Genomic DNA, 57,671 nt, shown 5'->3' with positions numbered 1-57,671 from the left:
CATGCGGATGACGTCGCCCTGGAAGACCTGGATGCGCTCACGGTCACCCTCCTTGATGCGATAGTGCACCTTGACGTTGTCGCCGACGCGAACCTGGGGGATGTCCTCGCGGATGTCCTGACGCTCGATGGCGCGAATGTAGTCCATGGTTTCCTCACTCTTCTAGAGGTGCCGCACCCGTAAGCCGGCACGTAGGTTGACAAACGAAACTAGTATACGCAAATTCACAAACGGTTCAAGTAGAGATTTCAGGGAGAAGCCCTAGAAACCGGGATGCATCTCGTCTTCAGCCGTCTCTGGACTATACCCGTGCAGAGCGCGCCCAAAGATTCGACATCCCGGTCTGAACCGAATTATTTTTTCGCGAGCGCGCCGATGTTCGCAACGCCTGCAAACACCGCTTCGAAGCGGTTGAGCAGCTTGAGGCGGTTCTCGCGTAGCGACATGTCCTCATCCATGACCATGACGTCCTCAAAGAAGCGATCGATGGGATCGCGCAGGGCGGAAAGCGCGGCAATGAGCGCGCTGTAGTCCTTCTCCTCGAGCGCCGTCTTGACGGTGTCGCGAGCGGAATCGGTTGCAAGCAGAAGCTCGCGCTCTGTGTCGCCCATGAGCGCCTCGTCGACATCGGTGCCGAGCGACGCGTCTGCAAGATGCGAGGCACGTGCATATGCGGTGGCGAGATTCTCGAACGTCTCCGGGGCATCCTTGCGGGCGTCTTGCAATGCGTGGGCAAGGGCGAAGTAATCGACCGGACAGGAGACCTCGCCCGCAGAAACGGCAGAGACGACGTCGGCGGAAATCTTCTCCTCGCGCGCCATCTGCTCCATGCGGCCCTTGATGAAGGCGCACACGTCTTGGGAGACGGCATCCTTGTCGAAGGCAAGCCCCTGCTCGGCATATGCATCAAGTGCGGGGCCCACGAGCTCTTCGTAGCCGCAGCCCAAACGATGGCGCAAGATGTTGAGCACGCCGATGGCGGAGCGGCGAAGCGCGAAGGGGTCCTTCGATCCGGTGGGAGGCTCGCCGATGGCGAACATGCCCGCGATGGTATCAAGCTTGTCTGCCACGGCCACCACGCAGCCCGCGACGCCTTCGGGCAGCTCGTCGCCGGCGAAACGGGGACGGTAGTGGTCGCGTATGGCAGCTGCGACCTCGGGCGACTCGCCTGCAGCGAGAGCGTAGTAACCGCCCATGACGCCCTGCTGGCTCGTAAACTCCACGACGGCGGAAGAGACGAGGTCCGCCTTGGCGAGATGCGCGGCGCGCTGGGCGTCAGATGCGGTCTGCGCGCCAATGCGTGCAGCATGAGCGATGGCAAGAGAGAGGTCCTCGATGCGCTCAGACTTTTGCAGAACGCTCCCGAGCTTCTTCTGGAAACCGACCTCGGCGAGGCGGGCGCGGAACTCCTCCATCGAGACCTTCAGGTCTTCGTCGTAGAAGAACTTGGCGTCATACAGGCGGGCGCGAACAACGCGCTCGTTTCCATCGATGATGCGCTCGGTATTCTCCGGGCGACCGTTGGAAACCACCACGAACTCGCGTGTAAGGTTGCCCTCTGCGTCATAGATGGGGAAATAACGCTGGTTGGAAAGCATGGACTCGCAGATGATCTCATGCGGCACGTTGAGGAACTCCTCGTCGAAGGTGCCGACCATGACGGTGGGCCACTCACAGAGATTGACCACCTCGTCGAGGACCTTCTTCGGAGTGTCGACATGCGCGCCCCCGCGCTCGGCTTCTACCTGCGCGATGCCCTGGGCGATGACCTCGCGGCGGCGCTCCTCAGAAAGGACGCCGGCCTGCTCGAGAACCTGCTCGTAGACAGCCGGCTCTGCGACGACATGCTCGCCCGGTCCCAAGACGCGATGGCCGCGGGTGGTGTTTCCGCTCTGAACGTCGGCATAGGTAACCGGAACGACCTCGCCGCCCAGCAGCACGCACAGCCACCGGATGGGGCGAACGAAGGTCTCATGGGTTGATCCCCAGCGCTGGCTGCGGTAATTGGGCCACTGCAACGAAGATATGACCTTTTGGCACAGGTCGCTCAGTATCGGCGTGGCGGGACGCGAAGGAATGCTCTTCTCAGCAAAGACATACTCGCGGCCGTCGGTGTCCTCGCGACGCACGAGCTCTTGGGGCTCGACGCCGCACTTGCGGGCAAATCCCTGGGCGGCTTTCGTGGGGTTGCCTTCGGCATCGAACGCGATGGTCGCAGCCGGTCCGCGCTTGACCTCATGAACCTCATCTGTAGCGATGGCGACATCGCTGACGAGCGCGGCGAGGCGACGGGGCGAAGAGATGACGCGGACCGCTCCATGGGAGAGCCCGGCAGCGGAAAGGCCCTCGTCGACGAGCGTCCCCAGCTGCTTGACAGCATTGATGAGCGGCGCCGAGGGCATCTCCTCGGTGCCGATTTCAAACAAGAAGTCGCGCGTTTCGGCCATCTTAGGCCACCTCCTTCGATTCTGCGCCGTCATGCTTTCCTGCGACCTCGGCAAGGTAGGCCTCGCAGCAGGCTTTGGCAAGGGTGCGCACGCGCAGGATATAGTTCGCACGCTCGACTGCAGACAGCGCGCCGCGGGCATCGAGCAGATTGAATGCATGGCTGCACTTCATGACGCAGTCATAAGCGGGAAGCGGAAGCGATTCATCGAGACAGCTGTGGCATTCGCGCTCGTAGTCGTCGAACTTCCCGCGCATCATCTCAACGTTGGCTACCTCGAAGTTATAAGCAGAGAACTCTCGCTCGTTCTCCAGGAACACGTCCCCGTAGGTCATGGTGCTTCCGTCGGGGAGCTTGCTCCATACGAGGTCATACACCGAATCGACGCCCTGGATGTACATGGCGAGTCGCTCCAGGCCATAGGTGATCTCGACCGGGACCGGATCGACTTCGATGCCGCCGACCTGCTGGAAATAGGTGAACTGGGTTACCTCCATGCCGTTCAGCCATACCTCCCAGCCAAGGCCCCAGGCACCGAGCGTGGGCGACTCCCAGTCGTCTTCGACGAAGCGAACATCGTGCTCGGCGGGGTCGAGGCCGATGGCCTTGAGCGAGTCGAGATAGAGCTCCTGCGAGTTCGCCGGGGACGGCTTGAGCAACACCTGGAATTGATAGTAGTGCTGCATGCGGTTGGGATTCTCGCCATAACGACCGTCCGCGGGACGACGGCAGGGCTGGGCGTAGCACGTGCGCCACGAAGCGGGGCCGAGCGAGCGAAGCGTCGTGGCGGTGTGGAACGTTCCGGCACCGACCTCGGAGTCGTACGGCTGCATGATCACGCAGCCGTGAGAGCCCCAATACTGTTGAAGCTCAAGGATGATCTCCTGAAAGGTGAGGGCCTGTGTCTCCATGCCCAGTCTCCCCTCTCTCAAAGTTGTACATGTTTCGGAGGCGCACATAAGCTTGGCGCCTCGCGGCCATCGAACAGGATACAGCAGAATGGCCCGGTAGGCCCCTATTGAACGAGACCTATGCGGTCAAGCGGCCAAAAGCGGAAAAGCGCCACTGCGACGAGGTTCTCTTTGGGCACCGCTCCAAAGTAGCGCGAGTCGGCCGAATCCTCGCGGTTGTCGCCCATGACCCAGATGCAGCCCTCGGGAACGGTGTAGGGGTAGGATATGCTCACCCCCGGCGCCTGGCTCGCTAGCGGCCAAGACTCACCTTGGGTATAGGACTCGTCCAAGGCCTGTCCATCCACATAGACCTGCCCGCCCTCCAGGTCGACCGTCTGGCCCTCGGTCGCGATGACGCGCTTGACCAGGATGTCATGGTCACTTGTCGCCTCGGGGTTGCGGAAGATGACGATGTCCCCCTGCTTGACGTCGATTCCCAGCTCGACCGTCACCTTTTGCCCCATGATCGTGTCGCCGATCTGGATGGTTTGCTCCATAGAGCCGGTGGGAACCACGTAGGGCTCGATGACAAAGGCGCGCACAAGCATCATGAACGCGAAGACCACCACAAAGATGGCCACCCACTCCACGACCGCCCGTACGACGGAAGTCTGATGCGTCTGCATGCTAAGCCTCCTCGTGTCTAGCTGTTCGAACCATGATAGCGCTCGAGCAGCTCCTCGGCGCGCACCCGTTCCGCTTCGCTCAGACACGCGGTCTCGATAAGGTCCGGACGCCATCGACAGGTCCTCTCAAGCGCGTCGGCGCGGCGCCAGGCATCGACCTTCGCATGGTCCCCCGAAAGCAGCACCTCAGGGACACGCATGTCGCGAAATTCAGCGGGACGCGTATATTGGGAATACTCGAGAAGACCGCCGTCATCACCCGTTGCAAACGACTCGTCTTTATTGCTCATCTCGTCGCCAAGTGCCCCCGGGAGAAGCCTTACGACCGCATCCATGACCACCATGGCGGGGAGCTCCCCGCCGGTCAAGACGTAGTCACCGATAGAGATGCACTCGTCAGCAAGCGAATAGGCGCGTTCGTCCATGCCCTCATAGCGGCCGCATACAAAGAGCAGGCGGTCATAGGACGCCAAGCGTTCGGCGGTCTGCTGGGAGAAGGGCACTCCGCACGGAGTAAAGAAGACGACGTGGGAGCGCGGGCCATCTTGGGAAATGGCCTCGACGGCCTCAAAGATCGGCTCAACCTTCATAAGCATGCCCTGGCCGCCACCATAGGGCTCGTCATCAACCGTTCGGTGGCGGTCATGCGTCCAATCACGCAGATCGAATGCTTGGAACTCAAATAGTCCGGCCTTGCGCGCTCGTCCCAGAATGGAGGTCGACATGACCGGCTCAAACATTTCAGGAAAGACTGAAAGAGCCTGCAATATCATGCGAACACCTACGCTTTCGACCCAAACGCATCGCTGGAAATGAGACCGTCCATGATATGGGTGCGAAGCGCACCTGTCTCAGGAATCGAGTCGACGGCATCCTCTATGACGGGGATCAGCACCTCGCCAAAAGGTCCGTCGTCGACAACCCAGACATCGTTGGCGGGCGTCTCCAAGATGTCGCGAATCCTACCGAGGCTACCGAACCGGTCGTCAACGACCTCGCGGCCTCGGAGCTCGTCGAGCGAAGCGTCGAGCGGACCGTGCTCAACCTCGCCTTCGCGTGCCAGCATATAGCACCCGACGATGCCCTCGGCATCGGTAAGCGAATCTATGCTCGAAAACTCGACCACGAATTGACCTGCCTGATCGCGCACCGAGAGCACATCGCAAAAGCGGTCACGCTTTAAGGCAGGTGGCGTGAGCGCCACCGACATGCCTGGGTGAACAAGAAAAGGAAGGCCGCGCAGCGCCTCTGCGACGACCTCCCCCCGTCTCCCGTGGGTACGAACCACACGGGCTATGTTGCGATACCGAACCGTCAAAGCTTCCTAACCTAAAACCTCGACCTCGACAGATGTGTCGAGGCGCGCAGCGAGCGCGCGTGCAAGCGTACGGATTGCCTTGATGGTACGCCCACGCCGACCGATGACCTTTGCCACATCGTCCGATGCGACGGAAACCTCGATGGTCGAGGAACGATCGGCGTCGATGACCTCCAGACTTACCGAATCCGGGTCATCGACGAGGTTGACCACAAGATACTCGACCAGATCGGCGATCTGGTCTGAGAGCATGGCCTCATCCTCGTAGGAGTCATTCTGCTCGGCAGACACGTGTTACTCCTCGGCGCCCTCGGCGGCAGCCTTGGCGGCCTCGGCCTCTTTGGCAAGCTGCTTCTTGGACTTCTTGACGGCAACCTCGGTCTTCGGGCCCTCCTCAGCAGCCTTCACGAGCGCGGCGACGGCGTCGGTGAGCTGAGCGCCCTTGGACTGCCAATCGGCAATCTTCTCAAGGTCGAGGTTGATGGTCTTGGGGTTGGTCAGCGGGTTGTAGCGACCGACCTCCTCGATGAAGCGACCATCGCGGGGCGAACGGGAATTGGCCACGACGACACGATAGTACGGACGCTTATGAGAGCCGTGACGAGCGAGGCGAATCTTGACTGCCAATGAAAACTCCTCCTACCAAGCAGCATGACAGCTGCAACGACAGACAAACAAACGGAAATGATACGCCAAGGGATGGAGCAGGTGAAGAGCTTGCGGCATCTTCTTCGGAATATCCCTAAAGGCAGCTCCATATTCTACGCATGAATCTCGCAATTGCAAACGCTTTACGCCCAGACCGTGGGGTTTTGGGGGAATTGTGAGGGATCGGGACATGCATGCGCGCCTCGATGCGAGCAAAACCGGCCGCTGACCCTTCGTGCGATCTGGGGGTATACTGAGACCATGAACACAGGCGAACACACATACGATATTCTTGGCCCATGGGAAGGTCCCGCGGTTGGTCTGATGGACCTCGATGCCTTTTTCGCAAGCGTCGAGCAGCTCGACCACCCCTCGTGGCGCGGGAAGCCCGTTATCGTCGGCGGTTCCCCTGAAGCACGGGGCGTTGTCTCCACCGCCTCGTATGAGGCGCGCCCCTATGGCGTGCACTCTGCGATGCCCTCTGCCCAGGCCGCCCGGCTTTGTCCCGACGCCATCTGGACAAGAGGGCACTTCGATCGCTACCGAGAAGTGAGCGCTCGCGTCATGGCGGTCGTGGAAGACGAAACGCCCTACCTCGAGCGCGTTTCCATCGACGAGGCGTTCTTTGATATCTCACCAGGGAGATACTCAAAGGAGCATCCCATCACCATCGCTCGCCGCATCCAGGAGAGAGTGTCGGCGATCGGGGTCACCTGCTCGATTGGTCTCGGGTGCAACAAAACGGTTGCAAAGATTGCGAGCGAGCGTGACAAGCCCCGCGGACTCACGGTGGTCATGCCGGGCACGGAAGCCAGTTTTCTGGCGCCGCTGCCTGTCCGGGCCATGAGCGGCATCGGCAGCTCTGCCGAACGGGCACTTGGAAAAGTGGGCATACACACCCTCGGTCAGCTCGCCGCCGCATCGATTTCGCGCCTCTCCCCCATCTTTGGCGTCAACGCCGAGGCCATGCGGCAGCGAGCGGCCGGATTGGAGCGGAGCGCCGTGCGACCGGTCGATGCGCCCGAAGACGTGAAGTCGGTAAGCAACGAGCGAACCTTCGCGCACGACCTGACCGAGCGATCGGATGTCGACGCGGCGCTTGCCCTGCTGGGAGAATCCGTAGGTCGCCGCCTGCGAAAGCGCGGACTTGCCGGTCGGACGGTGACCGTCAAGGTGAAATACTCATATGGTTCGGGCAGAACGATACAGCGCAAGCTCCCCCATCCGACCGACGACGAGCATGTGTTTGTGAGGGTCGGTCGAGAGCTTCTCGATGAGCTTTGGGGGCCGGGCACCCACATACGCCTGCTCGGCATCGGCGTGAGCGATTTCGATCTTGACGGAGGAATCCAGACAGACCTCTTTTGCGAGGTAGATGAACGCGGGGCCATGGCCAGCGAGCGCAGGGGATTATCCGTCGCCGTCGACCACGTGCGAGAGCGGTTTGGCACAAGCTCGGTGACGTTTGGCCGGGCGACGCGCTTCTCGGATGAGGTAGTGCGCTCCGATAAGCAGCGATAGCGCCACAGTCAGCCGTCTGCAGCTCGCATCATACGCGACCAAGGCGTCATGAGGCGCGTCAAACAACATGCGCCGCACGAAGGCGGCGCATTGCAATCAGCCAGGTTGCCTCTAAACGAGCTCGAGCTCCAGCTCGGGGGCGTCGCCCCAAAGCTTTTCGAGGCGGTAGTAATCACGCTGCTCCGGCGTGAACACGTGAACGATAACCGAACCGTAATCCATCAGAATCCAGGCACGCTCATCGCGTCCCTCGATGGAGAACGGATGCTCCCCGCACACCTTCGCGACCTTCTCCTCGACCTCATCGACGATGCTGTCCACAAGGCGGCTGTTGATGCCCGTGGCGATTACAAAGTAGTCGCAAACGTCCGACAGCGTGGTCAGGTCAAGAACGCGAATGTCTTCGCCCTTCTTGTCGTAGGCAGCCTGAGCGGCAACGCGTGCGACCTGCTCAGCGGACACGCCCGAAGCAGAAAGAGATGCCGCCGTGCGGTCGACAGAAGAACCGAAGCTCTGTGCGCGCGCCTCTTCAAGATCGCCCTCGAAGTCCACGACATCCTCAGCCTCAGCGCCGTCGAACACCTCGTCGGTTACCATCTCGTCCATACCTTCCTGAGTCATGCATGACCTTTCTCGTTTGTGCGCTCAAGCGCATAGTGGTTGTAAATCTCGGTAGCGGTGGGATAAAGATACCGCCCCGTCGTGAGAACGTATACCAGACCCTGAGAGAAACAAGAGAAGAACAGCTCTCTGAGAGAGACCTCTCCCACCTGGGATCTCAGACGATCGGCATAATCGCCGCGACGACCCGGCTCGATGGCATCGGCGATAAAGACCACCATGTCGAGCGGCGTCATGTCGCAGGCGCCAACCGTATGACGGGCCACTGCCTGAAAGACCTCAATGGGCAGCTCGGGGAACAGTTCGGGCAGCTCATAGGCAGCGACCATGCCGTGCAGAAGGGGCGTGGCGAGGGCCGGGGAACCAGAAATCTCGATACCATAATGAAGCGCGCGGGCAACGAGCTCTTCGTCTGGGACAACCTTGTCCCAGTCATGGATGAGGCCGGCGACGGTCGCAAGGTAGGGGTCGACGCCGTATGCCTGGGCAAGCGCCGCCGCACAAGACGCGACGCCGAGCGAATGAATGTGACGCTTGCGAGCGTCCTTCATGCGTACGGCAAGCAAGTCCTTGATGCGGTCGATTTCCCGCGCCTCGTCCCCCTCAAAGGTGACCTCGGCGTTCCACTCTGCTGCCATTAAGCCTCATCCCCCTTGCTGCTGCCGGCACGCCCCTGTCGATACAGGCCGTTCTTTCGAATGAACCCTATCACAGATTCACTCGTAAGGTAGCGCACGCTCTTGCCTTCGCTCACGCGCGTGCGGATGTTCGTCGAGCTGATTGCAAGCGCCGGTATCTCGATATAGCGGACATCGAACGGATACCCCGACCCCTCGATGCGCTCACATGCCTGGTTGATGTCATAACCTGGCCTGGTGGCGGCGATAAGCGTGGCGAGCCGAGCGATATCACGGGCATCGTGCCAGAGAAGAATATCGAGAATGGCGTCGGCGCCCGTGATAAAGAACAGCTCGACGTTGTCGGGATAGTATGAACGAAGCTCGCGCAAGGTGTCGACCGTATAGGTCACTCCCGGGCGATCGATCTCAAAGCGACTTGCATAAAACGCCGGGTTCGCCGCGGTGGCGAGCACGGTCATGGCATAGCGGTCCTCGGCGCCCGTCACATGCTTGTCCTGTTTGAAGGCGGGATTTCCCGAAGGCATGAACAGCACCAAATCCAAGTCGAGAGCCTCGCGCGCCTGTTCGGCGGTCACGAGATGCCCGTAATGGATGGGATCGAAGGTGCCGCCCATGATGCCGAGCCGGTAGACGCGATTCGGGTCTTCACCAAGTTCGGGCAGCGATTGGCGCGAGATGCCGTCCATCCTACTCGCCCTCCTCCAAGGCGTCGTGAGCGTACAGGGCCCCAGCCTCCATGACGCCGCCTTCGGTTTCTGATGGATCTTGGCTCGAAGAATCGTTTTCGGCATCAAACGATCCCTCTTCGGCAACGAGAGGCTCTTCCGGCCCATCTGCTTCACAGGAGGGGTCGATGGAGTCGTCCTCGAGCTCGTCGGCGCCTTCGAACTCAAAGGCGCGGCCAACGATACGGACTTCGTCGCCCGCACGGCAGCCGGCGGCCATGAGCGCATCGTCGACACCCATACGGGAGAATCGATGCTGCAGGTAGATGACGGCCTCTTCGTTCTCCCAGTCGGTCTGAACCACCAGTCGCTCGACCTGTGTGCCAGAAACACGGAAGACGCCCGGCTGCTCCTGAACAACCTCGAATCGGCGCTCGCGGGCCTGGCGGCGGCGCTCCCAGATCTCATCGTATTGGACGGGAGCCTCCTCGACGGCGAGTTCGGAGCGGAGCTTGGCGACCTGCTCGCCGCACGCAAGCATGAAGGTGTTCAGGCCTGCACCGGTAACCGCCGAGACGGCGAAGAACATATGGCCGTCTTCGAGGGCGGCACGCTTGAGCTCCTCGACACGTTCCGACATGCCCGAGACGTCGCATTTGTTTGCGACGACCACCTGGGGTCGATCGGCAAGGTCTGAGGCATAGCGCGAGAGCTCCTCGTTGATCACGCGATAGTCCTCCACCGGGTCGCGCCCCTCGAAGCCGCCGGTAATATCGACAACGTGCAAAATCAAGGCGGTGCGTTCAATATGGCGAAGGAACTGATGGCCCAGGCCCCTGCCCTCGCTCGCGCCCTCGATAAGCCCCGGGACGTCTGCGACGACATAGGAGTATTCTCCCGCGCGCACCATCCCAAGGTTGGGAACGAGCGTGGTGAAGGGATAGTCGGCGATCTTCGGCCGCGCCGCGCTCATGCGTGCGATAAGAGAGCTCTTGCCTACGCTCGGCATGCCAACCAAGGCGGCATCCGCCATGAGCTTCATTTCAAGCTCGATCCAATGCTCCTCGGCGGGCTCTCCAAGCTGGGCAAAGGCAGGCGCGCGCCGTACCGAGGTGACGAAATGCGTGTTGCCGAGGCCTCCGGCGCCACCGGGGGCAACGACGACGCGCTCCTTGTCATGCGTGAGGTCGGCGATGTCAAACAGTGGCTCCTGCGTTTCCGGATCGAGCTCGCGCACCACCGTGCCCATGGGGACCTTCAGCACAAGGTCCTCGCCGTTTTTACCATCTTTGCGTGCACCGCGTCCATGCGTTCCGCGCTCGGCACGAAAATGATGCTTATAGCGATAGTCGATGAGCGAGGAGAGCTGGGCATCCGCCTGGATGATCACGTTGCCGCCGCGTCCGCCGTCGCCACCGTCAGGTCCGCCTTTGGGAACGAAGGCCTCACGTCGAAACGACATGCATCCGGCACCGCCGTCCCCGCCCTTTACGTTGATGCGGCAGATGTCGGTGAACTGCCCCATGCACGCCTCCTTTCAAAAAAGGGAGACCCCCAAGAACTGAGGGTCTCCCGAATATACGCTCTATGAAGGGTTGCTTACGCGTTCGCGAACGGGCGCACGTTGACCCTGTGCTTGATGCCACGAGTATACTCGACCGTGCCATCGACGAGCGCGAAAAGCGTGTCGTCCTTGCCACGACCAACGTTAGCACCGGGGTGGATGTGCGTACCGTGCTGACGAACGAGAATGGTGCCCGTCGTCACGGTCTGGCCGGCGAAGCGCTTGCAGCCCAGGCGCTGACCGCGGGAGTCGCGGCCATTACGGGAGGAACCGAGTCCTTTTTTGTGTGCCATGTCTTATACCTGCTCTTTCAACAACGAGTGTGACTACTCGGCAGCCGGAGCCTCAGCGTCGGTCGCGACCTTCTTAGCCGCACGCGAGGTGGCCTGAACCTTCGTGATCTTAATCCTGGTGAGCTGCTGACGATGGCCCTTCAGGCGACGATAGCGCTTGCGCTTCTTGAACTTGAAGACGAGCTGCTTCTCACCCTTGAACTGCTCAACGATCTCGGCAGTGACCTTGGCCTTGGCGAGCTTGGCGGCGTCGGTGACGATCTTCTTGCCGTCGTTCAGGAAGATGACGGGGAGGGTGATCTTATCGCCGACCTCGCCCTCGATCTTCTCGACGTTGATGACGTCATCGGCAGCAACCTTATACTGCTTGCCACCTGTAGTAACGATTGCGTACATTCTCTATAACCCTTCATGCATATGGTAGTGCAACAGCCGAATATAGTAGCAGGCCCCATCTGGCACGTCAATGAAAAGGATGCGAACCTCCCCTGCATACACACAAGTTCATGACTTATGCGCGTGCATCCGCACAACGGATGGGGTAGACAGCGGTGCCATCGGGCCGTTCGCCCTCTTGTGCGACGCGCTCGACCACGACGCGCTTGATCGTACGATAGTCGTAGGGGCCGATATCGAGGCGAGGCGGGTCGCCCAGATAATCCTCCCCTGCCAGCAACAGGTCGCAAGCCGCAATGAACAGCTCAGGGCGCATGGCACCATCGTTGTCGAGACGCGTTTCGAGCGCGATGGTCGCCGTGCGCGCATCGTTCCACGTCACGGAGACGTCGGCGAGCGTCCTCTCAAGGTCGAGCCGTTTGGACTTGCGACCGCGCCGATAGTCGAGCGCCTTGCGCTCGCGGACCGTAGAGATCGCACGATTGAGGGCGCAAGGTTCGACGTCGGTCGTGAATTCGATACTCACCTCATAGGTTGCACGAACGATAAAGGCGGTGAGGGATTCCGAGCGGACATCGATGTATGCCGCCTCCTGTGCGGCAAGGTCGAGCGGAGCTGCCGACTGGAGCGCCTCGAGAGCCCTGGGCGCAGGAACGTATTCGGTCAACATGAGGTCGAACCACTCGCATCTCGAGGCGGTTCCCACCGGAAGCGCAGAAGAAAAGGAGACGCGCATATGCGGAGAGAAGCCCTGCGTGACCGCATAGGGAAGTCCCGCGCGACGCACGATGCGCTCGATGGTGTGCAAGACTTCAAGATGCCCGAGGTAACGAAGGCGGCCGCGCTTGACATAGCGAACCCTTAGCCGAAACAATGCCTGCTCACTCACCACGCTCACCTACCAATATGTTTTTGGCCCCAAGCGTGGGGCAAATGCCGCACCCGGTGCATGACGTGCGCGTACAGTCCGAGGTGGTCTTACCCTCAAGGGCGCGGCGCCACTCGCGCTGCAAGAACCCCGGAGCCACGCCTGGGCTGACATGTTCCCACGGCAAACGGTCTTCGAGGCCAAATGTCTCTTGCGAGACTTCGCGCAGGTCGATTCCCGCCTCCTGCGCCGCCTGCTCCCAGATGCCGAGGTCGAACTGCTCGGTCCATGCGTCAAAACGGGCCCCCCGCTTCCACGCCCCCACGATCACCGGTACAAAGTCGCGGCCGCATCGAGAGAGCGCCGCCTCGATGAGAGAGGTGTCGGCATCATGGTAGTGAACACGCACCTGGCGGCTCGTCACGCTCGATACCAACAGCTTCTGACGGCGCTTTACCTCGGCGTCGTCAAGCTGCCCGCACCATTGGAAAGGCGTCTGGGCCTTTGGGATAAACACCGAGACAGAGATGGAGACCGAGATGCCGCCTCGCTGCCCCTTGGGTACCACCTCGTGCGCTATCTCGACAACCCGCTCGGCGAGTTGGGCGATGGCGACGATGTCATCATCGGTCTCGCCCGGAAGACCCATCATGAAGTACAGCTTCATGCGGCGCCACCCTGCTTCGAAGGCTGCGCGCGCCGCACGTTCAAGATCGTCCTCGGTCACATTTTTATTGATGATGTCGCGCAGACGCTGGCTGCCGGCCTCAGGAGCAAAAGTCAGACCGCCCTTCTTCTCGCCTGCCACCTCAAGCGCCATGTCGACGCCAAAAGAATCGAGGCGTTGCGAGGGAATCGAAACAGAGATGCCGGTATCGTCAAGACGACGATTGAGGCGCGAGAGAATCTGCGAGCAGCAAGAATGGTCGGTTGTGGAAAGCGACGTGAGAGAGACCTCGTCATACCCCGTGCGCGCTAGGCCGCGCGTCACCGCTGAGACCACTTGGTCGGCAGTGCGCTCGCGCACCGGGCGATAGGTGATGCCCGCTTGGCAGAAGCGGCACCCGCGGGCGCAGCCTCTCAGAATCTCGATCGAAAGGCGATCGTGCACCAACTGGGCGAAGGGGACGACTGACTGGGAGAGCGGGTCGGTCGCGCCAAAGTCACGGACGACGCGCTTATAAACTACCGAAGGAACATCCTCGCCAGCACGGGGAACCGTATAGCCATGGCGCGTGCAAGGACCTTCATGGCACACCTCATACAGCGACGGGACATAGGTGCCCGGAATCTTGGCCAACGCACGAACGATCTCGCTCCTTGACGCACCGGCATCGCGAAGCCTGCGGTGTTCAAGAGCGACCTCGACGATATGCTCCTCGCCCTCGCCGATGAGCATCGCGTCAAAAAACGAAGCGATGGGTTCGGGATTGTAGACAGAAGGCCCGCCTGCGATCACGATGGGGTCATCTTCGCCGCGCTCGGCTGCAAGAATAGGTATGCCGGCAAGATCGAGCGCCTCGAGATAATTGGTGGCGGCCATCTCATGAGGCACGTGAAGCCCGACGATGTCGAACGAGGCGACAGGGGCCGCCCCCTCGAGCGAAAGGAGCGGCACACCCGCCGCGCGCATGGCGTCAGCCATATCGACCCACGGCACATAGGAACGCTCGCAGGACTCGCCTTCCTGCTGGTTCAGCACGTTATAGAGGATGGCGATGCCTTGGTTGGGCAGGCCGACTTCATAGACATCCGGGTAGATGAGGCACACGCGATGCTGAGCGTCAGGCGAGGAAAGCGCCCCCCATTCATGGTCTATGTAGCGGCTCGGCTTCTCGACATGAGAAAGCAGGGGCTCAAGCTCAGAAAAGCGGTCGCGGTATTCGACGCGCACAAGACCTCCTTTAGGATACATGCTTCTCAGACGGAGCGACGTCGCGCAGGCGACCAAGCGCCGAGCGTACCGCCCCGTTCACGGCGGAGTAGTCTACACCATGTCGATAGACAGCGTCGAGAACAAGGCCGATGCCATAGGTTCCGCCGCCTGCAACGAGCCCCTTAACCAGAAAAGCTACATGGGGGACCTCGCGGCAAACCGCTCGCGTGCACCCTCGGAGCGCAAGCCCGGCGAGGGCGACGGCGGCCACCTCGTAGGCGCGCTCGGCCGAAAGGCGATAGCCATAGACCGAAGCCAGCCGCAGCGCCATGCCTGCCTGTGCAAGGGTCAGCACGGGATAGTCGGCCCCGGGCGTGAAGACGAGCGCACCCGTAACGAGATTTGCAAGCGACGTGGATTCAATGATCTCGGTGGTCACCACAGGCCGTATGAATGAGAAGTTCGCGGCAAACGCGTCGGCCTTATCGGTGCGTGCGCAGATCCACCGTGCAAGCTCTGCGGTGAGGTGATCTTGGTCCGTCGCAGCGATCAGGCCGAGCAGGGGCGTGTCCTGAGTGATGAAGGGCACCTCGACGCTCGACTCGGCGACCACGCACACGGGAGCACCTGATACCACAAGCGACTGCACGGCGGCATTAAGATGCGAGGAGCCGCAGCTCAGGACGACCACGACATCTGTATCGGGTTTCGGCGCCGCGGGTGCGGGCGTCAGCCGGCCCACGCGTACCAGTCCTGCCGTCGTCTCCGGTACAAGCGCCGCTCGCACCGAGTTGACCAAAAACGGAGTTGCGGACTCATCGACATAGACCGCCACGCGGACCGAGGCGCCGGCATCACGTCTCGCGCCAGCACCGATCCTGAGCATCTTCAGAAGCGAATCAATGGAGAGCTGCATGGTTCCTCCCCCGTCAGGCAGCTTTAGAGCGATGCCGCCAGATGGACTGCACCACACCGATGGCGAGGCACTGAATAAGCATCGAAGACGAGCCGAAGCTGATAAAAGGCAAAGGAATGCCGGTGATAGGCATGAGACCGATACACATGCCGACGTTCTCGAATATCTGAAACATCCACATGCCCACGATGCCTACGGCAACGAGCTTCAAGAACAAGGAGTCCTGCTTGATCGCGACGCGCACCGTGGAAAGCATGAGCAGCGCAAACAGCCCCAAGAGCACGACGGCGCCCACAAATCCGAAGGTCTCGCACACAAAAGCGAAGACGAAGTCGGTATGCGCCTCGGGTAGAAAGCCGGATGTGGACTGGGTGGCATTGCCGAGCCCCTTGCCAAAGAAACCGCCCGATCCCACGGCGATGAGCGATTGCTGCAGGTTGTAGGCGGCATCACTCGTATCGGAAGTGGGGTCGATGAACACGAGCAGGCGGTTCATCTGATAGTCCTTGATCAGGGAGTTGTCATCGGTGAAGATGCTGTCGATGATGGAGTCGGTCGCAAGCACGAGCGACACGAGGCCGACGACGATAGCGATGGTGGACAGCACCCATTCCTTGCGCGCTCCGCTCATCATGATGACCACCGCGCCTGAGAAGAAGACGACAAGGCCCGAGCCGAGGTCTCCCTGGATAAGAACGGCCGCGAACGGAATGAAGAGCATCGCGCAAAGCTTTATATAGTCTCTCACCGTATCGATGCGCCCGTTGTACTGCGCCCCAAGCGAGGCAATGAACGCGATGGTGACGAGCTTGGCAAGCTCGACCGGCTGGAAGGTGAGGTTGATGATGGGAAACCTGATCCATCCCGTCATGCCCTGGGCGCTCCAGGAAAGACCTGGCACATAGGGAAGGAAGATGAGGACGATGTCGGTGACAAGCAGCACGGTTGAGAGGTTGGCCAGGTTGCGCAGATCGATGCGCCACACCATAAGCATGAGCGCGCTTCCCAGTCCGATGCCCAGCAGGTGACGGGGAAACGATGCGTCCGCGATAGATTGGGAGGCCGACCAGATGATGATCGAGCCATACGCGAGCAAGCCGATCCAGGCGACGAGCACGCCGAGATTCATGGACTGGCGGAAGGAGCTCCGAGAAGTCGAGATCTTCTTGTTTACACGCTTGAGGCTGCCAGCAGAGGAGCCTGTTGCCGCTAATGCCATGGTCGCCTCCTATCTCACGCTGCTGTCGTAACCGGTTGCGGTGTCTTCAACGCCGTAGATGGCACCGAGCACGTCTCGCACCGCAATAAGAGCGGTGGACGATCCGCCGCCGCCCTGCTCAAGCACGGCCGCGACCACGTATTTTGGATCGTCGGCAGGGGCATAGGCGATGAACCACGCATATTCGTCCTCGTTGGTCTTCTCGCCGGTACCCGACTTGCCAGCGACCTCGACCGGCAGCGTGTTAAAGTGTGCCGCCGTCGCCGGCTCGGCAACGTAGATGACGTCATGAAGGCCATTTTTGACAAGCTGCAGGTCATCCTGAGAATGGATTGCTGCGGTAAGGCGCTCGCGAGGCTTTCCGTCGTTGTATCGGTAGGCGTCGCCCCCCTCCCCGTCTCGAGCGACGGCGGAGAGGAATACGTGGGGCGTATACTCGACGCCGCCCATGGCGATGCCTGCATAGACCGTTGCCATCTGCAGCGGCGTCACCAAGATGTCGCCCTGCCCGATGACGATGTTGGTCATGTCGCCAGGGTTCCACGTACGATCGGCGTCAGACCAATCCTTGAAGTACGACTCCTTCCAGGCGGCATCGGGCACGCGCCCCTCCCCTTCGCTGGGAAGGTCGACCCCCGTCTTTGAGCCGAGGCCCCAACGGCGAAACATCTCCTGAAGGCCTTCGGGGTTCTCTTCGTCATAGTAGAAGGCGTTACCGATGTCATAGAAAACCGGGTCGCACGAATGAGCGATGCCAGACTGAAGCGTCATGGTCCCATGCCCGCTATGAAGCCAGCAGCGCTTGCCCCATGCCTCGCCGTTTCCCGTCCAGTAGCCGGTGCACACCGTTGTCTGGGTCGACGTATAGGTGCCATATTCGAGTCCGGCAAGGGCGGAGAGCGACTTGATGGTCGAGGCCGACATATATTGGCCGCCGATGGCGCGGTTCAACAGCGGCCTGCCGCCGTCTTCGCTGTTGAGCTGCGACCACACGTCAGACGACACGCCGCCCACGAAGACAGACGGATCGAAGGTCGGCGCGCTCGCCATGCCGAGGATCTCGCCGTTGGTGCAATCAAGGCACAGGCAGGCGCCGTTGCCGGCGTTTTCGTATCCCGCGTTCTTCGCCGTGTCGATGGCGTGCTGCAGGCCCGTCTCGCATGCCTGCTGAATGGTGAGGTCCAGCGTGAGCTTGATGTCCGACCCGGGACTTGCGGGAACCGAACCCGCTTGGCCAAGGACGTTGCCCTGAGCGTCGACGGTGACCGTCTGCTCGCCTCGTATGCCCTGAAGGAGCCGTTCGTAGCGTGATTCGACACCAGCCTGACCCACCACGTCTCCCGACTGGTAGTCGATCGTGCCGGCGCTGTCACCGTCCTCGCTCTGCGCGTCAAGCTGCTCCTGAGTGATGGTGCTGGTATATCCAAGGACATGGCAGGCGGTGGTTCCGTACGGGTACTGGCGCTCGGTGCGCTCGTCGACCGTGACCCCGTTGAACTCCCCGGCATGCTCCTGAATATATGCCACCGTGGACCGACGCACGTCGGTAGCGATGGTATGGCGTGCCTGGGCGCCTTCGGTGTTGTCCTGAATATTTCTGAGAACGGCGACGTAGGGCATGCCGAGAACGTTGGCGAGGTGGCGCACGAGCAACGTGTCGTCTGCCAGGTCGCGATAGCCCGTTACGGCAAGCGAGGCCCTGTTGGTGACAAGGGCGACGCCGTTGCGGTCAAGGATCCGTCCGCGCGGGGCCGCAGTGGTCACCGTACGCGTCTGGTTGGTTTGCGCAAGGTTCTCGTAATAGTCAGAACTCACCATCTGCATGCTCCACAGCTTTGTGACAAGCGCGGTAAACATGGCACCGATGCCTACGGTGAGCAAGGTGAAGCGGCCCTTAAAGGCGACGCCGGGCGTATTGCCCTCGCCCTCGGACGCCTTGGGGGTGGTTCCGTTTTTTGTATCGTAGGTGAATCGACCGGAGTAGCCTCGCAAGAAGACGAGCGAACCTATGATGGCCGCCACGAGGATCACGCCGGCAACGACGACGACGAGCTGTGCGTCCATGGCGCCTCCTTAACGGATCCCCTTGAAACGCGAGCCTTTGCTCTTGACAGAAAAGCCGCGTCGGGACGAGTCGGACGTGCCGGAAGCCAAGAAAAAGGGAACGGAGACCAGCGCGCTCAAAATGGCAGTAGAGAGCCCGTGGCCTAGCAACGAATTAACAAGGTCGCTCTGAATGCCCATGATGACGAGGGCAACCCCGTAGACCATGCTCACGGCAAAGCAAAAGACCGCAACCAGACGATAGGTGTTCTGCGAAGATGCGCCGATGGCGGCAGCAGATGAATTCGCAAGCACGAACGAGCCTATCGTGAGCAAAAGGGTCATGAGCCCGACCGGCACCGATGCGGTTAGGTCATAGAAGAGCCCGCAGAGAAACCCAGCTATGACTGCCCGCGAGGCGTTGCCGGAGAAGGCGTAGACGGCAGCCAATATGAGCATGAAGTTGATGGTTCCGCCGAACAGGGAGATCTGCGGGGCAAGAGCCGCCTGCAAGAGAATCGCCACCACGGTGACTGCTGCAAGGGAGGTCTGGGACCGCGAACTTTCATGAAGATCCATGGCCATCCTTTCTACTCCCCCGTTCCCGTATCGGTTCCGTCAGCTGAAGCGTCCCCGCTTCCATCATCAGAGGTATCGTCTTGGGCGTCCCGCGTCGTACCTTGGGGCGAACTGTTGGCCTCGGCCACGTCCTCGTCGGATGCCGCCTGTTCATCGGTCAGCGACGTGATCACAAGCACCTCTTCGTTGTTCTCCGTGCTCACCGCAGACCGAACGACGATGGTGTAGTAGACCGCGTTCGACGCACGCTCCACCGAGGTGATCGTCCCCAGGGGAAGCCCCTTGGGATACACGCCTCCGATGCCGGAGGTGACGATGATATCCCCCTCGCGAACATCCGAGTCAACAGAGATGTATTCGAGCCTCAGCGTCCCGTCGGGCTGCCCCTCGAGCATGCCCTGGGCGCGGGTGCTCTGGACCATAGCAGAGATGCCGGACTGCTCGTCGTTGGCAAGACGGACGGTCGCTGTGTTCGGGGAAACCTCGATGATCTGGCCGATCACGCCGGCAGAGTTGGTGACGGGCATGTTGATAGCAAGGCCGTCAAGAGAGCCCTTGTCGATGGTCACGGTCCGAGACCATGCGTCGCTCGACATGCCGATGATGCGGGCAGCGGTCGACTGGAGGTTGTACGTCGAACGCAGGTCGAGCAACCCCTCGAGGCGCGTCGCGGTTTCCTGCGCCTCTGAGAGCTCTGCGACCTGAGCGGTGAGCTCCTCATTCTGCGCGCGAAGCTCGTCCAAGGTCTCTTGCGATGCGGTGAGGTTCGCAAAGATGTTTCCAAGCCCGTTGAACGGCGTCGCGATGGCGGCGCCGACCATGCGGGCGGGGCTGGTGATGGTGGTAACGCCCGCACGCACCGTATGGATGGGGCCCGATTCGCCCTCACGAATGTAGAACGTGAGCAACAGCACGGAAGCGATGCATAAAACAATCAACGGGCGGAAACCCGTTGATTGTCCTCGATTGTTATATCCGGTGGAGTACTTCTTCTGAGACCGCGGCAAGGACCGAACCTACCTTTACGCGTTGCTTTGTACGAATCCGCCATCGAAGGCGTTGGCCTCGAGCACACGAGCGCAGCCGTTGACCACGTTGTCGAGCGCCGTGGGGCTCACGTTCACCGATACGCCGGTCTCATCGCGCAGACGCACGTCGAGACCGCGCAACAGGGCACCGCCGCCAGTCAGCAGGATGCCGTAGTACATAAGGTCAGATGCCAGGTCGGGAGGCGTGGCATCGAGGGCGTCCTTGACCGCCTTCGTCATCTCGTCGAGCGGCTTTTGAAGCGCGCGGCGGATCTCCTCGCTCTCGATGCGCACCGTCTTCGGAAGGCCGGTGATGACGTCGCGACCGTTGACCTCGACATCGAGCTCGTCCTTCAGCGGAACGGCGGAACCGACCTTGATCTTGATGTCCTCAGCGGTGCGCTCTCCGATGGCGAGATTGTAGGCGTCGCGGACATGGGCCAGAATAGCCTGGTCGAATTCGTCGCCAGCAATGCGAATCGACTGAGAGACCACGATGCCGCCCATGGCGATGACGGCGACCTCGGTGGTGCCGCCGCCGATGTCGACGACCATGGAGCCCGTGGGCTCCTCGACCGGCAAGTCGGCGCCGATGGCTGCGGCCATGGGCTCCTCAATGAGGTACGCCTGACGAGCACCGGCCTGGATGGTGGCCTCGAAGACGGCGCGCTTCTCGACGGAGGTGACACCCGAGGGCACGCAGACGACCACGCGGGGGCGCGGGGTCCAGGGGTAACGCTTCTCAGACGCCTTGTCGATGAAGTATCGAAGCATCGCCTCGGTCACATCGAAATCGGCGATGACGCCGTCCTTAAGCGGGCGAACGGCGACGATGTTGCCAGGGGTGCGGCCGAGCATGCGCTTGGCCTCGATGCCGACAGCAAGGATACGCTCGTCGTTTTTATCGATAGCGACCACGGAGGGCTCACGGATGACGATGCCCTTCCCGCGCACCGAGACCAACGTGTTCGCAGTGCCCAGGTCAATGGCAAGGTCTCCGCCATACTGACCGAACAACATATCCATCAAAGAAAACAAGACAGCTCCCAGAACTCACAAATCGGATCTGCTGCTACTAGACGCAATGGTCCAAGTGTAGTGTACGGCGACGTCCCGGGAGGGTCACATCCCGGGACTTGCCGCAAACTCCATATGCGTGGCTACCTACTCGGAAGACGCGTCGTCAGCGGACGCACTCGAGGAGGCGTCTGAATCGGTCTCTGCGTCGAGGCTGGAATCCACAGAGGTGTCGGACTCCAGGGAGGACGAGAGGTCAGACGTCGAGTCGCTGCCCGAATCACTCTGCGTATCGGTCGCCGAGCTGTCGCCGCCCAAGTCGACGGACACGTTGCTCACGACCCAGCCGATGTGGTTGTCGGCGCGAACGAACGAGACCCGGTAGGTCATGGTGCCGCCGCGCGAGAGCTGCACCGAGACGTTGGCCGTGCTCTCCGTCATGGACTGGTCCATGGAATCGATTGTGGGGGTCGCGTCGGCGGGGATTGACGATACGAGGATCGCCTTGGCGTCATCCGTGAGCGCGGACGCGAGATACTGGTCGGTGTCCTCGCCGCTCGACACCGCTTGGAAGAGCCCCGTCAGCGTATCCTGCTGCGACGGGAATCCGAGGCCGCGCGTGTAGGCAAAGCCAAGGCCGGCCGCCGCGATGACAAGCAGGAGGAGAATCACGAGGAAGATCTTGAGTCCAAGGTGGCGGTGACGACGGCGCACCTTCATCTCGCGCTTGTCCTGCTGAATCATCTCGGATTCGGAAAGCGTGAAGAAGCCGGTGTCCGAAGGGTCGGGCATGAAGGCGCCGGACTTGCCGAGCGGGTCGAGGGGATCGATCTTGTCAGGAACGCCCGCCGACTCGGTGGCTGCCATGGCGCGCTGGGCCGAAGCCTTATCGAGGGCGTCTTGAGCGCGAGCGAGGTCGGCATTCTGCTCGGGCGTGAGCTGATAGATGCCATCCGAGGTCGCCGTGGTGAACGCATCCACCGCCTCGCTGAAACGGCCGGCGGCGCTCAGGGCCTGTCCGAGCCCCGCGTTGATGGAGCGGGTGTCGTCGCGCGGCGTGGCGAAATCGAGCGCGGTGCGATAGGACTCGATGGCGTCGCCGGGGCGTCCGAGCTTGATGAAGCAGGAGCCGAGCTGAGCGAGCGCGCCCGCCGGTGCGGGATTGGCCCCATCGATGGCGGCCTGACGATAGGCGGTTCCGGCCTCGGCGACGCGGCCGAGCGCAATCAGGGACCCGCCCATGCCGAGATAGGCCTTGTAGGGAGTTGCGTAGGTGGTGTCCTTCATCGCCTCGGTGAAGCTGCGGACGGCCGCGTCGTGGTCGCCGGCGGCGGCATACGCCTTGCCCTGGTTGGTCAGCAAGGCGCCCTTCTTGCCATATGAGGCATCCTCGAGAGCAAGCGCATAGGCGGCAGCGGCGTCATTCCACAGCCCGAGCTTCATGAGCGCGTTGCCACGAAGATGGTCAACCTCGCCTCGAACCTCGGAGGGATCTTTCACCGCTGCGAACATCTGGGCGGCGGTGGTGTAGTCGCCCGCACGATAGGCGGCGCGGGCCTGGTCAAGCAGCTGAGCGTTCACGTATCCTCCAACAAATGACGTCTATGCCTCATGTACGATCTCGACATGGCGAATCTCATCGCCCACACGCAGCGCGCCGATGACGTCGAGGCCCTCGATAGTGGTGCCGAACACGGTATAGCCCGAGTCGAGCGCGTGCTGTGGACCCAAGCAGAAATAGAACTGGGAGCCGGCAGAGTCAGGATGCTGGGAGCGCGCCATGGCGAGCGCGCCGTCAACATGGCTGTTGCGGGGGTTGGTCGCAAACTCGGCCTTGATGCAATAGCCGGGCCCACCGGTTCCAGGCATGCCGTCTGGACCGGGTTTTCCGGCTACGACGTCCTCGGGCGTCATGTCGCGCGTGTTGGGGTCTCCACCCTGGATCACAAAGCCGGGAACATAGCGATGGAACTTGATGCCGTCATAGAAGCCCATGATGGCCAGCTCGCAGAAGTTCGCGACATGGATGGGCGCGCCGTCGGCATCAAGCCGAACGCGAATCGTCCCCTTGGTGGTGTCGATCACCGCGACCTCGTCCCCCTGGACGGGAAACTCGGGTGTGTAGAGTTCTCTGCCAAAACCGAACATGGGCGTCCTTCCTCAAGTATGCAATCGCATCAATTCTAGCAAGAACAGGCAGGATGCACCACTCATACCGCTTGCGGCATTACAGGCTTGACACTAAGAGCGCTCCGATGGAGCCCATGCGGAGACGTATTGGTCAAAGAGCTCGCGTGCCGTCGAGCCGGCTTCTCGCAACGGCTGCAAGATATCGTTTTGATGGTCGCGCGCATCGGACCCCGTGCTGTAGGACAAAGAGATGTCCCAGCAGTCGCAGATCACGTCAACGCGCTCATACATCCACGTGGCGAGCTGGCGAACATGGTCAAGGTCTTCCGTATAGGCAGACCCATCGGCCAGCTTCATGCCGTCAAGCTCGTCGATGACGCCCTGGACGCTGTCGCGAAGCTCGTAGGCGCTCTTCGAGGCCTCTTCGCGAGCAGAGAGGTCTGAGAGCAGGTATGACCCGTTGAAGGTGTCGATCACCTCGCCGAGCCGATCGGCGTCGTTGAACGAGACCACCTGGTCATAAAGATCCTGCAGGCGCTCGAGAGCCTCGGCGTCGCCGAGCGTGGAGTCCTCGAGGGTCTCGGTGTCTCCCCTCTCGTCAGAGCTCCCCTGCGGCACCGAACCGCTCTCTGGAAGCTGCCGGCTGGGGAACGTCTCGCGCGCCGACGTCCTCACCCATTCATAAAACCCGGGCATGACGCCGAGCGGGTCCTGCGTGACAAACGCGGCGCCGCCCGCGATCACCGCGACGGTGAGAACGCCCGCGATCAGCCCACGCGATGGTTTAAAGCCGCGATGATAGGGGTCTTTCTTGGGCTTGTCGTCAAGCGCGGGAATCACCGTCGTTGCCGACGGGTCGAGCGAATCGGAGAGCACCGATTGCGCCGAAGCGTTTTGCTGGGGGCGCTCGGTCTCAATGGCGTCAGAGGTAAGCCTTGGAAAGCTAGCCGTGCGCCCTGCAGCAAGATCGCTCGCCGAGGCCTCGGTGGAGAGAATGCCCGGCGCGGGGCGACCGCACTTGGGACACGTCCGGTCATGCGGGGAGAGACGGGCGCCGCATCCGTCGCAGAACACGAAGCCGACGCTGGCGCCCGATGTGGTGAGCCCGCCGCAGTTGGGACACACCGTGCAGCCGTCATCTATGGTCTCTAGGCAGTGGGGACAGATCACAAGCTTCTCTTCCTCGCAAAGTCAGGCCAACTTAGTTGATGAGCGCGTCCAGCACATGCGGAAGGATGCCGCCGTGATGGAGATAGAGCCCCTCGGTAGGCGTGTCGACTCGAACCCTTACGGAGAAATCGATCACGCTTCCGTCGCGCTTGCGGGCATGCACCAAAGCATATGACGGACTGGGGAGCCCTGCGGAAAAATCCACGGGTTCGATATCAAAGGCCTCTTCGCCATCAAGCCCGAGCGAGGCGGCAGACTCGCCTTCGACGAATTCGAGCGGGATGATTCCCATGCCGATGAGGTTCGAGCGATGGATGCGCTCAAAGCTCTCGGCGATGACGGCTCGGACCCCGAGCAGCGCCGGTCCCTTGGCGGCCCAGTCTCGCGAGGATCCGGAACCGTACATCCGTCCCGCGAGAACGATGAGGGGGATTTGCGCGCTGCGGGCCGACATGGCGGCATCGAATATCGACGTGCGCTCTCCCGTGACAAGGTCGCGCGTCCAGCCCCCCGCGACTCCCGGAACAAGCAGGTTCTGCAGACGAACGTTGGCAAACGTGCCGCGCATCATGACCTCATGGTTGCCGCGGCGAGACCCGAAGGAGTTGAAGTCGGCATCGGCAACGCCATGGCTGCGCAGATAGTCGGCTGCAGGGGAATCCCCGGGGATCGCGCCGGCGGGAGAAATGTGATCGGTTGTGATGAAGTCCCCCAGGCTCACGAGCGCCCGCGCCCCCGTGATTCCCTGGGCGCCCAGCCGCTTGACGTCGTCGAAATAAGGAGGCCTGCGCACGTAGGTCGACGCATCATCCCACACAAACGCCTCGCCTTCAGGGGCCTGCAGCCCAGTCCAGGCCTCGCTTCCCGAGAAGAGCCCGTCCTCGCCGGCGGCGTATACGTCGGGTGTCACGACGTCGCGGTACAGCCGGTCGAGTTCCTGGACGCTTGGAAGCAGGTCGCGAAGATATACCGGCCCGCTCGCTCCGTCACACACCGGATCCGTCTCGAGGTCGATATCAACGGTCCCCGCAAGCGCGTAGGCAACCACGAGCGCGGGGGCGCAGAGATAGTTCTGGACGACGTCGGGCGAGATGCGCCCCTCGAAGTTGCGGTTGCCCGAAAGCACGCTCGCAAGCTCGCAGTCGGCAGCGATCTCATGCATGCCGGGAAGGACGGGTCCCGAATTGCCGATGCAGCTCATGCAGCCCCAGCCGCACACCGAGAAGCCGAGGCTCGCGAGCGGTTCGATCAAACCCGCACGGGCCAGGATGTCCGTCGTGGCATGCGACCCGGGCGCAAAGATGCGCTTGACCCACGGACGCGCGACGCACCCGAGCTCGCAAGCGCGCCTGGCCACGAGCCCTGCTGCGAGCATCATGGCAGGATCGGTTGCGGTGGTGCAGCTGGTAATGGCGGCGATGGCGATTGCGCCATGCGCGACCTTCGCGTCGCCGTCACGAAGATGGGCCGAGAATGCCTCGCCGGGATTCCGGCCATGGGATGCGAGCGTGTCACGGAAGCGGCCTTTGAGGTTTCCGATGTCCACGCGGTCGTGAGGGCGAGAGGGTCCCGCCAGCGACGGCTTCACGGCCGAAAGGTCGACATCTATGACGCGAGCATATACGACGTCCTCGGGGTCATAGCCCAAGATGCCCTGGGCATCCAGATAGGCCTCGGCGACGGCGCGCACGCCGTGCTCCCGGCCAAAGACATCCATCTGCTCGAGAACGCGCTCATCGGGCGGGAACAGCGTGGCGGTGCAGCCATATTCGGGCGACATGTTTGCGATGGTTGCGCGCTGCGTGACGCTCAGCGACGCGACTCCGTCACCGAAGCACTCGACCAGAGAACCTACGACGCCGGCGCCGCGCAAGGTCTCGGCAAACGTGAGGGCAACATCCATGGCGGTGACGCCAGGCCCCAACTCGCCTGTCAATCGGACGCCTATGACGGGCGGAACCGTCATGGTGATTGGCTGCCCCAGGGCTGCGGCCTCGGCCTCGATGCCACCTACGCCCCACCCGAGCACGCCCATGCCGTTGGCGGTAGGCGTATGGGAATCGGTGCCAACCAGGGAGTCAAAATACAGCTCAGGAAGATCGCCCTCCCCCTGCGAGGTCATGACGACGTCACAGAACCTCTCGATATTGAGCTGATGGCAGATGCCGACCCCCGGCGGCACGATGCGGACGTTTTCAAAGCTCGAGGACGCCCATTTGAGGAACGCAAACCGCTCGGCATTGCGCCCTGCCTCGATGCGGGCGTTCTCCCTCGCCGCATCAGCACAAGACGAGATGTCCGCGGTGACCGAATGGTCCACGACCAGCACGCAGGGTATCTGGGGATTCACGCGCGATGGATCGGCGCCCCGATCGCGCGCGGCGTCACGCATGGCGGCAAAGTCGACGAAGACGGGAACGCCGGTGAAATCCTGAAAGAGCACGCGCGAGGGCATGAACTCGATCTCCTCACCAGGCTTGCCGGCAAGCCCGGCTCGCACGATGCGCCGCGCCATGGCGTCACCTGCCGGGGTATGACCTAGACGTCGCAAAACGTTCTCGAGCAAGATGCGCAACGAAATGGGAAGGCGCTGGGCATCGGGAATTTGGTCGAGTGGATGGATGATGAAAGACTGACCGTCGACGTCGATCGGTCGAACGGCAGCGGTCTCATACGGCCCGTTCATGGCTATCCCCTCATGACGAACTTGCGTTGCGGCCTTTCATGCTATCGCGTTTGCGTCGCGGGACGGTGACTTTTATGCCCTGCGCTGATTTCGTAACAGAGGCTCGACGCGAATCCCTCGAACGTCCGCCGGCTCCACCGGCAGCAGCATTGGCGTCCACCGCACGGGCGGCATGAGATTCCGTGCGCTTGAGCGCTTGCCGCTCGCGCCTTCCCGCGAGCGCGTCGCGTGCCCTCATGACCGCGCGGCGAGGAGCAGACCCCGTGGAGGTAACCCTGCCGTTGCCGCCATGACCGAGCTTGACGCGCACGCCGCGGCCGAAGCCGGTGACCGAGCGCGTAACACGCTCGGGCGACCGGTCCATCTTGGCTGCAAGCTGGAAGAAGATCATCGCGCCCAACGCCGAGGTCGCCGCGACCCAGACGGCAGTCGCAAGGTCGAGACGGGCAATCGAGAAGAAGTCGGCAAAGCCAAAGATGCCTACGACAAGACCGACGACGATGGAAGCGAGCAAGGCGACCCGAAGCGGCGTGAAGGGCTGGGAGATGCGCCAAATGAGGCAGCACCCCACAAAGCTCGTCGAGATGAGGCACATCGTCGACAACGTCGCCTCGTCAGCCCCGAACAGAGCACTCCCGCCCATGTTGAGACATGCCGCGACAACGACCGCGAGCGATGCGGGAAGCGCGCGCTTGACCACGTTGGTCAAGAAGCGTCCCTCGACGCGGGCCCGATTGGACTCGAGGCCGAGCACGAATCCGGGATAGCCGATGCAGAAGAAGTTGATGAGGGTCATCTGAATCGGCTGGAAGGGATAGGGCGGGAAGGCGATGCAGATTGCCGCCAGGCCCATAGAGAACAACGTCTTCGTAAGGAAGAGGGCTGCGGAGCGCTGCAGGTTGTTGATTGAGCGGCGCCCTTCTGCCACCACCGCCGGCATGCTGGCAAAATCGTTGTCAATCAGCACGATCTCCGCGACGTTGCGCGCAGCGTCGGAGCCGGCCGCCATTGCTACCGAGCAGTCGGCTTCCTTGAGCGCGAGAACGTCGTTCACGCCGTCGCCCGTCATGGCAACGGTATGCCCCCTGCGCTTGAGGGCCTGGACGAGCTCGCGCTTCTGCTGAGGCGTCACACGACCAAACACGTGGTAGCGATCGACTGCGGCGTCGATCTTCGCGGGCGTGTCGAGGGTCGTTGCATCGACAAAGGCCTCGGCACCCGGGACTCCAACGACCTTTGCGATCGAGGATACGGTACGCGGGTCATCGCCCGAAATCACGTTGAGGGTCACGCCCTGCTCGGTGAAGTATCCGATGGTCTCGGCGGCAGACGAGCGAATCTCGTCGCGAATGGTCACAAAGCCCACCGGACGTGCCGAGCCGATCATCTCGCCTTCGTCGGTAAAACCGTCGACCCGCGCGACGACCAATACGCGACATGTATCCGCAAGGCGGGCCACCTGAGCCTCAACCGAAGCATAGATATCCGGCTCGAGAACGAATTGTGCGGCACCCATGACAAACGAACCGGCGTCGAAGGCGGCGCCGCTCCACTTTTTGGCGGAGGAGAACGGCACGACGGCGAGGGCGTCGGCAACGGGGACGCTCCTATCGGCATAGTGGTCGAGCAACGCCTTGCACGTCTCGTTGGCGTCGGCAGAAGTCGCCCGCGCGATGTTCGCAAGGGCGAAATCGAGCACCGACACGTCGTTCGGGATGCCATCGAGCGAGCGCGCCTCCCCCCCATCGACGGCGACGGGATAGGTGCCCTCGACCTCCATGCGCCCCGAAGTGATGGTGCCGGTCTTGTCGAGGCAGAGAACGTCTACGCGAGCAAGCGTCTCGATGCAGTAGAGCTGTTGGGCGAGGACGCGGCGGCGGGCCAGGCGTATCGTCGCGATGGCGAGGACGGACGAGGTCAGCAGCACAAGCCCCTGCGGAATCATGCCGAGCAGCGCACCGACCGTGGTAAGAAGCTCGGACGACGGCACGTGCCCGCGCCCAAGCTCTTCCATGGCCCAGCCCACAAGGCCGGGATCCGGCGAGCCGGCGCGGATGTAGGACTCGTTGAGGCTCGAGAAAAACAGCGCGAGGCCCAGCGGCACCATGACCACGCTTGCAAAGCGCACGATTGCGTTCAGCGAGTTCATGATTTCGGAGTTGACCTTCTTGACGTACTTTGCCTCGTTGTTGATCTTGGCCACATAGTTGTCCGCACCCACATGGACGACGCGGGCATAGACGATGCCAGAATCGATGAAGCTCCCGCTCATGAGCTGAGAGCCCGGCGTCTTGCGGATCAAGTTGCTCTCGCCGGTGAGAAGGCTTTCATTCACCTGGGCCTCGCCGGTGACGACTTCCGCATCCGCGGGAATCTGGTCGCCTCGTCCCAGCTTGACCAGGTCGTCGAGAACGATCTGGTCAAGGTCGAGCTCCACCTCGGAGCCATCGCGAACAACCGTGGCTTTCTTGGTGGCGAGCAGGGTGAGCCTATCGACCATGCGCTTCGATCTCAGCGACTGAACGACGCCGATGAGCGTATTGAGCAAAACGATCGCGAGAAAGGTAAGGTTTTTCCAGGAGCCGGCGATGATGACCAGAACGGCGAGGATGACGTTGATCAGGTTGAAGAGCGTGAGCAGGTTCTCAAGCAGAAGCTCGCGGACCGACTTCGTCTTGAGCTCCATGTTAACGTTCACCTTGCCGGCGGCGATGCGATCGGCGACCTCGGCAGACGACAAGCCGCGTGCGGGCCCGCCGGCGGCCGTCGCTGTCTGCGGCCTTTCCTCCGTCGATGCCATGCGGCACCTCCCCAAACCAAATGCTGTCATTCAACACAACAGACGTTAGTATGCCCCAAACACCCCGAAAGAAACCGTCTCTGCGGAACAGCATAGACACCCCAGGCGACATGAAGCGCCCACTTTCCCCCAGATTATCGGGCGCCTGTGCGGAGCGCATGCTTTTTGTGGCGCATCGAGACGTTTTGGGTATAATGGCTAAGCAACACGTCCCATTAGCTCAGTGGATTAGAGCGTCTGCCTCCGGAGCAGAAGGCCACAGGTTCGAATCCTGCATGGGACACCAGGCCGTTCCGAGCCCGGCGTCTTTTTGACGCCGGGCTTTTATCATCGGAACACCCATGTCGGCGGCGCTTCCATGCTGCTCGAAGTGATGCACGCACCATCCGTAGCGTGGAACAGTCCGTATCCGGCGATAAGGAATGGGGCGCACGTGGACTCCGGATCTTTTTTTCGCCCGCGCCGTCCAGCCATCAGCGCACCAAGCGTTAAGAAATGTTATCCAGACGCGGCGCGCATGAATCGCGCGGTCGATTAGGATACACTCTATCCACTTGACCCGTTAGAGCTCCAGCATCTTGCTGTCTAGGAGGACCATATGATCGCCATTCTTCGCAAAAACGCTGCCCCCGAGGCCGTCGACCACCTCATCGGCTGGATCGAGAAGAAGGGCCTCCAAACGCACGTCTCACACGGCGAGAACGAGATCGTCATCGGCTTGGTGGGAGACACCACCAAGATCGACCCCTTCCTCCTTGAGTCCATGGACATCGTCGAACGCGTTCAACGCGTGTCGGAGCCGTTCAAGAAGGCGAACCGAAAGTTCCACCCCGCCGACTCAAGCATTGATTGCGGGTTCGGCGTGCACATCGGCGCCGGCGAGTTTCAGGTTATCGCGGGCCCCTGCTCCGTCGAGGGAGAGAATCTTATCCGCATCGCCCGACAGGTAAAAGAAGCGGGCGCCACCATGCTTCGTGGCGGTGCATACAAGCCCCGCACCTCCCCTTACGCCTACCAGGGCATGGGACCTGCGGGCCTCGACCTTCTGTGCGAGGCGCGCGAAGAGCTCAAGATGCCCATCGTGACCGAGATCATGGACCCGCGCGATATCGACGTCTTCTTAGAAAAGAAGATCGACGTCATGCAGATCGGAGCGCGCAACGCGCAGAACTTCCCGCTCCTGAAGGAAGTCGGCAAGACGAAGACCCCCGTCCTGCTGAAGCGTGGCATGTCGGGCACGATCGACGAGCTGCTCATGGCCGCCGAATACATCATGAGCGAAGGCAACGACAACGTGATTCTCTGCGAGCGCGGCATTCGCACGTTTGAGACCCGCACCCGCAACACCTTTGACCTCAATGCCGTGCCGGTGCTCCACTATCTTTCGCACCTTCCCGTCGTGGCGGACCCGAGCCATGCGACCGGCTACACGCGCTATGTCGAGCCGATGGCGCTCGCGGCGACCGCCGCGGGGGCGGACGGCCTCGAAATCGAGGTCCACGACGACCCGACGCACGCGTGGTCGGACGGCGCCCAGGCGCTCACGCCCGACCAGTTCTGCGACCTCATGCGACGCATCGCCCTCATCCGCGAGGCAATCGCGCCCGAAGCGGCAGCCGAATAGGAGCGCTCGCCAATGGAACCCAAGCAGGATAGCCTTGAGACGAACCGCATGAGAGGCGGAGACATCCAGCCAGCCCCGACCGGGCATTCGATTCCACGCCGTGTCGGCGTCGTGGGCCTGGGGCTTATCGGCGGCAGCTTTGCGCGCGCCTATCGCGCGCACGGCTGGGACGTGCTCGCCTGGGATACCGATGCGGACACGCTCGACGCCGCTCGGGTCGAGACGGTCTCCGGCGTCCTCGACCAGGCATCGATCGCCAGCTGCGACCTCATCGTGCTTGCGGCATATCCGGCCGCCTGCATCGCATGGCTGGAAGACCATGCAGGGCTGCTTGGCGAAATCTCGCGCGAGGGCGCGGGCCCGCTCGTCATCGATACCGCCGGCATCAAGCGACAGGTATGCGAGCGGGCCTTTGCGCTTGCCGAGCAGCACGGCTTCGCCTTTTTAGGCACCCACCCCATGGCGGGCACCGAGCATTCGGGCTTCGCCCATGCGCGCGCCGACCTCTTTGTGGGGGCGCCCCTCGTGCTCGTGCCGCCGGCTCTCGGCGACATAGAACGACTTCAGCTCCTAGACAGGGCAAACATGCTCCTTGAACCCGCCGGCTTTGGCTCGGTAAGCGTCACCACCCCCGAAGAGCATGACGCCGTCATCGCGTTTACGAGCCAGCTGGCCCATGTGGTCTCCAACGCCTATGTCAAGAGCCCCACCGCCCGCGTTCATCACGGGTTTTCCGCAGGAAGCTACCGCGACCTCACCCGCGTCGCCCACCTGAACGCACCCATGTGGGCCGAGCTCATGTGCGCCAACGGCGAGAACCTCAGTCGAGAGATAACCTGCCTCATAGGCGCCCTCGACGCGTATCGAGAAGCACTCGATGCAGGAGACCGGGATCGCCTTCGGATGCTGCTTGCCGACGGCGACCGCATCAAGCGCTCCCTCGATGATGACAACAGGCACTAGACGGAAGGACCAACGACCTTGCAGACCATACGCGTGAGCACAGGCAGGCCCTACACAGTCCATGTAGGCACCCGCCTGCTCGAACTGTCGGGAGAGATGATTCGCACCGCATGCGGCGGCGTGAAGGCGGTCGTGGTCACCGACACCAACGTCGGCCCGCTCTATGCCGGCATCGTCGAACGCAGCCTGTCCGAGGCCGGCTACGATGCCTCGACCTATACCTTTCCTGCAGGCGAGGAGCATAAGCGCGCCGACACCCTGATCGGCATCCTCGAATACCTGGCCGCAACAGAGCTCACGCGCGACGACGTGGTGGTTGCTCTTGGCGGCGGCGTGGTCGGCGATGTCGCCGGCCTCGCGGCGGCGACCTATATGCGCGGCTGCAAGCTTGCCCAGATGCCCACGAGCCTGCTCGCCATGGTCGATTCCTCGGTAGGCGGCAAGACCGCCATCGATCTGGAGGGCGGCAAGAACCTGGCCGGAGCTTTCTGGCAGCCTTGGATCGTCCTCGCCGACATCGGATGCCTGGGCACCCTCTCGCCCGAGCAGTTTGCCGACGGCTGCGGAGAGGTCATCAAGCACGGGGTGATATCCGACCCGGAGCTCTTCTGCGCGCTGGAAGAAGCGCCGCTTACCTATGAATTGCTGCTGCAGAGCCTCTCCACGGTTGAGGCGATCGTAGCGCGCAACATAGCCATCAAGCGCAATGTAGTCGAAGCCGATGAGCGGGAATCCAACCTGCGCAAACTTCTGAACTTTGGACACAGCATGGGCCATGCCATCGAGGCATGCTCCCGCTATCAGCGCGGACACGGCTCCTGCGTCGCCGCGGGCATGACGATGATCGCTCGTGCGTGCGCACGCAACGGCATCTGCTCCGAAGAAGTCCCCATCCGCATCGAGAGCCTCTGCGGCCGCTCAGGCCTCGACACGGCCTGCACCTTCACAGCCGATGAGCTCTATGCGGCCGCCCTCCACGACAAGAAACGGCGCGGAGGGCACATCGACCTCGTCGTCCCCCGCGCCATCGGTGACTGCGTCATCGTTACAACCCCGCTCGAAGAGTTCCGCACCCTGATTGAAGACGCCCTTGCCGCCTCGGAGGTAGACCGATGATCGCCCGCATCACGCCTGCGCCCCTTTCCGGAACGGTCCCCGCGATCGCTTCCAAGTCCGTCGCGCACCGCCTCATCATCGCGGCAGCCCTTGCCGACCGGCCCACCCACGTCCTGTGCAACACCACCTGCGACGACATCGAAGCGACGGCGGGCTGCCTCGAGGCGCTTGGCGCCCGTGTCGAGGCGGTCGCCGACGGATTCATGGTCACCCCTGTCGCCGCAGAATCCGATCGCCCCCACGCCCCCACCCTTGACTGCAAGGAGTCTGGCTCGACGTTTCGCTTCATGCTGCCCGTGGCCTGCGCGCTTGGGTCCGAAGCGATATTCACGGGAGCAGAACGCCTGGGGCAGCGGCCCATCACCGCGCTTACCGACGAACTATTTGCGGCGGGCTGCGATTTTGACGGAATCGGAGGGTTCCCCCTCCGCACCCACGGACGCATGCGTCCGGGCAGGTTCCAGCTTCCCGGAGACGTCAGCTCCCAGTTCATCTCGGGCATCATGCTCGCTGCCCCCATCTTCGGCCATCTGACCGAGATACTTGTCACGGGCCGCATCGAGAGCAAGCCATACGTCAACCTCACCATACAGGTGCTCAAGAGCTTCGGAGTGCGCATCGAGACCGAGCGGATCGCCCTGGCAGACGGCACGCAGGGGACGCTCTTCACCGTCCCCGACGTCGTCTATCGCTCGCCGGGGACGGTTCAGGTCGAAGGGGACTGGTCCAACGCCGCCTTCTGGCTCTGCGCCGGAGCCATGGGAGGAAGCCCTGTCTGCGTGGACGGGCTCTCGCTTACCTCGGCCCAGGGAGACCGCAACATCCTTGCCGCCCTCTCGCGGTTTGGCGCCGGCGTCCGCCGTTCTACGGACGCGGCGACGATCCAGCCTGACAAGCTCGTCGGCTTCGAGATGAGCGCGCAGGATATCCCCGACCTCGTACCGATCGTCGCCGCCGTCGCGGCGCTCGCCGACGGCACCACCGTCATCCGGGACTGTAAGCGGCTCCGCATGAAGGAGTCTGACCGCGTGGCGACCGTCACCGATACGCTTTCTAGGCTCGGCGCCGATATATCCATCGACGAGGACTCCATTGTGGTGCGGGGCAAGCCGCAGCTGGAAGGCGGTGAGGTGGATGCCCATAACGACCACCGCATCGCCATGATGGCAGCCATCGCTGCGACCCGCTGCGCGGGAGAGGTCACGATTCGCGGGGCCGAGGCGGTCAACAAGTCCTATCCGCTCTTCTTCACCCACTACCGCCAGCTTGGCGGGCAGGTCAGCTTTGAGGAGGGTCGCTCGTGGCATCAATCTACGGCAACGTGCTGCATCTAGGCATATTCGGTCAATCCCATTCAAACGCCATCGGGTGCACCCTGGACGGCATCCCCGCCGGCATTCCCGTTGACGAGCAGGAGCTCCAACGCTTTCTAGACCGTCGTGCGCCGGGACGCAGCGACACCGCAACCACTCGTCGAGAGGCCGATTGCCCCGAATTTCTTTCCGGCATCACCGATGGCCACACCAACGGCGCACCCATCGCCGCGATCATCCGCAACACCAACACGCGCTCTCAAGACTACGCCGAGCTCCGTCGTGTGCCGAGGCCGGGACATGCCGACTATCCTGCGCGCATTAAGTACCGCAACTATCATGACGTTGCAGGCGGCGGCCATTTCTCCGGACGCCTGACCGCCCCCTTATGCATCGCGGGCGGCATTGCCCTCCAGGCCCTTGCCACCCAAGGCGTGCGCGTTGCCGCCCATATAGCCAACTTGGGCCCTGAGGGGATTCCCGACGAGCCTCTGAACCCCATGGATCTTGACGAAGGCCAGCTTGCAGGCATTCTTGCACATGAGTTGCCCTGCATCGACGCCGGCGCCGCCGCGCGCATGCACGAGGCCATTCTGGCCGCGAAGAACAACCTCGACAGCGTCGGCGGCGTCGTCGAATGTGTCGCCTATGGCATGCCGGCAGGCATCGGCGACCCCATGTTCGACGGCATCGAAAACCGCATCGCCCGAATCGCCTTCGGGATTCCCGCCGTCAAGGGCGTGGACTTTGGGGCGGGTTTTGCTGCCGCCTACCTGCAAGGAAGCGAGGACAACGACCCGTACCGCATCGTTGACGGGGCGGTCCGCCCCATCACCAACCGTGCCGGAGGCATCCTGGGCGGCATCACCACGGGCATGCCCATCGTGTGGCAGATGGCGGTGAAACCCACCGCATCCATTGGGCGGACGCAGCAAAGCGTCGACCTTGACGACTATGAAGACGCCGAGCTCAAGGTGCGCGGCAGGCATGACCCCTGCATCGTGCCCCGTGCCGTTCCGGTTGCAGAGGCCGCCTGCGCCCTCGCCCTGCTCGACGCCCTGCTTGAGGACGCCGCTTTCAAAGTCGCGCCCCCGCTTGAGAAGGCAGATCGCAACGAGCGATTTATGGGCGCGTGACGTCCCGATGCCCGCGGCGCGACGCTAGAGATGCGGGATGGGATGTCACGCGAACCCCATGGGCCGCCGTGCGGCCCCAGGCCCTCGTCAGGGGGCGGCTTCCAGATAGCACTACATACAAGGAGACCATCATGAGCCTTGACGCCATTCGCGAGGAAATCGACTCCATCGACAGCCAGATGCTCGAGCTTTTCTGCCGCCGGCTTGACTTGGCCGCAGACGTTGCAGCCGAGAAGGCAAAAGACCATAAGCCCGTCTTCGACCCCGCCCGTGAGCGCACGAAGCTGCTGGACATCGCCCAGAAGGCTCCCGAACGGCTCCAGCCTCAAGCGGTGTCGCTGTTCTCGCTTCTCATGAGCATGAATAAGGCCGAGCAGCAGCGCCTCCTGCATAGAGATGACGACTCGAGCCTCTCCGCGTCTGCGCGCGCCTCCCTCAAGCCGATCGATGAGCCCTTCCCCGCCACCGCCATGGTTGCTTGCCAGGGCGTTGAAGGCGCATATAGCCAGATTGCGGCAACACGCCTGTTCCATGTTCCTGGCATCGTTTATTTCAACACGTTTGAAGGCGTCTTCCGTGCCGTGCGCGACGGCTTGTGCGACTTCGGCGTCGTGCCCATTGAGAACTCTACCGCCGGCTCCGTAAACGCAGTCTACGACCTGCTTGCCGAGTATCGCTTCTCCATCGTTCGCTCGCTTCGCCTCAAGGTCGACCACAATCTACTTGCAAAGCCCGGCGTCAAGCTCTCCGATGTGAAAGAGGTCTTCTCTCATGAGCAGGCTGTCGCACAGTGCGCGGACTATCTCGACGGCCTCGGCGTCAAGGTAACCGTCTATGAGAACACCGCTGAAGCTGCGGAGTTTGTGGCAAAGAGTGATCGCCGCGATGTGGCCGCGCTCTGCTCGCGCAGCTGCGCCGATCTCTACGACCTCTCCATCATCGATGAGGACGTCCAGGATTCCGATAACAACTACACCCGATTCGTCGTCATATCCGCCGAGCCGATGATCTACCCCGGAGCGACCCGCACGTCGCTCATGCTGACGCTTACGCATGAGCCTGGTTCCCTCTATCGCGTACTCGAGCGGTTCTATGCCCTCGACATCAACCTTGTGAAGCTTGAGAGCCGACCGATTGCCGGACGCGACTTTGAGTTCATGTTCTATTTCGACCTTGATTGCCCCGTAGGCACCCAGGCTCTCGCGACGCTTCTCGACGCGCTCGACGATGTCTGCGAGCACTACACCTACTTCGGAAGCTACACGGAGGTCATGTAATGACTGACGCCGCCTTCGGTTTGCTGGGGCGCACGCTTGGGCACAGCTATTCGCCGCTCATACACCAGCGACTCGCAAACATCGAGTATCACCTCTTTGAGCGTGAGCCCGATGAGGTCGAGTCCTTCTTTCGCTCCGGAACGTGGCGCGGCATCAACGTGACCATTCCATACAAGCGCGATGCGGCCGCCTTGGTCGATGAGCTCACACCGGTTGCCAGGCGTCTCGGAAACGTCAACACCGTGACACGTCGACCCGACGGCACGCTCTTGGGCGACAACACCGACTATGCCGGCTTTCGCGCGCTGGTCACATCGCTTCACATCGACCTTTCAAACAAGGCCGCACTCGTTCTGGGCGGAACGGGCGGTGCAGGCACGACATGCATGACAGTTCTCGAGGACCTTGGCGCGAAGGCCGTCGCGGTCTCGCGCAGAGGCCCCGTCACGTACGACGACCTTGACGCCTACGCCGACGCGGCGCTCATAGTCAACGCGACGCCCGTGGGGATGTATCCCGCATGCCCCGCATCCCCCGTATCCCTTGACGCCTTCTCTGGCCTGAAGGGAGTCATCGACATCATCTACAACCCGGCTCGCACCGCCCTCATGATGGAGGCCGAACGGCGAGGCATTCCCACGGTTGGAGGCCTGCTCATGCTCGTCGCTCAGGCGGCGGCGGCAGACGAGCACTTTTGTGGCGTCAGGCCTGCATGGGATGCCGTCCGCTCGCTAACCGACGAGCTCTTCCACCATGAGCAGAACATCGCCCTCATCGGAATGCCCGGGTCGGGCAAAACCCGTGTCGGCCAGGCGATAGCGCGAATGACGGGTCGCAAGCATGTCGACATCGATTGGGAACTTGAAGAGCGCATGGGAATGTCCTGCTCGGATTACATCACGTCGCGAGGCGAGGAGGCGTTTCGCAGAGAAGAGACGGCGGCGCTGCGCGACGTCGCGGCGAGGAGCCGGCTGGTGATCTCATGCGGCGGCGGCGTGGTCACGCGGGAGGAGAACTATCCTCTGCTACACCAGAACAGCCGCATCATCATGCTGGACCGCCCCCTGCAGGAGCTGTCCAGCAAGGGAAGGCCCATTTCGGCGCGCGACGGCGTCGAGCATCTTGCCCGGGTGCGCATGCCGCTCTACCGCGCCTGGAGCGATGTGGCCGTGTCCTCCGGCCCGACGCCAGAGGACACGGCGCGAGCCGCCATCGAGGCGCTCAAAGTTTCTACGACGCAGGAAGGATCGGCATGAAGGCCCTTGTAATCAATGGTCCAAACCTCAACATGCTCGGCATACGCGAGCCAGACATCTATGGGCGCGAGACGTACGAGACCCTCGTCACCCTTTGCAAGGACGCTGCGGCAGACCTTGGTTTCGAGGCCATCGAGGTGTATCAGTCGAATCATGAGGGCGACATCGTCGACAAGATCCAGTCCGCCCTGGGAGCCTACGACGGCATCGTCATCAATCCTGCCGCCTACACGCATACCAGCGTGGCCATTCTCGACGCCTTGAAGGCCGTTGCCATTCCGACAGTCGAGGTGCACATCTCCGCCGTCGAGACACGCGAGAGCTTTCGCCAGGTGTCATATGCAGGGATGGCATGCTTCGCCACCATCACGGGAGAAGGCCTCGCGGGCTATGCGCACGCGCTGGAGCTCCTCTACGCCAAGCTATCAGCCTAAAGGGTTCCAGCGCCTTCAAGCATCTGCTGTGCATGTGCCAGCGAAGCCTGGGAGGCATCGCCCGAAAGCATGCGCGCTATCTCATGGACGCGGGCCTCGCCCTCAACCCGCTCGAGCCGTGTCTCGGGAACATCACCGTCCACCTTGCGCACCACGTAGTGCGTAGTGCCCATAACGGCGACCTGAGCGAGATGGGTGACGACGATCACCTGGTGCGTGCACGCAAGATCGGCGAGCACCGAAGCGAGCGACCGCGCCGTCGCGCCGCCGACTCCGGCATCCACCTCGTCAAACACAAGGGTATCCACCCCGTCCGCCTCGCCCAAGACGACCTTGCAAGCAAGCATGACGCGGGAAAGCTCGCCGCCTGAGGCGATGCGGCGCAAAGGCCTGGGAGTGAGGCCTGCGCCGGCACGATACAGCAGCTCGCATGAGCACGGGCCGTCCTCGCCCCATCGAGGGCGCGGCAGCGGCTTGGACTCCCAGACAAGCTCCGCCCTGCCCATCTCAAGGCGAGCCATCTGTTTGCCGACCTCTCGACAAAACCGTGGCGCAGCTTCATTGCGGCGACGCGTGAGCGTCTTGGCGGCGCGTGCGAGCTCCGCCTCTGCGGCATCAAGGGTCGCCTGCGCCTTGTGAACGCGAGCATCCGCGTCATCAACCAGGCTCAACAGCTCACGAGCCTCGTCACGCGTCTTCAGGACGTCGTCCATCTTCGGCCCATACTGGCGCAGAAGGCCCTTGAGCGCAGAGAAGCGCTCTTGCGCGCGCGCGAGCTCCTCGGGGTCGAAATCGACCTCGTCACGATATCTCCGCAGGTCTGCGGCCACGTCCTCAAGCGTGATGGCGGCACCCGTAAGCGCATCGGCAAACTCGCCGAGCCTGGCGTCGACCGATCCCATGCGCGCAAGTTCAGCAATCGCGGCATTCAGGGGGTCGAGGGCTCCCCCCTCCCCTGAAACGAGCTCGCTCGCCTCATGGGCGGTCGTTGCGAGCACCTCAGCGTGCTCGGCTCGGGGCAAGGTCTCCTCAAGCTCCTCATACTCACCCAGTTTAGGATCGATCTCCTCGATGCGTTCAAGGGCAAAGCGAGCCTCTTCGAGACGTGACCCCTGCGTACGCGAGGCCTCGGTCACGCGCTCGAGCTCTCGAGCGGCGAGACGGGCCTCTCTCAAACGGAGCAGATACTCTTCCCTAGCTCTGCGGACCGGCTCTCCCGCCCACGCATCGACCATGTCGACATGGGAGGCGGCATCGAGCAACCGCTGATGCTCATGCTGACCGCAAAGGTCGATCAGCGGCGACACGCGGGAGACAAGCTCGCGCACGCCTGCGATCTGCCCGTCGATGCGCACGCGGCTTCGCCCATCTGCACCTAGGCGTCTCGTCACGACCATTCCCTCGGCGTCGCGGGCGTCGCAGAAGAATCGTCCGGTCACGGTGGCCGCAGCCTCGCCTTGACGAACCTGCGACGCATCGGCACGCTCTCCCATGAGCAGCTTCAGGGCGGACAGCAAGGCGGTCTTTCCCGCACCGGTCTCACCGGTAAGCACCGTCAATCCGCTGCCCGGGGCAAGCGTGCCCTCATGAATGAGGGCGAGATCATGGACCTGAACTTCATCAATCATGACGACGCACTCCGTAGAACACGCGAGAAACCGAGTTATAAAAGCTCTCGGGGCCGTAATCCAAAAGCAGTATGTCCGCCTCGCCGCGCCGCACGACGACGCGCTCGATGCACCCGTTGCAACTGACATACTGTCCGTCGATGGCGATCGCGGGGACCGAGGGCCGGTCGCGTGAAAGGGTGATCTCGACCACGTCCGAGGGTGAGGTGAGAAACGCCCTGGCCTGGATGGTGTGAGGCGCGATGGGGACGCACACCATGCCGGTGTAGTCTGGACTTACGATGGGCCCGCCCGCAGAGAGCGCATAGCCCGTCGACCCAGTTGCGGTTGAGACGACGACGCCGTCACCGCGCAGGCGGTCGATATGGTGCCCCGACACCGTGATGTCGAACTCGACCATGTCAGAGAGCGGGCCGCGGGTAAGGGCAAGGTCATTCAGGCCCTCGGTGCGCACGACCTGGGTCGAGCCGTCATCGCAGACCGCCTCGACGTCACAGGCCAAGGTCGCCCGCCTGCTGACATGGAGCTCGCCGGCCAGAGCGTCCTCGACCACGCCCAGAACGTCCCGCTCTTCGGGGCTTGCCGCTGTCAGGAATCCCAAATGGCCATAGGAGATGCCGAGGATCGGGATTTCACGCCTGCCAACGATGCGCGCGGCGCGCAGCAGCGTGCCGTCGCCACCGAGCGAGATCACCAGATCGGCGCCATCGATATCGGGCTCCGATGCCAAGCCGTTACGTTGGTCTGCAGCCCATGCGACATCATAGCCATGTCGAGAGAGCCAAAGCTCGAGCGACAGGCCGCTCTCGACAGCCTCGTTTTTGTAGTAGTTGGGAACAAGAAAGACCTTCATGAGCGCGACCCTTCAATCGCATCTTCAAGCGCTTGCCTCAATTCGTCACGGGAGGCCGGGTCGGCGCCCTTTGTGCCGAGCAGGAAGAACTCGTGGTTGCCCTTCGCACCTGTGATGGGAGATGCACAGATGCCTTGGGGAGCAAATCCCACACGGACAAAGAGATCGACCGTATCTAGGAGTACGCGGCGCCACACCGCGGGATCCAAGACAACGCCGCCCTCGCCCACCTCATGAGAATCCGCCTCAAACTGGGGCTTGACAAGCGTTAGGAACGAGCCGGAATCATCGAGGACCTCTGAGACGGATCCGATGACGTTGCGTACGCTCGTGAAGGAGACGTCGCAGACCGCGAGCTGGCAGCACGACTCGTATCCCAGAGCGGGCACCTCGGTGATATTGGTGCGCTCGAGAAGCGTGACACGTCCGTCCTGCCGAAGCGACCAGTCGAACTGAGCCCTGCCGACATCAACCGAGACCACGCTTGCGGCTCCACGTTTCAGCAGGCAGTCGGTAAATCCCCCCGTCGAGCAACCGACATCGAGGCAGGCAAGGCCGGAGGGGTCCACCGAGAGGGCGTCAAGCGCTCCCTCGAGCTTGAGGCCACCTCGTCCCACATAGGGAATCCGCCCCTTCACATGGAGCGATATTCCAGGTTGGACCTTCATGCCGGGAGAAGTAAGCCGCTCGCCGCCGGCAGAAACAAGACCTGCCATGAGCGTACGAAGGGCATCCGCGCGATCGGCGCAGATGCCCTGTGCAATCAATTCGTCATCGAGGCGCACACGCTTGACCGATGCCATGTCATCCCTGGTCCTTGGAGCCTGAAGGGGCAGCATCCGACCCATCAGACGTGTCAGCCGGCCCCCCTGCTTCCGCAGCTGGCACAGGGTCTGCGCCCTCCTCAAGAGCCTGGGCCTCTCGCGGGCTCAAATCAAAGCTATCGACTAAATCGACAGCCTTCGAACCGAGCGAGATCGCCTCATCGAAGAGGTCGAGGCTTCGCTCGAGCGAGGTGTCCTTCGAACGCACGGTAGCAATGATCTCATCGAGACGGGCGGTTATGTCGTCGAAGGTATGTACCGTCGACTCCGGCATGCCTACTCATCCTCTTTCGAGGACGAGGAGCCGGACGCCTCGTTGGGGCCTGCCGCGGAAAGCGGAAGATTCTGCGAGCGTGCGATGCGTCCAAGAACGCCATTCACAAATGCCGCAGAGTCATCCGTGCCATACGCTTTAGCGATCTCAACCGCCTCGTTGATCACAACGGCGTCCTCGACCTTCTCAGGTGCGAAACGCATCTCATACACGGCAAGACGCAGCAAGTTGCGGTCGGCTCCCGGCATGCGAGAAAGCGCCCAGTTCTGAGAAACCGCACGCAGCGCAGCATCGATGCGAAGCATGTTCTCGCTGCAGCCACGGGCAAGCTCGGCGGCATACGGGTGAAGCGGACCCTTTGAGATGAGGTAGTCCCCGGCAAGGACCGTCTCAACCGAGACGCCGAGCGCCTCAGCCTGGAACAGGAGCTGCAGGGCCTGGCTGCGGGCCAACGTGCGGCCGCGGTCGACTTTCAAGCTCACGCGCTACTCCTTGGGAAATACAAGACCATCGATGCAGACGTCGATGCGCTCGACCTCGACGCCGACCTGGGCATCAATGCCGCGCAGAACCGCCTCGCGAATGGCCTCGGCAAGCTTCTTGAACGGATAGCCGAAGAAGACCACGGCGTGCACGGTCAAGACGAGCTTGTTGCCCTCGACTCGGGCCTCCAGTGCGGGCGCCGCGGAAGGAGCGCGCGTGGAAAGCATGGAGACGAGGTTGGTGGCGAGGTCCTTCACGCCCACCGACGCGACGCCCTCCACCTCTTCGGCGAAGCGGGATACAACGGCAGTCAGAACATCGGGAGAGATGCCAATACCGTCAATGAAGATCTCCTGAGACATGAGCTCCCTCATTCCCTCGAACGTATGCGGATACTAGGAGACGCGAGAAACGAACTTGCCGTCACGCGTGTCGACCTTGACCTTCTCGCCCTCGTTGAGATACATGGGCACCTGGATGACGGCGCCGGTCTCAATGGTCGCAGGCTTGGTAGAGCCCTGAACGGTGTCGCCCTTGAAGCCGGGGTCGGTCTGGACGATCTCGACCTCGATGAACATCGGCGGATTGACGCCCATGAGCTCGTCGTCTGCATAGAGCAGCTGGCAGACGTCGTTCTCCTTGAGCCACTTGGCGTTGTCGCCAATGAAGTCAACGGGGACGGGAACCTGGTCATAGGTCTCCATGTTCATGAAGTAGTAGTGATCCCCGTCGTTGTAGAGATACTGCATCTCGGTGGTCGTAAGGGTGACGCTCTCAAACTTGGTGCCAGCGTTGCAGGTCTGCTCAACCACGCGGCCCGTCTTGAGGTCCTTGGTCTTATAACGCACGAAGGCGCCGCCCTTGCCAGGCTTGACGTGCTGGAACTCGACGATGGTGCACACCTTGTCCTTGATGCGCAGGCCGATGCCATTCTTGAAGTCAGCGGTGGTAATGCTAGCCATGGTTACCTTTCTTATCTCGCGCCTTGGGCGCATGAATGCAATCTACAAAAGTATACTCTCAAACGCCCGTGGGCGCGATGCAGCTCGCGCCCACGGCAGTAAATCCACGCGTCATGACCTGACAGGGCACGCCCTCGCTCGACTAAGAGCACGGCCCCATGGCAGCACGCGAAGCTGTTAGCAATCGATAATCTGAAGCTCGTGCGGGCTCTGGGTGAAGGGCTCGAATCCCTTGTCTGTCACGATGCCGTAGTCCTCCAGGCGAACGCCAAACTCGCCAGGCAGATAGATGCCAGGCTCGATGGTTACCACGGAGCCCTCGGCAACCGTGTTGTGAGCACGACCGAAGTTGGGCAGCTCGTGAATGTCGATGCCCACGCCGTGGCCAAGGCCATGTCCATAGTAGGCGCCGTAACCCGCCTCGCCGATAAGCTTGCGAGACAGCTCGTGGATCTCGTTGCCGTCGATGCCGGCATAGACGGCCTTGGCGCATTCCTCATGGGTATGACGAACGATGTCGTAGATTTCGCGCATCTTGGAAGACGGCTCGCCCACGCTAACGGTGCGGGTCATATCCGAGTTGTAGTCGCGATAGCGCGCGCCATAATCCATCAGGACGAACTCGCCCTTCTCAACCACCCGATCGCTCGGGATGGCATGCGGGTTCGCCGCGTTGGGGCCGGCTGCGACAATCGATCCGAAGGCGAGGCCGTCGGCGCCGTGCTCGTACATGAAGTTCTCAAGCTCGATGCGGAGCTGCTTCTCAGTGAGGCCCGGGCGAATGAAGCCGAGCATGTGCTGGAAAGCCGCATCGGTAATGGCCTGCGCCTTCTTCATGAGCTCGACCTCCTCGGCGTCCTTCACGGCACGCATGCGACGAAGGTCGCCGTGCAGCTGGGGCAAGCTGCAGACGATGGATACGTCTTCGAGCGAACGCACGAGGCCCGTATAGAAAGAAAGCTCGGTGGTGTCCTCGATGGCGACGACGTGGCAACGTGAGTCGCGAGCGCGCTCAGCGACCCAGCGGAAGATATCGATGACCCGCATGTCGAGCTTCCAGGTGGAACCCTCGGGCAGATGTTCTTCGAAGGTGTTGAAGTATCGGGAGTCGGTGTGCAAATAGGTATCATCGAGCGTGATGAACGCGGCATGCGGGAGCTCGCCGGTGAAGTCGAAGACCCCTTCGGCACCCGTGAGCCAGCGCAGATTCGCCTCGTCACGAACGACGACGGCATCGTAGCCGCGCTCCTCCATCATGGCGCGGACGCGGGCGATGCGGCCGACGGGGCCGGAAATTGATGCTGCCATAGCAGTCCCCTCTTTCTTCTAAAGGAATTCTTCCAAGCGACAGGATACTCCTCTTGGAGAGACCGTGCATGGAACCAACGCGGGCATGCGAACAAGCCTATTCGACCGCTTCGTCCCCTTCAAGAAGCTCCGCGCGCGAGGCGACATATGCCGAGGCATGGCGGACAAGCACATCGTCGGTGACGGCCGTCAGGCGGATGATGCCCGGATTCTTTGGCAGCGCGAATAAGAGACGGTTTGAATAGCGAGCATTAGCCCCCTTCAGCGCATCGATGAAGCGGTCCACATCGAGCTTGAAGGGAAGCTCCTCGATTCCGAGGTCGTCGAAGCGGTCGTCCTGCTCGAAGACGGCGTCGACGTCGAACTTCGCCGCCTCGACGGCGAGGCGGGCTTCGAAACGCATGCCTTCGGCAAGCAAGACATGCCAGGGCACGCCCCCGCCCAAGCATGCGCGAAGCGCCCGCGCGCAGGTGAGGCCATACTGAAGGGCATTGCGGGCGGAAGGGTTTGCAGCGGTGACGACCGCCCGTCGAGCGAGCTGGGCGGCAGCCAGGGCATCCACATAGGCACGGGAATCGCCTTCGACAAGCCGAGGCACGAGCTCCCCCATCCGATCCCACGAACGACGGCTGTCGGCGAGAAGCGAGCCCATGAGGTAGACGTAGCCGCAAGCCCTCTCCGAGAGCGACGACTCCGTAACAAAATCGATGTCGCATACGACAAGCGACGGCTCGGGCGTCATCCAGGCCACGCCTGACACGCCGCCGGCAGACAGGGGCTCCATAGACGTCGCGACGGTGATCATGGCATCAAACGTGGTGGGAATGAGCGCGCAAGACATGCCGCCGCACCAGAGCTTCGCAGCCAGAGAACCCACCGAGCAGGCGACCGCACCGCCAGCGCACACCAGCACGTCGTCACGCGTGGCGCCCATATGTCCCAGGTCTTCAAGTACCGACGTGACCGCACCCATGGATTGCAGCTCATCGCCATCAGGCAAGACGATTCTCGTCACCGTAAAGCCCGCATCGACAAGCTCGTGCCGGATCTCGGTTTCAAGCTCTGCCCCAAGCGAACCCGCCGCAACAAGCGCCGCGCGCTTGGGAAGGCCGACGGTACCGCGCACCATGCGAGACAGCTCATCCAAGGCACGAGGGCCCATACGCACATCGACGCTTCTCGACGAGAAGTTAAGCAGCTGACGCCGTACCGTCACAGCAGACCACGCTCCAATAGCAGCTCCGCGCACTGATAGGAGACCTCCTTGAACGAACGACCGCGGATGTCGATCGTGAGGTCTGCGGCAGCCTGATAGAGCGGCCTGCGATGTTCGAGCAGGCTCGCGGCATGTTTTGGCGAACGAAAATCCGGTCGTGCCGCATAGGACCGAATCTGCCGGAGAGAGTCATCCAGGTCCCCGTCTAGATAGACGCAGAACCCCATCTCACGCATGAGCCGAATGTTCTCGGGCGTCTCGACGACACCGCCGCCGCATGAGACCAGCAGGCTCCGCTCGCTTCGCAGGGAACGAAGGGCCTGGGTCTCGAGCTTGCGAAAGTACGCCTCGCCGCGGGTGCGATACATGGCGCCGACCGACATGCCCGCGCGCCGCTCGACAAGCCGATCGGTGTCGACGAAGCGGCGATTGAACAGGGAGCCGAGGTTCCGGGCGAGGGTCGACTTCCCCGCACCGAGAAAACCGATGAAGAAGACATGGTCGCAGCCGCGCTTGACGCTCTCAGGCATCGGCTACTCCTCGCAGGGAACGCCCTTGAGCGCCCGACGCTCAAAGATGCGGAAGATCTGCGTGTACCACAAATCGACCGTGGTCTGCGGCTTTACCAGGATCGAATCGATTCCAGCAAAGTTGCCTGCCCAGACATCGGTATAGAGCTGGTCGCCCACCATGACGGCCGCATCACGCGGAACGTCTAGATGCCGAAGGGCGCGCGCGAGCGCGAATGGGAGGGGCTTTAATGCAAAGCAGATGGACCCAAGCCCCAGTTCGCTCGCCGAACGCTCAACCTGGTCGCGATGCCAGTTGTTGGAAACCATGTAAAGGCTGAAGCCTTTCTCTCGGGCACGGTCGAGCCAAGAGGCTACCTCCGCCGGGGCCGTTGCGCGATCACGTGGTACCAAGGTGTTGTCGCGATCCAAGAGAATGGCACGCTTGCCCTGCGCCCACAGATCGTCTAAATCTATCCGGTCGACCGAGGCGACATACCGCCCGGGAGAAAAGATGCTCATGAACGTGAATCCAAATACTCCTGACGATTCGTGAGGAACTCGTCGTAGGTCTCGCTGAACTTATGCGTGCCGTCGTTGGCACTAGACAGTACATAATACAGGTACGAGGTGTCAGCGGGGTTCACGGCGGCCTGAATCGACGAGATACTCGGAGAACAGATTGGTCCAGGCGTGAGGCCGGTGTTTTGATAGACGTTGTACGGCGAGTCGATCTCGAGGTCATCGTATGTGACGGACTGCGAACCGCCTCCGCGGGCATACACGATGGCGGCATCGATCTGAAGCGGCATGTCCTCATCGAGACGGTTGTAGATGACGCTCGCGACCATGGGACGCTCGTCCTCGACTGCCGTCTCGCGCTCCACGAGCGACGCAAGCGAGATGAGCTGCTGAGAAGTGAGGCCGTTGGCGCCCGAGGCAAGGTCGATGTCTGCGGTCTCGATCTCAAACTGATCGAGGAGCGCCCGAATGATGTCGTCCGCGGTAGGGGTTCCGGAGAAGCTGTACGTCTTGGGATAGAGATAGCCCTCGAGGGAATCGTCATAGGCGCCCTCTAGGAAGGGGTAGTCGTCAACATAGTTTGACGCCTTTGCCTGCTGGAGGAACTCGTCGGCCGGAATGCCGTAAACCTCCTCCACGCGGGCAGCGGTCTGCTGAACCGTCAGCCCCTCTTGGATGGTGAGGCTCACGCCCTCGACGTTGGGACCGTCGATGAGCTGCTGGACGACCTCGAGCGGATCTTGGCCGGTGGTAAACAGATAGTCGCCAGGCTTAAGCAGCGCATCGGCGTTGAGCTGACGAACTGCCGCATAGTAATCCTGGGGGTCCTCAATGACATGATTGGTGGATAGCGTAGAGGCGATCTGGTCGCCGGAGGCACCTTCGGGGATGTTTACCTGGACTTCTTGGCCCGCCGCGACCGCAGGCTCGGAAGAGCCGACAAACAGGGGCGTCACCGCCGGCAGCACGACGCCCATCACGACCGCAACAGCAAGGACGGCAACGACGAGGGCGATGACGACGGGGACCGGGGAGCTCTTCTTACGCTGGGGAACCTGGTAGGCGCTCGCCACGGGCCGAGGAGCCGGCCGCGTTCGAGATGCCCGGGAGGCATGCGTAGCGAAACGTCGGGCGCTCCCTCGAGACGTGGAGGATTGCTTGAAGCGAGTTCCCGCCGGACGAGCAGTTGGCTGGGTCTGGGTGCGACGCGCACCGCTGCGAGCAGGCTGATTGGAACGATGGGAAGCGTTAGCCACGAGGTCCCCTCCACAAAAGGCGAAAGAATCTTATCGATTCTGTAGTGTACCTCAGTGACCCCTCAACCTTAAAGTTTCCATCGAACCTTGAAGGATTATCAGACTCCTAGCGACGATGGAACAGGCCCGTGATACCTGACTTCACCACATCGAAAAATCCAAGCGAGCGCAGCAGACGGTCTGCGGGTACATGCTCGCGAACGGCACGGAGCGTGCGCTTGTTGTCCTTGGTGGAAAACGCAAAATGGCCGTTCGACTTTGTGAAGATCGCAAAGCGTGGGATCCAGCGCCCGCCAAACATCACCGAGGCAGAGACATAGTCCACCTCGTCCCAGGGGATTTGAACATAATCCTCGGGATTGCGCTCGTTATAGAACTCAAACGCCTTATCCCCCACCATGACGTTGCCGTAGGTGGACAGCCCCGCAAAAAACGTTCCGGGAGTCGTAAGCTCAACGGTGGAGTTCTGAGATTGTGCCATGGTCACTCGATCCCTTTATGTCGAATACAGAAAAGGCGGGGTCGCGCCCGACATGCCATAACCGGCACGAGCGAGCGCGAACCCCGCAACAACCTGCAGGCGCAGGCAATGCCCAGGTAATTAGAGAAGGCCGATGTAGTGACCGACGATACCAACGGCAAACATGCCGATGATGATCACGATCGGGGAAACCTTCTTCTTGAGCAGCCAGCAGCACAGCAGCGTCACGCCCACGGCGGCAAGGCCGGGAATGAGCGAGTCGAGGTTAGCCTGAAGCGTGGTAACCTTCTCAACCTCCAGACCGGTGGAGCCAAGGGACGCATACTGCGAAAGCGCGCTCTTGATGGCGTCCGCAACGCCCTGGCCGCCCTGGCCGGCAGTCTCGGCGATGGCATCCCAATCGATGTAGGCGCCCTCGGACTGCGTAACCGTGGAAACGACGGGCGCGAAGGAGATGGACACCCAGCGCTCGACGAGGCCGCCGATGACGAACATACCAAGGATGGAGGCACCCTCGGTGATCTTGCCCATGAGGCCGCCAGAGAGGTCCTCGGTGATGGAGGTGCCGAGCTTGTAGCCAAACTCCTGGGTGTACCACTCGAAGACGAGGCGGATGACGTTCCAGGCCACGAAGAAGAGGACCGGGCCCATGATGGAGCCGCCCATGGCGAGCGAGGCGCCAAGGGCACCCAGCAGCGGGCGAAGCGTGAACCAGAAGACGGGGTCGCCGACGCCGGCGAGCGGGCCCATCATACCGACCTTAACGCCCTGGATGGCTGCGTCCTCAACAGGGGCACCGTTTGCGCGGTCCTCCTCGAGGGCGAGGGTGACGCCGATGACCGGGGAAGACACATACGGATGCGTGTTGTAGAACTCCATATGGCGCTTGAGCGCGGCAATCTGGTCGTCTTTGTTGGTGTAGAGCTTCTTGATCGCGGGGATCATCGAGAAGCACCAACCGCCGTTCTGCATACGCTCGTAGTTCCAGGAGCCCTGGAGATACTGGTGACGGAACCAAACCTGCAGACGGTCGCTCTTAGAGAGCTTAATCTTGTTCTCTGCCATTATCTGTCTCCTCCCTTCCTACTCGTAGTCGTCCAGAATGTCGCCCAGCGGGTCACCGGACCCACCGCCGACGCCGCCGCCCTGCTTGGCAAGCTCCTTGAGGCCAAGGTAGATGAGGGCGAGGGAGATGCCGATGACACCAAGGGCGATCAGCGTGAGCTCAGAGATGGCAGCGAGGCAGAAGCCCAGCGCGAAGAACGGCCAGACCTCCTTGGTCGCCATCATGTTGATGACCATGGCGTAACCAACGGCAGCGACCATGCCGCCGCCAATGGACATGCCATCGGAAAGCCAGGCGGGCATCATGTTGAGGGCGCCCATGACGGCGTCAGAGGGAATGAAGCAGAGGGCGGCTGCCGGAATGGCGATACGAACGCCCTGCATGCAGATGGCGATGATCGACCAGACATCGATGGCGAGGAAGTCGCCGCGGGCTGCGGCGCCGTCCATAAAGTGGACCACCGGAATGGCGAGCGTACGAACGATCATCGTGAGGAAGAGGCCGGCCACGGACAGCGGCACGGCCACGGCGATTGCCGTGGAGATGGCGGTCGCCTGGTCGGCGCCATTGCCAACAGCAATGACCATCAGAATTGCCGAGGCAACAGACGCGAGCGCCGCGTCAGGCGCAACTGCTGCACCGACGTTTGCCCAACCGAGGGCCATCATCTGAAGCGTGCCGCCCAGGATGATGCCCGCCTCGAGTTGACCGCTCACCAGGCCGATGAGCGTGCACGCGACGAGCGGCTGATGGAACTGCCACTGGTCCAGAACGCCTTCCATGCCGGCGAGGAAGGCAACAATGACAATCAGGACGATTGTAATTACCGACATGTTTCCCTCCTTTTTATGCCTGTGCGGCCAACTCGGACTTGGCCTTCTTCATCATGCCGTCAAACGACTCAGGCGAGTCGGCAGGAACCTTGCGGACGTCGAACTCGATGCCCTTGGCGGCAAGCGCCTCAAGGCAGTCGACGTCGGCCTGATCCATAGCGATGGCGTTGGTGACGACGACCTTGCCCACCGAGTGAGCCATGGAACCAAGGTTGACCTTCTTGATGTCCACGCCGCCCTCGATGCACTTGAGCAGGTCTTGGGGCGTCTCGAAGAGAAGCATGGCCTTGGTGGCGCCAAAGCGCGGGTCCTTGGCAACGTCGATCATCTTCTGGATGGGCACGACGTGAGCCTTGACTCCCGGAGGCGCGGCCTGCTGAATCATGGTCTTGCGGAGCTCGTCGTGCGCGACGGCGTCGGAGACCACGATGATGCGGTCGGGACCGGTCATCTTGGTCCAGGTCGTAGCGACCTGGCCATGGAGCAGACGGGTATCCACGCGGACGAGCACGAACTTGATATGCCCGTCACCGAGCACCGTGCCCTCGGGGATTGCGCCGGCAGGCGCGACGGGCGCCTCGACGACGGCCTTCTCCGTCTTGGGCTCCAGATCCTCAGGCTTCACGCGCACGCCGTCGCGGGACTCGGTGATGAGACCGGCAGCGATCTCGTGAGCGGTCGCATCGGGATTCATGCGCAGCGTATAGGCGGTGATGACCATAGGAAGGTTCATACCAGTGACCGCCACCCACGTCGGATGCGAGTCGAGAAGTCCGTTGATCTGGTTGAAGGGCGTACCGCCCCACAGGTCGACCAGGAACAGCACCTGCTCTGGGTCTGAAAGTGTTGCCACCTCCTTCTCGATCTCGGCCCTCAGGTCATCTGGTCCCATGCTCGGCTGCAAGCTGACCGACACGACGTCCGGCTGATCGCCGAAGACCATCGAGGCCGTCTGCTTGATGCCCGCAGCAAGGTCGCCATGACTTGCAAGGACAATACCTACCATACCTACCTCCTTAGCTAGAGAGGTTACATTGTGGTCCGCAGAGACGTCATGCCTGCCATCCACAGACCGCATATAATTGTATAGAAATGATGAACCGTGGGCCGCTCATTCTCCGTGAACGGTAGTTTCCGCAGGTAGATGCGTTTCGGTAAACGGTCTTTACAGACATTCGTATTTGTGTATTTATACAGCCTCAGCCGTAAAAAATGACCGTTTACAGGCACTTTTATACCGTTCACGGTGTCATGAGTATATTGTTCTCAAAAGTGGTAATTGAACCGATCGCACAGCGCCTGTCGCACGCCAAGCTTCCAGAGGTCGGCAGACGCCTGTGCGAGCACGCCTCTGCTCGCGACAGTTCGCACTCCTTAGAAGCGCGCTCCTGCCAGATACAAGAAAAAGGGCTGCATGCCACCCGTCAGTGACATGCAGCCCTTGCGATGAGAGCTCTCGTTTTAGTCGGCGCGCAGCATCAATTCCGTCGCTGATCAAGCCAGGTCTGCAAGAACAGGCTTGCCGCCACCATGTCGACCTTGCCACGCATGTCGCGCTCGCTCATGCCCTGCTCGCGCAGAATACGCTTCGCCTCACGCGAAGAGAGACGCTCATCGACAAACTCGAGAGGCAGCCCGCAGGCATCGGCTACGGCACGCGCAATCTTCATGACCCGCTCGGCCTGCGGACCGTCCTCCCCGCCGAGGGTCTCAGGACGGCCGCAGACGAGAACATCGGGCTCATAATCCTCCAAGATGCGCCTGAAGGGACGCGCCATGCCTGCGACCTCGGCCGCAGGCAAGACCTTGACCGGCATGGCGACCCTGCCCGAAGCATCGGATGCCGCAATGCCGACACGGACCTCGCCGATATCAAGAGCGAGCGCGACCATCGTTTATAAGCCCAGCATCTCGCGGGCGGCAGCGAGTGCGGCAGGAATGCCGTCAGCATTCTTTCCGCCGGCCTGAGCCATGGTGGGACGGCCGCCGCCGCGTCCATCCACGCAGGGAGCGATGGCCTTGATGACGTCGCCCGCCTTGAACCCGCTCGCGACCGCGTCGTCGGTTGCGGCGGCAAGAAGCGCGGGCGTTCCCTTTTCCGTAACGGTAGCAAGCACGCAGGCAACGGGAGCGGAAACCTTCTGGCGAATGGTGTCCCACACATTTCGAAGCTCGGCGCCCTCGAGACCGCTCAGCTGAGCGATGACCACCTTATAGCCGGCTGCATCAACCGCTCCGTCGATAGCGGACCCGATGGCGTCCGACGAACCCCCCGTAAGCGCAGCCTTGAGTTTCTGGTTTGCCTCGCGCAGGTCCCTCTGAAGGCCGGCGATGCGAGCGGGGACTTCGTCGACGCGGCATTTCAAGGATGACGCGGCGTCAGCAAGAAGCTGGGCGCGCTCCTCGAGATACGCCACCGCGCCCTCACTCGTCACCGCTTCGATACGACGGACATTGGAGCCCGTAGAGGACTCGGAGACGATTCGGAAAAGACCGATCTCGGCGGTGTTGTGCGCATGCGTGCCGCCGCAAAGCTCGCGGGAGAAGGGACGCTCTTCCTCTCCAACCGATACGACGCGCACCACGTCGCCGTACTTCTCGCCGAAGAGCGCCACGGCGCCAGCCGCCTTCGCCTCCTCGATGCCCATCACCCGGGTCACGACGGGCTTCGCTGCAAAGATCTCGCGATTCACCAGCTCTTCGATGCTCTTGAGCTGCTCGGTCGAAAGCGCCTCGAAATGCGTGAAGTCAAAACGCAGGTGCATGGGGGCGACGAGCGAGCCCGCCTGGTTCACATGCTCGCCAAGGACCTGCTTCAAGGCGGCGTCAAGCAGATGGGTCGCCGTATGGTTGCGGCGAAGGAGCTCGCGGCGATGGTGGTCGACCGCGGCGCAGACCGCATTTCCCTCGGCGAGGTTTCCGCCCTCCGCCACGCAGACGTGCGCATACAGGCCGTTGTGAACCTTGGTGTCGCTCACCGTAAGGATGGTGTCGCCCATGGTGATGACACCGGTATCGCCCATCTGGCCGCCCATCTCGCCGTAGAACGGGGTGCGGTCGAGCACGACCTCGACCTCATCGCCGGGGTGTACGTTGGCGACCCGCTCGCCCCCGCGCACCAAAGCGAGAACGCGGGCGCCCTCGAGCGTCTCCAGATCGTAGCCGCAGAACTCGGTTGCGGGAAGCTTGTCAGAAAGCTCGGTCCATACGTCGTTGAAGGTGCCCCAGGCATCCCCCTTCACGTTGGCGCGCGCACGCTCCCTCTGTGCCTCCATCTCGCGGTTGAAGCCGTCGATGTCCACCGCATGGCCGGCTCCCTCGGCGATCTCGACAGTGAGGTCGATCGGGAAGCCGAACGTGTCATGGAGCATGAAGGCGGCGGCGCCGTCAAGTGCCTCGCCTTCCGCGAGCTTGGAAAGCGCCTCGTCCAGATATACCCGGCCGTTGTCGAGCGTGGTGGAGAAACGCTCCTCTTCGGCATTTACGATGCCCTGCACAAGCGCGACGTTTTTAAGAAGGTCAGGGTAGGCGTCCCCCATCAGCTCGTTCACCTTGTCGATGAACTTGCCCAAGAAGGGCCCGTCGACGCCAAGCAGGCGGCCATGGAAGACGGCGCGGCGGAGAAGACGGCGCAAGACGTAGCCGCGCCCCTCGTTTCCGGGAAGCACCCCATCAGAAATCAGGAAGTCGACCGAGCGGGCGTGGTCGGCGATGATGCGCAGGCTGCGGCTAGGCCCGGTGTAGTCGTCACTCACGTAGGTGGCCCCGGAAATCTCCTCGCCGAGCTTGATGAGCCCCTGCATGATGTCGCTGTCAAAGAATGAGCTCTTGCCCTGCATGATGGCGCTCATGCGCTCCAAGCCCATGCCGGTATCGAGGTTGCGATGAGGAAGCTCTGGCATAGAGCCATCCTCCTGGCGGTCGAACTGCGTGAACACGAGGTTCCAGTATTCGAGGAAGCGGTCACAGTCGCAGCCAGGCGCGCAGTCAGGACGGCCGCAACCGACATGTTCGCCCATGTCGTAGTAAATCTCAGAGCAGGGACCGCAGGGGCCCGTGGGGCCGGCGGCCCAGAAGTTGTCATCCTCGCCAAGACGGGAAATATGGCTCTCCTCGACACCCAGCTTACGCCAGATGTCAAAGGTCTCGTCATCATCGGTGAAGACGGTGAAGTACAGCCGCTCGATGGGGAGCTTGAACACCTTGGTTGAAAGCTCGAGCGCCCAGGCGCAAGCCTGCTCCTTCGAGACGCCGCCGAAAGAGAAGTTGCCGAGCATCTCGAAGAACGAGGCGTGGCGGCCGTCGGCACCGATGATGTCGATGTCATTGGTGCGCACACACTTCTGGCACGAGGTCGCCCCGATCTCGCGCATGGTCTTCTTGCCCTGGTAATACTCCTTGAATTGGTTCATGCCTGCGTTGGCGAGCAGCAGCGACGGATCGTCGGGCACGAGCGAGGAGCTGGGATAGAGCTTGCAGCCCTTGTCCTCAAAGAACTTGAGAAACGCTGAGCGGATCTCTGCGGTTGACATGATGGGTCGGTCTTCGGTCATGGGGTATTCTCCTCAGAAGCACACGTTGAATCCTAGTGACGTAAACGTACAGAAGGATAGCATGCCCTGCGTCCTTGAGGTGCGAGGGAGCGGCGTTGCATGGATTGTGCGGAGATTGCCCCACTATCGTCCGTCATCCTCGCGGCTCTCGTCTGATGGGCAGCCGTCCTTCCCATCGGGAACCGAAGATGAATCTTCGTGGCGGTCGCCTGCAAACGGGTTGCGGAACATGCCCGTGGCCGAAGGCTGAAGCGACGCGAGGCGGCTCCAGGGATTATCAAGCTCAGGTCGAGGCATCGCCTCAGCATCTGGCGCGGTGTCCTCGTCAACGATCTCCGACTCGGTCACGAATGAGTCGTCGCCCAGCGCGTCATACGCAGCGACGGGAGCGCCTTGGGCATCCCGATACGGGGTTCCCTGGAATATCGCACCGTCATACGCAACAAGCTGGCGCTTCGTGCCGTTTTCAAAGTAGAAGATGAACAGGCCCTTCAGGGCGGCACACAGGGGGATGGCGATGACCATGCCCAGAGCGCCCAAGAGCGCGGAGCCGACAACGATCGCGGTGAGGCTCATCGCGGGGTGCACCGAAACTGCGGACTGCATGATCTTTGGCGAGATGACGTTATCGGTGATGTTTTGGGCGACTGCAGCCCATATGAGCGTCCAGAGCGCCGTGAGCGGATCGGAAATAACCGCAAGCAGGACCGCAACCGAGGCAGAGATCCAAGGACCGACCACGGGGATGAGGTGCAAAAGTCCGGTAAGGACCGCCATGAGGCCCGCATAGGGATGGCCCACGACGAGAAAGCCGACGAAAGCGAGAACTCCGTTGATGACGGAGGTGATGACCTGGCCGCGCATGTAGCCACCCACCGAGCGCGACAGGATCGCGACCATGAAGCGATAACTCGTCGCACGCTCCTCCCCGACGATGGTTCCCACCTCGCGATGGATGGTGGGGTAGTCGCGGGCAAGCCAGTAAGCAAGCACGAGCCCTAAAAAGATCACAAAGAGCTGCGAGGCAAAGCCCGAAATAAAGGGGAACATCCCCTTGCCGACATCGCCGGCGAGCTGGGCGACAAAGTCGGACGCCACGTTGGCCAGCGAGCCCAAGGCCGAATCAAGCTGCGTCGCCCAGCTCGACTCCGAAAACACCTTGAAGTCATTTGCGACGGTCACCACCCATTCGCCAAAACCACGAAGCTGCGACGGCAGGGCGGTGAGAACATCGACGACCTGTTCGACGAAGACGGGGGCGATGACCAGCAGGAGGCAGAGGATCGCGGCAACGACGACGACCAAGCCCACCAAGGCGCCAACGCCGCGGGGAACGCCGTGATGCTCGAGCATGTTGACGATCGGAGAGGCAACGAAGGCAACAAGCGATCCCACGGCAAGGAACTCAACGACGGGAGCCAGAACGCCGAAGACGTTGAGAATCGCGATGCCGATGATGATTGCACCGACGACGATCCACACGCGCAAGGCGATGGGGGCAAGCGAACGTATCTTGTTGGTATCGGCCTCGGCGTGCGAGGGGCTTCCCTGCGTGCTCATGCTCGTGCGATGACTCCCTCAGGGTCGATCTTGTCCTGAATCTTCTTAAGCGTCCGACGCAACAGGCGTGACACCTGAACCTGGGAAATGCCGAGCTGCTGCGCAATCTCGATCTGGGTCATGCCTTTCAGGAACCTCAGCTCGATGACCTCACGCTCACGCGGGGAGAACGACTGCAGCGCCTCTTCGATGACCAAGCG

Annotated in this window: 56 protein-coding genes and 1 tRNA gene (2 of these 57 running past the window's edge); 10 read left to right on the top strand and 47 right to left on the bottom strand. The window is 62.0% G+C overall.

Annotation, left to right across the window (positions count from 1 at the left end):
• From rplS to rpsP, 8 genes are all read right to left on the bottom strand, one after another.
• On the bottom strand, positions 1 to 147 hold the 5' end (the start) of the coding sequence (rplS, locus tag H6A15_RS00965; RefSeq protein WP_204671478.1) for a 50S ribosomal protein L19. 195 nt of this gene lie to the left of the window's left edge; the window shows 147 of its 342 coding nt (coding positions 1-147); the start codon lies at positions 145 to 147; the stop codon falls past the left edge of the window.
• 206 nt (positions 148 to 353) lie between these two features.
• Positions 354 to 2,447, bottom strand: a complete 2,094-nt coding sequence (glyS, locus tag H6A15_RS00960) for a glycine--tRNA ligase subunit beta (protein WP_204671476.1) — start codon at positions 2,445 to 2,447, stop codon at positions 354 to 356.
• Position 2,448: 1 nt separating this feature from the next.
• Positions 2,449 to 3,357, bottom strand: a complete 909-nt coding sequence (locus tag H6A15_RS00955) for a glycine--tRNA ligase subunit alpha (RefSeq protein ID WP_204671474.1) — start codon at positions 3,355 to 3,357, stop codon at positions 2,449 to 2,451.
• Between the two features lie 104 nt (positions 3,358 to 3,461).
• Positions 3,462 to 4,025 carry a signal peptidase I gene (gene lepB, locus H6A15_RS00950; RefSeq protein ID WP_204671472.1) on the bottom strand — a complete coding sequence of 188 codons (564 nt, stop codon included), beginning with the start codon at positions 4,023 to 4,025 and terminating at the stop codon, positions 3,462 to 3,464.
• A gap of 17 nt (positions 4,026 to 4,042) precedes the next feature.
• Complete coding sequence (gene trmD, locus H6A15_RS00945; protein WP_204671470.1) at positions 4,043 to 4,798, bottom strand: tRNA (guanosine(37)-N1)-methyltransferase TrmD; 756 nt, start codon at positions 4,796 to 4,798, stop codon at positions 4,043 to 4,045.
• A gap of 8 nt (positions 4,799 to 4,806) precedes the next feature.
• Positions 4,807 to 5,313, bottom strand: a complete 507-nt coding sequence (locus tag H6A15_RS00940; RefSeq protein WP_342635776.1) for a ribosome maturation factor RimM — start codon at positions 5,311 to 5,313, stop codon at positions 4,807 to 4,809.
• 36 nt (positions 5,314 to 5,349) lie between these two features.
• Positions 5,350 to 5,595 (bottom strand): KH domain-containing protein, encoded by a 246-nt coding sequence (locus H6A15_RS00935; protein WP_204671857.1) that lies wholly within the window; start codon positions 5,593 to 5,595, stop codon positions 5,350 to 5,352.
• A gap of 42 nt (positions 5,596 to 5,637) precedes the next feature.
• A complete protein-coding gene (gene rpsP / locus H6A15_RS00930; protein ID WP_204671466.1) occupies positions 5,638 to 5,970 on the bottom strand; it encodes a 30S ribosomal protein S16 in 333 nt (110 codons plus the stop codon).
• Between the two features lie 282 nt (positions 5,971 to 6,252).
• Between rpsP and dinB the strand changes: the two genes are divergently transcribed.
• Complete coding sequence (dinB, locus tag H6A15_RS00925; protein ID WP_204671459.1) at positions 6,253 to 7,512, top strand: DNA polymerase IV; 1,260 nt, start codon at positions 6,253 to 6,255, stop codon at positions 7,510 to 7,512.
• A gap of 111 nt (positions 7,513 to 7,623) precedes the next feature.
• Here dinB and rsfS read toward each other — a convergent pair whose 3' ends face one another.
• The 19 genes from rsfS to H6A15_RS00830 form a co-directional block, all read right to left on the bottom strand.
• The gene (gene rsfS, locus H6A15_RS00920) at positions 7,624 to 8,118 is read right to left on the bottom strand and encodes a ribosome silencing factor (RefSeq protein WP_204671449.1); all 495 of its coding nucleotides are present in this window, start codon (positions 8,116 to 8,118) and stop codon (positions 7,624 to 7,626) included.
• Between the two features lie 11 nt (positions 8,119 to 8,129).
• Entirely contained in the window at positions 8,130 to 8,771 is a 642-nt protein-coding gene (yqeK, locus tag H6A15_RS00915) for a bis(5'-nucleosyl)-tetraphosphatase (symmetrical) YqeK (protein WP_239462232.1), read from the bottom strand.
• Complete coding sequence (nadD, locus tag H6A15_RS00910; RefSeq protein ID WP_204671439.1) at positions 8,771 to 9,460, bottom strand: nicotinate-nucleotide adenylyltransferase; 690 nt, start codon at positions 9,458 to 9,460, stop codon at positions 8,771 to 8,773. The genes yqeK and nadD overlap by 1 nt, the downstream gene beginning before the upstream one ends.
• Before the next feature lies 1 nt (position 9,461).
• On the bottom strand, positions 9,462 to 10,964 hold the full coding sequence (gene obgE, locus H6A15_RS00905) for a GTPase ObgE (protein ID WP_204671437.1): 1,503 nt from the start codon (positions 10,962 to 10,964) through the stop codon (positions 9,462 to 9,464).
• 74 nt (positions 10,965 to 11,038) lie between these two features.
• Positions 11,039 to 11,296: a 50S ribosomal protein L27 gene (gene rpmA, locus H6A15_RS00900; RefSeq protein WP_087411194.1), complete on the bottom strand. Its 258-nt coding sequence runs from the start codon at positions 11,294 to 11,296 to the stop codon at positions 11,039 to 11,041.
• Between the two features lie 33 nt (positions 11,297 to 11,329).
• Positions 11,330 to 11,692 (bottom strand): 50S ribosomal protein L21, encoded by a 363-nt coding sequence (rplU, locus tag H6A15_RS00895; protein ID WP_204671435.1) that lies wholly within the window; start codon positions 11,690 to 11,692, stop codon positions 11,330 to 11,332.
• A gap of 115 nt (positions 11,693 to 11,807) precedes the next feature.
• Complete coding sequence (locus tag H6A15_RS00890) at positions 11,808 to 12,581, bottom strand: TIGR03936 family radical SAM-associated protein (protein ID WP_204671433.1); 774 nt, start codon at positions 12,579 to 12,581, stop codon at positions 11,808 to 11,810.
• Positions 12,574 to 14,454, bottom strand: coding sequence for a TIGR03960 family B12-binding radical SAM protein (locus tag H6A15_RS00885; protein WP_204671852.1), 1,881 nt, complete (start codon positions 14,452 to 14,454; stop codon positions 12,574 to 12,576). Before H6A15_RS00885 ends, H6A15_RS00890 begins: the two co-directional genes overlap by 8 nt.
• A gap of 10 nt (positions 14,455 to 14,464) precedes the next feature.
• The gene (locus H6A15_RS00880) at positions 14,465 to 15,352 is read right to left on the bottom strand and encodes a hypothetical protein (protein ID WP_204671431.1); all 888 of its coding nucleotides are present in this window, start codon (positions 15,350 to 15,352) and stop codon (positions 14,465 to 14,467) included.
• A gap of 13 nt (positions 15,353 to 15,365) precedes the next feature.
• Entirely contained in the window at positions 15,366 to 16,571 is a 1,206-nt protein-coding gene (locus H6A15_RS00875) for an FtsW/RodA/SpoVE family cell cycle protein (RefSeq protein ID WP_204671429.1), read from the bottom strand.
• Between the two features lie 9 nt (positions 16,572 to 16,580).
• A complete protein-coding gene (gene mrdA / locus H6A15_RS00870) occupies positions 16,581 to 18,635 on the bottom strand; it encodes a penicillin-binding protein 2 (RefSeq protein WP_204671426.1) in 2,055 nt (684 codons plus the stop codon).
• Between the two features lie 9 nt (positions 18,636 to 18,644).
• The gene (locus H6A15_RS00865) at positions 18,645 to 19,193 is read right to left on the bottom strand and encodes a hypothetical protein (RefSeq protein WP_204671424.1); all 549 of its coding nucleotides are present in this window, start codon (positions 19,191 to 19,193) and stop codon (positions 18,645 to 18,647) included.
• Between the two features lie 11 nt (positions 19,194 to 19,204).
• Complete coding sequence (gene mreC, locus H6A15_RS00860) at positions 19,205 to 20,131, bottom strand: rod shape-determining protein MreC (RefSeq protein ID WP_204671422.1); 927 nt, start codon at positions 20,129 to 20,131, stop codon at positions 19,205 to 19,207.
• Positions 20,132 to 20,215: 84 nt separating this feature from the next.
• Entirely contained in the window at positions 20,216 to 21,247 is a 1,032-nt protein-coding gene (locus tag H6A15_RS00855; protein ID WP_204671420.1) for a rod shape-determining protein, read from the bottom strand.
• Between the two features lie 138 nt (positions 21,248 to 21,385).
• Positions 21,386 to 22,819: a tetratricopeptide repeat protein gene (locus H6A15_RS00850; protein ID WP_204671418.1), complete on the bottom strand. Its 1,434-nt coding sequence runs from the start codon at positions 22,817 to 22,819 to the stop codon at positions 21,386 to 21,388.
• Positions 22,820 to 22,840: 21 nt separating this feature from the next.
• A complete protein-coding gene (locus H6A15_RS00845) occupies positions 22,841 to 23,386 on the bottom strand; it encodes a peptidylprolyl isomerase (protein ID WP_204671416.1) in 546 nt (181 codons plus the stop codon).
• A gap of 93 nt (positions 23,387 to 23,479) precedes the next feature.
• Positions 23,480 to 24,538 carry a zinc ribbon domain-containing protein gene (locus tag H6A15_RS00840; RefSeq protein ID WP_204671414.1) on the bottom strand — a complete coding sequence of 353 codons (1,059 nt, stop codon included), beginning with the start codon at positions 24,536 to 24,538 and terminating at the stop codon, positions 23,480 to 23,482.
• Positions 24,539 to 24,569: 31 nt separating this feature from the next.
• Positions 24,570 to 27,224: an aconitate hydratase AcnA gene (acnA, locus tag H6A15_RS00835; RefSeq protein ID WP_204671412.1), complete on the bottom strand. Its 2,655-nt coding sequence runs from the start codon at positions 27,222 to 27,224 to the stop codon at positions 24,570 to 24,572.
• 10 nt (positions 27,225 to 27,234) lie between these two features.
• Positions 27,235 to 30,024 (bottom strand): HAD-IC family P-type ATPase, encoded by a 2,790-nt coding sequence (locus tag H6A15_RS00830; protein ID WP_204671410.1) that lies wholly within the window; start codon positions 30,022 to 30,024, stop codon positions 27,235 to 27,237.
• A gap of 209 nt (positions 30,025 to 30,233) precedes the next feature.
• Between H6A15_RS00830 and H6A15_RS00825 the strand changes: the two genes are divergently transcribed.
• The 9 genes from H6A15_RS00825 (at position 30,234) to aroQ (ending at position 39,143) form a co-directional block, all read left to right on the top strand.
• Positions 30,234 to 30,310 (top strand) — tRNA-Arg (locus tag H6A15_RS00825).
• Between the two features lie 312 nt (positions 30,311 to 30,622).
• Positions 30,623 to 31,648, top strand: coding sequence for a 3-deoxy-7-phosphoheptulonate synthase (gene aroF / locus H6A15_RS00820; protein ID WP_204671408.1), 1,026 nt, complete (start codon positions 30,623 to 30,625; stop codon positions 31,646 to 31,648).
• A gap of 12 nt (positions 31,649 to 31,660) precedes the next feature.
• Positions 31,661 to 32,611, top strand: coding sequence for a prephenate dehydrogenase (locus H6A15_RS00815; protein ID WP_342635775.1), 951 nt, complete (start codon positions 31,661 to 31,663; stop codon positions 32,609 to 32,611).
• An 18-nt stretch (positions 32,612 to 32,629) separates the two neighbouring features.
• On the top strand, positions 32,630 to 33,727 hold the full coding sequence (gene aroB, locus H6A15_RS00810) for a 3-dehydroquinate synthase (protein WP_239462230.1): 1,098 nt from the start codon (positions 32,630 to 32,632) through the stop codon (positions 33,725 to 33,727).
• On the top strand, positions 33,724 to 35,061 hold the full coding sequence (gene aroA / locus H6A15_RS00805; protein WP_204671406.1) for a 3-phosphoshikimate 1-carboxyvinyltransferase: 1,338 nt from the start codon (positions 33,724 to 33,726) through the stop codon (positions 35,059 to 35,061). The genes aroB and aroA overlap by 4 nt, the downstream gene beginning before the upstream one ends.
• Complete coding sequence (gene aroC, locus H6A15_RS00800) at positions 35,028 to 36,176, top strand: chorismate synthase (protein WP_204671404.1); 1,149 nt, start codon at positions 35,028 to 35,030, stop codon at positions 36,174 to 36,176. The genes aroA and aroC overlap by 34 nt, the downstream gene beginning before the upstream one ends.
• Positions 36,177 to 36,307: 131 nt before the next feature.
• On the top strand, positions 36,308 to 37,453 hold the full coding sequence (gene pheA, locus H6A15_RS00795) for a prephenate dehydratase (RefSeq protein WP_204671395.1): 1,146 nt from the start codon (positions 36,308 to 36,310) through the stop codon (positions 37,451 to 37,453).
• Positions 37,453 to 38,709: a shikimate kinase gene (locus tag H6A15_RS00790; RefSeq protein WP_204671393.1), complete on the top strand. Its 1,257-nt coding sequence runs from the start codon at positions 37,453 to 37,455 to the stop codon at positions 38,707 to 38,709. The genes pheA and H6A15_RS00790 overlap by 1 nt, the downstream gene beginning before the upstream one ends.
• On the top strand, positions 38,706 to 39,143 hold the full coding sequence (aroQ, locus tag H6A15_RS00785; RefSeq protein ID WP_204671391.1) for a type II 3-dehydroquinate dehydratase: 438 nt from the start codon (positions 38,706 to 38,708) through the stop codon (positions 39,141 to 39,143). The genes H6A15_RS00790 and aroQ overlap by 4 nt, the downstream gene beginning before the upstream one ends.
• Here the strand turns inward: aroQ and recN are convergent.
• From recN to H6A15_RS00685, 20 genes are all read right to left on the bottom strand, one after another.
• Positions 39,140 to 40,771, bottom strand: a complete 1,632-nt coding sequence (gene recN / locus H6A15_RS00780) for a DNA repair protein RecN (protein ID WP_204671389.1) — start codon at positions 40,769 to 40,771, stop codon at positions 39,140 to 39,142. The genes aroQ and recN overlap by 4 nt on opposite strands.
• Positions 40,764 to 41,624, bottom strand: coding sequence for an NAD(+)/NADH kinase (locus tag H6A15_RS00775; protein ID WP_204671387.1), 861 nt, complete (start codon positions 41,622 to 41,624; stop codon positions 40,764 to 40,766). Before H6A15_RS00775 ends, recN begins: the two co-directional genes overlap by 8 nt.
• Positions 41,621 to 42,427 carry a TlyA family RNA methyltransferase gene (locus tag H6A15_RS00770; protein WP_204671385.1) on the bottom strand — a complete coding sequence of 269 codons (807 nt, stop codon included), beginning with the start codon at positions 42,425 to 42,427 and terminating at the stop codon, positions 41,621 to 41,623. The genes H6A15_RS00775 and H6A15_RS00770 overlap by 4 nt, the downstream gene beginning before the upstream one ends.
• A gap of 1 nt (position 42,428) precedes the next feature.
• Entirely contained in the window at positions 42,429 to 42,722 is a 294-nt protein-coding gene (locus H6A15_RS00765) for an exodeoxyribonuclease VII small subunit (RefSeq protein WP_204671383.1), read from the bottom strand.
• 2 nt (positions 42,723 to 42,724) lie between these two features.
• Positions 42,725 to 43,204 carry a transcription antitermination factor NusB gene (gene nusB, locus H6A15_RS00760; RefSeq protein ID WP_204671381.1) on the bottom strand — a complete coding sequence of 160 codons (480 nt, stop codon included), beginning with the start codon at positions 43,202 to 43,204 and terminating at the stop codon, positions 42,725 to 42,727.
• Between the two features lie 3 nt (positions 43,205 to 43,207).
• Positions 43,208 to 43,567, bottom strand: coding sequence for an Asp23/Gls24 family envelope stress response protein (locus H6A15_RS00755; protein WP_204671379.1), 360 nt, complete (start codon positions 43,565 to 43,567; stop codon positions 43,208 to 43,210).
• Positions 43,568 to 43,600: 33 nt separating this feature from the next.
• A complete protein-coding gene (efp, locus tag H6A15_RS00750) occupies positions 43,601 to 44,167 on the bottom strand; it encodes an elongation factor P (RefSeq protein ID WP_204671369.1) in 567 nt (188 codons plus the stop codon).
• A 177-nt stretch (positions 44,168 to 44,344) separates the two neighbouring features.
• Positions 44,345 to 45,475 (bottom strand): M24 family metallopeptidase, encoded by a 1,131-nt coding sequence (locus H6A15_RS00745; protein ID WP_204671367.1) that lies wholly within the window; start codon positions 45,473 to 45,475, stop codon positions 44,345 to 44,347.
• A gap of 97 nt (positions 45,476 to 45,572) precedes the next feature.
• Positions 45,573 to 46,622, bottom strand: a complete 1,050-nt coding sequence (locus tag H6A15_RS00740; protein WP_204671365.1) for a hypothetical protein — start codon at positions 46,620 to 46,622, stop codon at positions 45,573 to 45,575.
• Positions 46,623 to 46,687: 65 nt separating this feature from the next.
• Positions 46,688 to 47,221 (bottom strand): shikimate kinase, encoded by a 534-nt coding sequence (locus H6A15_RS00735; RefSeq protein WP_204671362.1) that lies wholly within the window; start codon positions 47,219 to 47,221, stop codon positions 46,688 to 46,690.
• 3 nt (positions 47,222 to 47,224) lie between these two features.
• Positions 47,225 to 47,722 (bottom strand): YqeG family HAD IIIA-type phosphatase, encoded by a 498-nt coding sequence (locus H6A15_RS00730; RefSeq protein WP_204671360.1) that lies wholly within the window; start codon positions 47,720 to 47,722, stop codon positions 47,225 to 47,227.
• Entirely contained in the window at positions 47,719 to 48,795 is a 1,077-nt protein-coding gene (mltG, locus tag H6A15_RS00725) for an endolytic transglycosylase MltG (protein WP_289543749.1), read from the bottom strand. The genes H6A15_RS00730 and mltG overlap by 4 nt, the downstream gene beginning before the upstream one ends.
• Positions 48,796 to 49,084: 289 nt before the next feature.
• Positions 49,085 to 49,459, bottom strand: coding sequence for a DUF956 family protein (locus H6A15_RS00720; RefSeq protein ID WP_204671358.1), 375 nt, complete (start codon positions 49,457 to 49,459; stop codon positions 49,085 to 49,087).
• A 120-nt stretch (positions 49,460 to 49,579) separates the two neighbouring features.
• Positions 49,580 to 50,524 (bottom strand): PTS system mannose/fructose/sorbose family transporter subunit IID, encoded by a 945-nt coding sequence (locus H6A15_RS00715; RefSeq protein WP_204671356.1) that lies wholly within the window; start codon positions 50,522 to 50,524, stop codon positions 49,580 to 49,582.
• 18 nt (positions 50,525 to 50,542) lie between these two features.
• Positions 50,543 to 51,358: a PTS mannose/fructose/sorbose transporter subunit IIC gene (locus H6A15_RS00710; protein WP_204671354.1), complete on the bottom strand. Its 816-nt coding sequence runs from the start codon at positions 51,356 to 51,358 to the stop codon at positions 50,543 to 50,545.
• 13 nt (positions 51,359 to 51,371) lie between these two features.
• Positions 51,372 to 52,364, bottom strand: a complete 993-nt coding sequence (locus H6A15_RS00705; protein WP_204671353.1) for a PTS sugar transporter subunit IIB — start codon at positions 52,362 to 52,364, stop codon at positions 51,372 to 51,374.
• Between the two features lie 472 nt (positions 52,365 to 52,836).
• Entirely contained in the window at positions 52,837 to 53,250 is a 414-nt protein-coding gene (ruvX, locus tag H6A15_RS00700) for a Holliday junction resolvase RuvX (protein WP_204671350.1), read from the bottom strand.
• A 3-nt stretch (positions 53,251 to 53,253) separates the two neighbouring features.
• Complete coding sequence (gene alaS / locus H6A15_RS00695) at positions 53,254 to 55,911, bottom strand: alanine--tRNA ligase (protein ID WP_239462229.1); 2,658 nt, start codon at positions 55,909 to 55,911, stop codon at positions 53,254 to 53,256.
• Between the two features lie 123 nt (positions 55,912 to 56,034).
• The gene (locus H6A15_RS00690) at positions 56,035 to 57,471 is read right to left on the bottom strand and encodes an AI-2E family transporter (RefSeq protein ID WP_204671333.1); all 1,437 of its coding nucleotides are present in this window, start codon (positions 57,469 to 57,471) and stop codon (positions 56,035 to 56,037) included.
• Positions 57,468 to 57,671: the 3' end of an RNA polymerase sigma factor SigF gene (locus tag H6A15_RS00685; RefSeq protein ID WP_204671331.1), read on the bottom strand. It continues 588 nt past the right edge of the window; 204 of the gene's 792 nt are visible here — the last part of the coding sequence; its start codon lies beyond the right edge, outside the window — the gene reads right to left on this strand; it ends in the stop codon at positions 57,468 to 57,470. Before H6A15_RS00685 ends, H6A15_RS00690 begins: the two co-directional genes overlap by 4 nt.

The sequence above is a fragment of the Enorma phocaeensis genome (assembly GCF_016901575.1).
Lineage (GTDB): Bacteria > Actinomycetota > Coriobacteriia > Coriobacteriales > Coriobacteriaceae > Limicola > Limicola phocaeensis_A.
Note: the sequence above shows the minus strand (reverse complement) of the source record. Positions and strands in the feature narration are given on the sequence as shown.

Excerpts from the sequence above, each read along its gene's own strand:
- pheA (WP_204671395.1), top strand. The coding sequence starts at position 36,308 with ATGAGCCTTGACGCCATTCGCGAGGAAATCGACTCCATCGACAGCCAG.
- rpmA (WP_087411194.1), bottom strand. The coding sequence starts at position 11,296 with ATGGCACACAAAAAAGGACTCGGTTCCTCCCGTAATGGCCGCGACTCC.
- ruvX (WP_204671350.1), bottom strand. The coding sequence starts at position 53,250 with ATGGTCGCGCTCGCTCTTGATATCGGCGAGGTCCGTGTCGGCATTGCG.
- H6A15_RS00745 (WP_204671367.1), bottom strand. The coding sequence starts at position 45,475 with ATGGCAGCATCAATTTCCGGCCCCGTCGGCCGCATCGCCCGCGTCCGC.
- mrdA (WP_204671426.1), bottom strand. The coding sequence starts at position 18,635 with ATGGACGCACAGCTCGTCGTCGTCGTTGCCGGCGTGATCCTCGTGGCG.
- H6A15_RS00790 (WP_204671393.1), top strand. The coding sequence starts at position 37,453 with ATGACTGACGCCGCCTTCGGTTTGCTGGGGCGCACGCTTGGGCACAGC.
- H6A15_RS00730 (WP_204671360.1), bottom strand. The coding sequence starts at position 47,722 with ATGAGCATCTTTTCTCCCGGGCGGTATGTCGCCTCGGTCGACCGGATA.
- efp (WP_204671369.1), bottom strand. The coding sequence starts at position 44,167 with ATGGCTAGCATTACCACCGCTGACTTCAAGAATGGCATCGGCCTGCGC.
- yqeK (WP_239462232.1), bottom strand. The coding sequence starts at position 8,771 with ATGGCAGCAGAGTGGAACGCCGAGGTCACCTTTGAGGGGGACGAGGCG.
- H6A15_RS00855 (WP_204671420.1), bottom strand. The coding sequence starts at position 21,247 with ATGGATATGTTGTTCGGTCAGTATGGCGGAGACCTTGCCATTGACCTG.
- aroF (WP_204671408.1), top strand. The coding sequence starts at position 30,623 with ATGATCGCCATTCTTCGCAAAAACGCTGCCCCCGAGGCCGTCGACCAC.
- H6A15_RS00690 (WP_204671333.1), bottom strand. The coding sequence starts at position 57,471 with ATGAGCACGCAGGGAAGCCCCTCGCACGCCGAGGCCGATACCAACAAG.
- H6A15_RS00830 (WP_204671410.1), bottom strand. The coding sequence starts at position 30,024 with ATGGCATCGACGGAGGAAAGGCCGCAGACAGCGACGGCCGCCGGCGGG.
- H6A15_RS00935 (WP_204671857.1), bottom strand. The coding sequence starts at position 5,595 with ATGCTCTCAGACCAGATCGCCGATCTGGTCGAGTATCTTGTGGTCAAC.
- H6A15_RS00715 (WP_204671356.1), bottom strand. The coding sequence starts at position 50,524 with ATGGCAGAGAACAAGATTAAGCTCTCTAAGAGCGACCGTCTGCAGGTT.
- H6A15_RS00710 (WP_204671354.1), bottom strand. The coding sequence starts at position 51,358 with ATGTCGGTAATTACAATCGTCCTGATTGTCATTGTTGCCTTCCTCGCC.
- lepB (WP_204671472.1), bottom strand. The coding sequence starts at position 4,025 with ATGCAGACGCATCAGACTTCCGTCGTACGGGCGGTCGTGGAGTGGGTG.
- aroA (WP_204671406.1), top strand. The coding sequence starts at position 33,724 with ATGATCGCCCGCATCACGCCTGCGCCCCTTTCCGGAACGGTCCCCGCG.
- H6A15_RS00845 (WP_204671416.1), bottom strand. The coding sequence starts at position 23,386 with ATGTTCGGTTTTGGCAGAGAACTCTACACACCCGAGTTTCCCGTCCAG.
- nadD (WP_204671439.1), bottom strand. The coding sequence starts at position 9,460 with ATGGACGGCATCTCGCGCCAATCGCTGCCCGAACTTGGTGAAGACCCG.
- H6A15_RS00875 (WP_204671429.1), bottom strand. The coding sequence starts at position 16,571 with ATGGCATTAGCGGCAACAGGCTCCTCTGCTGGCAGCCTCAAGCGTGTA.
- H6A15_RS00775 (WP_204671387.1), bottom strand. The coding sequence starts at position 41,624 with ATGAAGGTCTTTCTTGTTCCCAACTACTACAAAAACGAGGCTGTCGAG.
- H6A15_RS00865 (WP_204671424.1), bottom strand. The coding sequence starts at position 19,193 with ATGGATCTTCATGAAAGTTCGCGGTCCCAGACCTCCCTTGCAGCAGTC.
- H6A15_RS00955 (WP_204671474.1), bottom strand. The coding sequence starts at position 3,357 with ATGGAGACACAGGCCCTCACCTTTCAGGAGATCATCCTTGAGCTTCAA.
- H6A15_RS00755 (WP_204671379.1), bottom strand. The coding sequence starts at position 43,567 with ATGTCTCAGGAGATCTTCATTGACGGTATTGGCATCTCTCCCGATGTT.
- recN (WP_204671389.1), bottom strand. The coding sequence starts at position 40,771 with ATGATTGATGAAGTTCAGGTCCATGATCTCGCCCTCATTCATGAGGGC.
- H6A15_RS00815 (WP_342635775.1), top strand. The coding sequence starts at position 31,661 with ATGGAACCCAAGCAGGATAGCCTTGAGACGAACCGCATGAGAGGCGGA.
- H6A15_RS00770 (WP_204671385.1), bottom strand. The coding sequence starts at position 42,427 with ATGGCATCGGTCAAGCGTGTGCGCCTCGATGACGAATTGATTGCACAG.
- aroQ (WP_204671391.1), top strand. The coding sequence starts at position 38,706 with ATGAAGGCCCTTGTAATCAATGGTCCAAACCTCAACATGCTCGGCATA.
- H6A15_RS00705 (WP_204671353.1), bottom strand. The coding sequence starts at position 52,364 with ATGGTAGGTATTGTCCTTGCAAGTCATGGCGACCTTGCTGCGGGCATC.
- H6A15_RS00720 (WP_204671358.1), bottom strand. The coding sequence starts at position 49,459 with ATGGCACAATCTCAGAACTCCACCGTTGAGCTTACGACTCCCGGAACG.
- rplU (WP_204671435.1), bottom strand. The coding sequence starts at position 11,692 with ATGTACGCAATCGTTACTACAGGTGGCAAGCAGTATAAGGTTGCTGCC.
- H6A15_RS00880 (WP_204671431.1), bottom strand. The coding sequence starts at position 15,352 with ATGCAGCTCTCCATTGATTCGCTTCTGAAGATGCTCAGGATCGGTGCT.
- alaS (WP_239462229.1), bottom strand. The coding sequence starts at position 55,911 with ATGACCGAAGACCGACCCATCATGTCAACCGCAGAGATCCGCTCAGCG.
- obgE (WP_204671437.1), bottom strand. The coding sequence starts at position 10,964 with ATGGGGCAGTTCACCGACATCTGCCGCATCAACGTAAAGGGCGGGGAC.
- glyS (WP_204671476.1), bottom strand. The coding sequence starts at position 2,447 with ATGGCCGAAACGCGCGACTTCTTGTTTGAAATCGGCACCGAGGAGATG.
- H6A15_RS00765 (WP_204671383.1), bottom strand. The coding sequence starts at position 42,722 with ATGCCGGAGTCGACGGTACATACCTTCGACGACATAACCGCCCGTCTC.
- rsfS (WP_204671449.1), bottom strand. The coding sequence starts at position 8,118 with ATGGACGAGATGGTAACCGACGAGGTGTTCGACGGCGCTGAGGCTGAG.
- H6A15_RS00735 (WP_204671362.1), bottom strand. The coding sequence starts at position 47,221 with ATGCCTGAGAGCGTCAAGCGCGGCTGCGACCATGTCTTCTTCATCGGT.
- trmD (WP_204671470.1), bottom strand. The coding sequence starts at position 4,798 with ATGATATTGCAGGCTCTTTCAGTCTTTCCTGAAATGTTTGAGCCGGTC.
- dinB (WP_204671459.1), top strand. The coding sequence starts at position 6,253 with ATGAACACAGGCGAACACACATACGATATTCTTGGCCCATGGGAAGGT.
- acnA (WP_204671412.1), bottom strand. The coding sequence starts at position 27,224 with ATGAACGGGCCGTATGAGACCGCTGCCGTTCGACCGATCGACGTCGAC.